The 55,896-nt window shown below is 71.1% G+C and carries 55 protein-coding genes (1 of these 55 only partly in view); 25 read left to right on the top strand and 30 right to left on the bottom strand.

The window, feature by feature from the left end:
- A protein-coding gene (gene paaD, locus ACZ63E_RS22915; protein WP_465338154.1) for a 1,2-phenylacetyl-CoA epoxidase subunit PaaD crosses the window boundary here: on the top strand, window positions 1-371 show its 3' portion. The gene continues 118 nt to the left of window position 1, outside the view; 371 of the gene's 489 nt are visible here — the last part of the coding sequence; its start codon lies off the left edge, out of view; the stop codon is at window positions 369-371.
- Window position 372: 1 nt separating this feature from the next.
- On the top strand, window positions 373-1,440 hold the full coding sequence (gene paaE / locus ACZ63E_RS22910; RefSeq protein ID WP_465338153.1) for a 1,2-phenylacetyl-CoA epoxidase subunit PaaE: 1,068 nt from the start codon (window positions 373-375) through the stop codon (window positions 1,438-1,440).
- Window positions 1,441-1,444: 4 nt separating this feature from the next.
- Here paaE and ACZ63E_RS22905 read toward each other — a convergent pair whose 3' ends face one another.
- The 9 genes from ACZ63E_RS22905 to ccrA all read right to left on the bottom strand — a co-directional run bounded on the left by ACZ63E_RS22905 (window position 1,445) and on the right by ccrA (window position 11,086).
- Window positions 1,445-2,131 carry a maleylpyruvate isomerase family mycothiol-dependent enzyme gene (locus ACZ63E_RS22905; RefSeq protein ID WP_465338152.1) on the bottom strand — a complete coding sequence of 229 codons (687 nt, stop codon included), beginning with the start codon at window positions 2,129-2,131 and terminating at the stop codon, window positions 1,445-1,447.
- A 79-nt stretch (window positions 2,132-2,210) separates the two neighbouring features.
- Window positions 2,211-3,803: an MFS transporter gene (locus ACZ63E_RS22900; RefSeq protein WP_465338151.1), complete on the bottom strand. Its 1,593-nt coding sequence runs from the start codon at window positions 3,801-3,803 to the stop codon at window positions 2,211-2,213.
- 37 nt (window positions 3,804-3,840) lie between these two features.
- Complete coding sequence (locus ACZ63E_RS22895) at window positions 3,841-4,080, bottom strand: hypothetical protein (protein ID WP_465338150.1); 240 nt, start codon at window positions 4,078-4,080, stop codon at window positions 3,841-3,843.
- A 172-nt stretch (window positions 4,081-4,252) separates the two neighbouring features.
- Complete coding sequence (gene rfbH, locus ACZ63E_RS22890) at window positions 4,253-5,584, bottom strand: lipopolysaccharide biosynthesis protein RfbH (RefSeq protein ID WP_465338148.1); 1,332 nt, start codon at window positions 5,582-5,584, stop codon at window positions 4,253-4,255.
- A gap of 275 nt (window positions 5,585-5,859) precedes the next feature.
- Entirely contained in the window at window positions 5,860-6,528 is a 669-nt protein-coding gene (locus tag ACZ63E_RS22885) for a ribonuclease FAU-1 family protein (protein WP_465314174.1), read from the bottom strand.
- A gap of 119 nt (window positions 6,529-6,647) precedes the next feature.
- Complete coding sequence (locus tag ACZ63E_RS22880) at window positions 6,648-7,778, bottom strand: adenylate/guanylate cyclase domain-containing protein (RefSeq protein WP_465338147.1); 1,131 nt, start codon at window positions 7,776-7,778, stop codon at window positions 6,648-6,650.
- Between the two features lie 3 nt (window positions 7,779-7,781).
- On the bottom strand, window positions 7,782-8,234 hold the full coding sequence (locus ACZ63E_RS22875) for a universal stress protein (RefSeq protein ID WP_465338146.1): 453 nt from the start codon (window positions 8,232-8,234) through the stop codon (window positions 7,782-7,784).
- A gap of 93 nt (window positions 8,235-8,327) precedes the next feature.
- The gene (locus ACZ63E_RS22870) at window positions 8,328-9,533 is read right to left on the bottom strand and encodes a chromosome segregation protein (RefSeq protein ID WP_465338145.1); all 1,206 of its coding nucleotides are present in this window, start codon (window positions 9,531-9,533) and stop codon (window positions 8,328-8,330) included.
- A 212-nt stretch (window positions 9,534-9,745) separates the two neighbouring features.
- Window positions 9,746-11,086 (bottom strand): crotonyl-CoA carboxylase/reductase, encoded by a 1,341-nt coding sequence (ccrA, locus tag ACZ63E_RS22865; protein ID WP_465338144.1) that lies wholly within the window; start codon window positions 11,084-11,086, stop codon window positions 9,746-9,748.
- A 204-nt stretch (window positions 11,087-11,290) separates the two neighbouring features.
- Between ccrA and ACZ63E_RS22860 the strand changes: the two genes are divergently transcribed.
- Window positions 11,291-11,659, top strand: a complete 369-nt coding sequence (locus ACZ63E_RS22860; protein WP_465338143.1) for an SPW repeat domain-containing protein — start codon at window positions 11,291-11,293, stop codon at window positions 11,657-11,659.
- A gap of 28 nt (window positions 11,660-11,687) precedes the next feature.
- Window positions 11,688-12,260: a TetR/AcrR family transcriptional regulator gene (locus ACZ63E_RS22855; RefSeq protein WP_465338142.1), complete on the top strand. Its 573-nt coding sequence runs from the start codon at window positions 11,688-11,690 to the stop codon at window positions 12,258-12,260.
- Window positions 12,261-12,384: 124 nt separating this feature from the next.
- Here the strand turns inward: ACZ63E_RS22855 and mce are convergent, their stop codons facing one another.
- Window positions 12,385-12,837, bottom strand: coding sequence for a methylmalonyl-CoA epimerase (gene mce, locus ACZ63E_RS22850; protein ID WP_465314169.1), 453 nt, complete (start codon window positions 12,835-12,837; stop codon window positions 12,385-12,387).
- A 137-nt stretch (window positions 12,838-12,974) separates the two neighbouring features.
- Between mce and ACZ63E_RS22845 the strand changes: the two genes are divergently transcribed.
- The 3 genes from ACZ63E_RS22845 (at window position 12,975) to ACZ63E_RS22835 (ending at window position 16,118) form a co-directional block, all read left to right on the top strand.
- Window positions 12,975-14,162: an acetyl-CoA C-acetyltransferase gene (locus tag ACZ63E_RS22845; RefSeq protein ID WP_465338579.1), complete on the top strand. Its 1,188-nt coding sequence runs from the start codon at window positions 12,975-12,977 to the stop codon at window positions 14,160-14,162.
- Window positions 14,163-15,128 (top strand): methylmalonyl Co-A mutase-associated GTPase MeaB, encoded by a 966-nt coding sequence (gene meaB, locus ACZ63E_RS22840; protein ID WP_465338141.1) that lies wholly within the window; start codon window positions 14,163-14,165, stop codon window positions 15,126-15,128. It abuts the gene before it with no gap.
- Window positions 15,129-15,392: 264 nt separating this feature from the next.
- On the top strand, window positions 15,393-16,118 hold the full coding sequence (locus tag ACZ63E_RS22835; protein ID WP_465338140.1) for a peptidylprolyl isomerase: 726 nt from the start codon (window positions 15,393-15,395) through the stop codon (window positions 16,116-16,118).
- A gap of 349 nt (window positions 16,119-16,467) precedes the next feature.
- Here the strand turns inward: ACZ63E_RS22835 and pdxR are convergent, their stop codons facing one another.
- Complete coding sequence (gene pdxR / locus ACZ63E_RS22830) at window positions 16,468-17,850, bottom strand: MocR-like pyridoxine biosynthesis transcription factor PdxR (protein ID WP_465338139.1); 1,383 nt, start codon at window positions 17,848-17,850, stop codon at window positions 16,468-16,470.
- 46 nt (window positions 17,851-17,896) lie between these two features.
- On the opposite strand from pdxR, the gene ACZ63E_RS22825 reads away from it, so the two are divergent.
- Window positions 17,897-18,358 carry a carboxymuconolactone decarboxylase family protein gene (locus tag ACZ63E_RS22825; protein WP_465338138.1) on the top strand — a complete coding sequence of 154 codons (462 nt, stop codon included), beginning with the start codon at window positions 17,897-17,899 and terminating at the stop codon, window positions 18,356-18,358.
- Window positions 18,355-19,089 (top strand): isocitrate lyase/PEP mutase family protein, encoded by a 735-nt coding sequence (locus ACZ63E_RS22820; protein WP_465338137.1) that lies wholly within the window; start codon window positions 18,355-18,357, stop codon window positions 19,087-19,089. The genes ACZ63E_RS22825 and ACZ63E_RS22820 overlap by 4 nt, the downstream gene beginning before the upstream one ends.
- Window positions 19,090-19,153: 64 nt before the next feature.
- On the opposite strand, the gene ACZ63E_RS22815 is transcribed toward ACZ63E_RS22820, so the two are convergent.
- From ACZ63E_RS22815 to ACZ63E_RS22760, 12 genes are all read right to left on the bottom strand, one after another.
- Window positions 19,154-20,761 carry a solute symporter family protein gene (locus ACZ63E_RS22815; RefSeq protein ID WP_465338136.1) on the bottom strand — a complete coding sequence of 536 codons (1,608 nt, stop codon included), beginning with the start codon at window positions 20,759-20,761 and terminating at the stop codon, window positions 19,154-19,156.
- Window positions 20,758-21,108 (bottom strand): DUF485 domain-containing protein, encoded by a 351-nt coding sequence (locus ACZ63E_RS22810; RefSeq protein WP_465314161.1) that lies wholly within the window; start codon window positions 21,106-21,108, stop codon window positions 20,758-20,760. Before ACZ63E_RS22810 ends, ACZ63E_RS22815 begins: the two co-directional genes overlap by 4 nt.
- A 70-nt stretch (window positions 21,109-21,178) precedes the next feature.
- Window positions 21,179-22,903: a sodium/solute symporter gene (locus tag ACZ63E_RS22805; protein WP_465338135.1), complete on the bottom strand. Its 1,725-nt coding sequence runs from the start codon at window positions 22,901-22,903 to the stop codon at window positions 21,179-21,181.
- A gap of 91 nt (window positions 22,904-22,994) precedes the next feature.
- On the bottom strand, window positions 22,995-23,345 hold the full coding sequence (locus tag ACZ63E_RS22800) for a hypothetical protein (protein ID WP_465338134.1): 351 nt from the start codon (window positions 23,343-23,345) through the stop codon (window positions 22,995-22,997).
- Window positions 23,342-24,097, bottom strand: a complete 756-nt coding sequence (locus ACZ63E_RS22795; RefSeq protein ID WP_465338133.1) for a LytR/AlgR family response regulator transcription factor — start codon at window positions 24,095-24,097, stop codon at window positions 23,342-23,344. Before ACZ63E_RS22795 ends, ACZ63E_RS22800 begins: the two co-directional genes overlap by 4 nt.
- Window positions 24,094-25,146 (bottom strand): sensor histidine kinase, encoded by a 1,053-nt coding sequence (locus tag ACZ63E_RS22790; protein ID WP_465338132.1) that lies wholly within the window; start codon window positions 25,144-25,146, stop codon window positions 24,094-24,096. Before ACZ63E_RS22790 ends, ACZ63E_RS22795 begins: the two co-directional genes overlap by 4 nt.
- A gap of 39 nt (window positions 25,147-25,185) precedes the next feature.
- Window positions 25,186-25,809 (bottom strand): hypothetical protein, encoded by a 624-nt coding sequence (locus ACZ63E_RS22785; protein ID WP_465338131.1) that lies wholly within the window; start codon window positions 25,807-25,809, stop codon window positions 25,186-25,188.
- Window positions 25,810-26,013: 204 nt separating this feature from the next.
- The gene (locus ACZ63E_RS22780) at window positions 26,014-27,012 is read right to left on the bottom strand and encodes an ABC transporter substrate-binding protein (RefSeq protein WP_465338130.1); all 999 of its coding nucleotides are present in this window, start codon (window positions 27,010-27,012) and stop codon (window positions 26,014-26,016) included.
- A 28-nt stretch (window positions 27,013-27,040) separates the two neighbouring features.
- Entirely contained in the window at window positions 27,041-28,093 is a 1,053-nt protein-coding gene (locus ACZ63E_RS22775) for an ABC transporter permease (protein WP_465338129.1), read from the bottom strand.
- A complete protein-coding gene (locus ACZ63E_RS22770) occupies window positions 28,090-28,854 on the bottom strand; it encodes an ATP-binding cassette domain-containing protein (protein WP_465338128.1) in 765 nt (254 codons plus the stop codon). The genes ACZ63E_RS22775 and ACZ63E_RS22770 overlap by 4 nt, the downstream gene beginning before the upstream one ends.
- Window positions 28,851-29,888, bottom strand: a complete 1,038-nt coding sequence (locus ACZ63E_RS22765) for a class I mannose-6-phosphate isomerase (RefSeq protein ID WP_465338127.1) — start codon at window positions 29,886-29,888, stop codon at window positions 28,851-28,853. Before ACZ63E_RS22765 ends, ACZ63E_RS22770 begins: the two co-directional genes overlap by 4 nt.
- Complete coding sequence (locus tag ACZ63E_RS22760; protein WP_465314214.1) at window positions 29,885-30,868, bottom strand: LacI family DNA-binding transcriptional regulator; 984 nt, start codon at window positions 30,866-30,868, stop codon at window positions 29,885-29,887. The genes ACZ63E_RS22765 and ACZ63E_RS22760 overlap by 4 nt, the downstream gene beginning before the upstream one ends.
- A 307-nt stretch (window positions 30,869-31,175) precedes the next feature.
- Between ACZ63E_RS22760 and ACZ63E_RS22755 the strand changes: the two genes are divergently transcribed.
- From ACZ63E_RS22755 to ACZ63E_RS22745, 3 genes are all read left to right on the top strand, one after another.
- Window positions 31,176-34,406, top strand: a complete 3,231-nt coding sequence (locus ACZ63E_RS22755) for a GH92 family glycosyl hydrolase (protein WP_465338126.1) — start codon at window positions 31,176-31,178, stop codon at window positions 34,404-34,406.
- On the top strand, window positions 34,403-36,787 hold the full coding sequence (locus tag ACZ63E_RS22750) for a GH92 family glycosyl hydrolase (RefSeq protein ID WP_465338125.1): 2,385 nt from the start codon (window positions 34,403-34,405) through the stop codon (window positions 36,785-36,787). Before ACZ63E_RS22755 ends, ACZ63E_RS22750 begins: the two co-directional genes overlap by 4 nt.
- A 213-nt stretch (window positions 36,788-37,000) precedes the next feature.
- Window positions 37,001-37,366: a DUF3817 domain-containing protein gene (locus tag ACZ63E_RS22745; protein WP_465338124.1), complete on the top strand. Its 366-nt coding sequence runs from the start codon at window positions 37,001-37,003 to the stop codon at window positions 37,364-37,366.
- A 45-nt stretch (window positions 37,367-37,411) separates the two neighbouring features.
- Here the strand turns inward: ACZ63E_RS22745 and ACZ63E_RS22740 are convergent, their stop codons facing one another.
- Window positions 37,412-37,912 (bottom strand): MarR family winged helix-turn-helix transcriptional regulator, encoded by a 501-nt coding sequence (locus ACZ63E_RS22740; RefSeq protein WP_465338123.1) that lies wholly within the window; start codon window positions 37,910-37,912, stop codon window positions 37,412-37,414.
- A 79-nt stretch (window positions 37,913-37,991) separates the two neighbouring features.
- Here ACZ63E_RS22740 and ACZ63E_RS22735 point away from each other — a divergent pair, with 79 nt between their 5' ends.
- On the top strand, window positions 37,992-38,300 hold the full coding sequence (locus ACZ63E_RS22735; protein ID WP_465338578.1) for a thiamine-binding protein: 309 nt from the start codon (window positions 37,992-37,994) through the stop codon (window positions 38,298-38,300).
- 42 nt (window positions 38,301-38,342) lie between these two features.
- Here the strand turns inward: ACZ63E_RS22735 and ACZ63E_RS22730 are convergent, their stop codons facing one another.
- Window positions 38,343-38,750, bottom strand: a complete 408-nt coding sequence (locus ACZ63E_RS22730) for a hypothetical protein (RefSeq protein WP_465338122.1) — start codon at window positions 38,748-38,750, stop codon at window positions 38,343-38,345.
- A 91-nt stretch (window positions 38,751-38,841) separates the two neighbouring features.
- On the opposite strand from ACZ63E_RS22730, the gene ACZ63E_RS22725 reads away from it, so the two are divergent.
- Window positions 38,842-39,822, top strand: coding sequence for a tetratricopeptide repeat protein (locus tag ACZ63E_RS22725; RefSeq protein ID WP_465338121.1), 981 nt, complete (start codon window positions 38,842-38,844; stop codon window positions 39,820-39,822).
- A gap of 49 nt (window positions 39,823-39,871) precedes the next feature.
- Here the strand turns inward: ACZ63E_RS22725 and ACZ63E_RS22720 are convergent, their stop codons facing one another.
- A complete protein-coding gene (locus tag ACZ63E_RS22720; protein ID WP_465338120.1) occupies window positions 39,872-41,308 on the bottom strand; it encodes a neutral zinc metallopeptidase in 1,437 nt (478 codons plus the stop codon).
- Window positions 41,309-41,437: 129 nt separating this feature from the next.
- Between ACZ63E_RS22720 and glgP the strand changes: the two genes are divergently transcribed.
- Together glgP and ACZ63E_RS22710 are read left to right on the top strand one after the other, a co-directional pair.
- The gene (gene glgP / locus ACZ63E_RS22715; RefSeq protein ID WP_465338119.1) at window positions 41,438-43,966 is read left to right on the top strand and encodes an alpha-glucan family phosphorylase; all 2,529 of its coding nucleotides are present in this window, start codon (window positions 41,438-41,440) and stop codon (window positions 43,964-43,966) included.
- A gap of 321 nt (window positions 43,967-44,287) precedes the next feature.
- A complete protein-coding gene (locus ACZ63E_RS22710; RefSeq protein ID WP_465338118.1) occupies window positions 44,288-45,274 on the top strand; it encodes an LLM class F420-dependent oxidoreductase in 987 nt (328 codons plus the stop codon).
- On the opposite strand, the gene ACZ63E_RS22705 is transcribed toward ACZ63E_RS22710, so the two are convergent.
- Both ACZ63E_RS22705 and ACZ63E_RS22700 read right to left on the bottom strand, forming a co-directional pair.
- A complete protein-coding gene (locus tag ACZ63E_RS22705; RefSeq protein WP_465314141.1) occupies window positions 45,271-45,666 on the bottom strand; it encodes a rhodanese-like domain-containing protein in 396 nt (131 codons plus the stop codon). The two genes, ACZ63E_RS22710 and ACZ63E_RS22705, sit on opposite strands and share 4 nt — an antisense overlap.
- On the bottom strand, window positions 45,663-46,208 hold the full coding sequence (locus tag ACZ63E_RS22700; protein WP_465338117.1) for a cysteine dioxygenase: 546 nt from the start codon (window positions 46,206-46,208) through the stop codon (window positions 45,663-45,665). Before ACZ63E_RS22700 ends, ACZ63E_RS22705 begins: the two co-directional genes overlap by 4 nt.
- A 335-nt stretch (window positions 46,209-46,543) precedes the next feature.
- On the opposite strand from ACZ63E_RS22700, the gene ACZ63E_RS22695 reads away from it, so the two are divergent.
- From ACZ63E_RS22695 to ACZ63E_RS22665, 7 genes are all read left to right on the top strand, one after another.
- Window positions 46,544-47,365 carry an ABC transporter ATP-binding protein gene (locus ACZ63E_RS22695; protein ID WP_465338116.1) on the top strand — a complete coding sequence of 274 codons (822 nt, stop codon included), beginning with the start codon at window positions 46,544-46,546 and terminating at the stop codon, window positions 47,363-47,365.
- Between the two features lie 55 nt (window positions 47,366-47,420).
- A complete protein-coding gene (locus tag ACZ63E_RS22690) occupies window positions 47,421-48,200 on the top strand; it encodes an enoyl-CoA hydratase/isomerase family protein (protein WP_465338115.1) in 780 nt (259 codons plus the stop codon).
- A gap of 4 nt (window positions 48,201-48,204) precedes the next feature.
- Window positions 48,205-49,170, top strand: coding sequence for a class I SAM-dependent methyltransferase (locus ACZ63E_RS22685; RefSeq protein ID WP_465338114.1), 966 nt, complete (start codon window positions 48,205-48,207; stop codon window positions 49,168-49,170).
- A complete protein-coding gene (locus tag ACZ63E_RS22680; RefSeq protein WP_465338113.1) occupies window positions 49,171-50,337 on the top strand; it encodes a class I SAM-dependent methyltransferase in 1,167 nt (388 codons plus the stop codon).
- 38 nt (window positions 50,338-50,375) lie between these two features.
- On the top strand, window positions 50,376-51,140 hold the full coding sequence (locus tag ACZ63E_RS22675; protein WP_465338112.1) for an HAD family acid phosphatase: 765 nt from the start codon (window positions 50,376-50,378) through the stop codon (window positions 51,138-51,140).
- Between the two features lie 65 nt (window positions 51,141-51,205).
- On the top strand, window positions 51,206-51,586 hold the full coding sequence (locus ACZ63E_RS22670; RefSeq protein WP_364513207.1) for a DUF427 domain-containing protein: 381 nt from the start codon (window positions 51,206-51,208) through the stop codon (window positions 51,584-51,586).
- A gap of 1 nt (window position 51,587) precedes the next feature.
- A complete protein-coding gene (locus tag ACZ63E_RS22665; RefSeq protein WP_465338577.1) occupies window positions 51,588-52,433 on the top strand; it encodes a LysR family transcriptional regulator in 846 nt (281 codons plus the stop codon).
- A gap of 1 nt (window position 52,434) precedes the next feature.
- Here the strand turns inward: ACZ63E_RS22665 and ACZ63E_RS22660 are convergent, their stop codons facing one another.
- Both ACZ63E_RS22660 and ACZ63E_RS22655 read right to left on the bottom strand, forming a co-directional pair.
- Window positions 52,435-53,409, bottom strand: a complete 975-nt coding sequence (locus ACZ63E_RS22660; protein ID WP_465338111.1) for a chitinase — start codon at window positions 53,407-53,409, stop codon at window positions 52,435-52,437.
- A gap of 114 nt (window positions 53,410-53,523) precedes the next feature.
- Window positions 53,524-54,228: a DUF2306 domain-containing protein gene (locus tag ACZ63E_RS22655; RefSeq protein WP_465338110.1), complete on the bottom strand. Its 705-nt coding sequence runs from the start codon at window positions 54,226-54,228 to the stop codon at window positions 53,524-53,526.
- A 138-nt stretch (window positions 54,229-54,366) separates the two neighbouring features.
- Between ACZ63E_RS22655 and ACZ63E_RS22650 the strand changes: the two genes are divergently transcribed.
- Both ACZ63E_RS22650 and ACZ63E_RS22645 read left to right on the top strand, forming a co-directional pair.
- Complete coding sequence (locus tag ACZ63E_RS22650) at window positions 54,367-55,272, top strand: TetR/AcrR family transcriptional regulator C-terminal domain-containing protein (protein ID WP_465338109.1); 906 nt, start codon at window positions 54,367-54,369, stop codon at window positions 55,270-55,272.
- Complete coding sequence (locus ACZ63E_RS22645; RefSeq protein ID WP_465338108.1) at window positions 55,266-55,784, top strand: GNAT family N-acetyltransferase; 519 nt, start codon at window positions 55,266-55,268, stop codon at window positions 55,782-55,784. Before ACZ63E_RS22650 ends, ACZ63E_RS22645 begins: the two co-directional genes overlap by 7 nt.
- The last annotated feature ends 112 nt before the right edge of the window (window positions 55,785-55,896 follow it).

Here is a 55,896-nt window from a genome sequence, read left to right as displayed (position 1 = left end):
CGATCACCCCGACCTACACCGGCTGCCCGGCGATGGACACCATGCGCGACGACCTCGAGCACGCGCTCGTCACCGCGGGCTACGCCGACGTCGAGGTCCGGACCGTGCTGTCGCCGTCGTGGTCGTCCGACTGGATCTCCCCGGACGGGCGCCGGAAGCTGGCCGAAGCGGGCATCGCCCCGCCGGGCGCGGCGCCGCGGCGGTCCGGGCCGATCCCGCTGACGCTGTCGGCGCCGGTGGCGGCCGTGCGCTGCCCGCTGTGCGGGTCGGCGGACACCGAAGAGCAGTCCCGGTTCGGCGCGACCGCGTGCAAGGCGCTGCGGCGCTGCCGGTCGTGCCAGGAGCCGTTCGAGCACGTCAAGGAGATCTAGGGTGACCAGCACGATTTCCCGGCGGTTCCACCCGCTGAAGGTCGCCGGCATCGAGCAGCTCTGCGACGACGCCGTCGCGGTGACGTTCGACGTCCCGGCCGAGCTGGCCGAGGACTTCGCGTTCAAGCCGGGCCAGTCGCTGACGCTGCGCCGTGAGGTCGACGGCCGGGACGAGCGCCGGTCGTACTCGATCTGCGCGGCGGCCGGGTCGGCGCCGCGGGTGGGCGTGCGGCTGGTGCCGGGCGGGCTGTTCTCGTCGTGGCTGCTGAACGACGTCCGCGCGGGCGACACCATCGAGGTCGCGCCGCCGACCGGCTCGTTCACCCCGGACCTCAGCGCGGGCGGCCACCACGTGCTGATCGCGGCCGGCTCGGGCATCACGCCGGTGCTGTCGATCGTGTCGTCGCTGCTGGACACCCCCGACGCGACGGTGACGGTGCTCTACGGCAACCGCCGCACGGACACCGTGATGTTCGCCGACGAGCTGGCGGACCTCAAGGACCGCGCGCCGTCGCGGCTCGAGCTGGTGCACGTCCTGTCGCGGGAGCCTCGCGAGGCCGAGCTGTTCACCGGCCGCCTGGACGTGCCCAAGCTGCGGACGCTCTTCGACACCCTGGTACCGGTGTCCACTGTGGACCACTGGTGGCTGTGCGGCCCGTTCGAGATGGTGACCGGGGCGCAGGAGCTGCTGGGCTCGCTGGACGTCCCGGCGTCGCGGATCCACCAGGAGCTGTTCTACGTGGACACCCCGCCGGAGCCGGTCGTCCACGACGACCCGGCGGTCGCGGGGGAGTCGTCCGAGGTCCGCGTGGTGCTGGACGGCCGGTCCAGCACGATGAGCCTGCCGCGCTCGTCGTCGGTGCTGGACGGCGCGCAGCGCTTCCGCCCGGACCTGCCGTTCGCGTGCAAGGGCGGTGTCTGCGGCACCTGCCGGGCCAAGGTGACCGACGGCAAGGTCGACCTGCGCCGCAACTTCGCCCTCGAACAGGCCGAAGTGGACGCGGGCTTTGTGCTCACCTGCCAGTCCTACCCGGTCTCGGAGAGCGTCACCGTCGACTTCGACGCCTGAGCCGCTACCGCCAGCCGAGCTCCGCGGCCAGGGGCTCGGCTGGCGTGGCCGGCGGGGTGAAGGCGGCCCAGGTGAACGCGGGCAGCCACGGCTCCGGGTCGGTACTCCACTGGAGGGCCCGGATCTGCTCCGGCGTGCGGCGGCCGGTGAACGAGCGCAGGACGTCGTAGTCCGCGCCGGCCACCACCGCGGTGGGCACGCCCTCCCCGAGCTGCCACTGCCGGTCCGTGGCCCGGACCTCGAGCGCCGGCGCGCCGCGCTTGCCCAAGGTGTCACCCAGCATGCCGACGACGAGGTCGAGCGTGCCCGGCAGCGCGGGGTGCCCGGGCTCGGGCGCGGTGCCGAAGACGCGGTGCAGGTCGAGCTCGTGGCTCAGCGTGTCCATGACGAGCAGCCGGCTGCCGCGCTCGGCGACGAGCGGTTCGAGCTCCGCGGCGATGACCGCCCACGAGTCGAGCACGACGTCGACCGGGCCGTTCTCGGCGGCCGCTTCGGCTTCGGCGTCGGGCGTCCCGCCGAACCGGCGCGTGACACCCGCGGCGATGGTCACCAGGTGGGCCAGCAGGTCGCGCACCGTCCACTCCGGACAGCCGGGCACAACGCGGCCGCCGGCGTCCCCGGCCGAGGTCACCATCGCGGCGATCGTCTTGCGCAGGTGGCGGTAGAGCGCGTCGTCGGGCAGCTCGCTCATCGAAATCCTCCAGGGGTGCGGCCGGAAAACGCCCGTGACCCCACAACAGTGGCGTCACGGGCGTTTCCGGCATCGGTGCTCAGTTGTGCTCGACCGGCAGTTCGGTCTCGTCCTCGGGAGCCGCGGCCTGCTCCTCGGACCCGATCGGCTTGACGTGGCGCACCGTCGCGAAGACGACGGCGGACAGCAGGACCAGCACGACCCCGGCCCCGATGGCGACCGCGGTGAGGGCGTTGCCGAACGTCCCCTGCGCCGCCTTCAGCAGCTGGTCGCCGATCGCGCCCGGCAGCTTGCCGGCGGCGGCCACCGCACCGGGCAGGTCTTCCTTCGCCACGGCTGCCGAGTCGGCCGGAACGCCGTCCGGCACGGTGACCCACGCCGTGTACAGGATCGTCGCGATGCTGCCGAGCGAGGCGATGCCCAGCGCATTGCCGAGCTCACCGGCGGTCGTGGAGATCGCGCCCGCCGAACCCTGGCGCTCGGGCGGCGCCGCCGCCATCGTCAGCTGGTTGCACAGCGCCGGGACCGCGCCGACCCCGAAGTAGACCACGCAGATGCCGAAGACCAGCAGGAACAGCCCGCCGCCGGAGGGCGCCAGCGCGATGAGGAGCATCCCCACGGCGCTGATCACCAGGCCGCCGGTGAGCACCACGCTGGGGCGCACCTTGGAGGCCAGCGGCATCGACAGCTGCACCCCGACGATCGCGAGGATCGACGGCAGGATCAGCCACAACGCGGCTTCGAGCGGGGAAAGGCCCAGCACCAGCTGGAAGAACTGGGCGGTCAGCAGCCCGGTGCCCGCCATCACGATGCCCGTCACGAGGAACAGCGTCAGCGCGCCGCCCACCTGGGGGATCTTGAACAGGGCGACGTCGAGCAGCGGGTCGCGCAGCCGCTTCTGCCGCCGCACGAACAACACGCCGAGCACCACGCCGGCCACGGCGATCACGGCCGGGACGATGTCCCACCCGTTGCGGGCGATCTCCTTCAGCCCGAAGATGATCGCGAGGATCGAGACCAGGGAGAGCGCGACGCTGGCGAGGTCCAGGTTGGCGGCGTTCTCGTCCTTCGACTCCGGCAGCAGCGCCGGGCCGGCGAACACCAGCAGCGCCATGAGCGGCACCGAAAGCAGGAACACCGAGCCCCACCAGAACGAGTTCAGCAGCAGGCCGCCGACCGACGGGCCGAGCGCCATGCCGCCGGCCCCGGCGGTCGTCCAGATCGCCATCGCCTTGGCCATCTGCTTGGGATCCGGGAACAGCGTGGAGATCAGGGCCAGGATGCACGGCATGAACGTGGCGCCCGCGATCCCGAGACCGGCCCGCGCGGCGATCAGCATCGCCGGGCTGGTCGAGAAGGCCGCCACGATCGACAGCAGGCCGAACGCGGTCGCGCCGATCAGCAGCAGCTTGCGCCGGCCGATCCGGTCGCCGAGGCGGCCCATGGTGACCAGGGAGCCCGCGATCAGGAAGCTGTAGATGTCCACCATCCACAGGCTCTGCAGGGCGCTGGCGCCGAGGTCCACGGTGATGTGCGGCATCGCCAGGAACATCACCGTGAGATCCAGGAACACCAGCATCGTCGGCAGGCTCAGCACCGCGAGGGCCAGCCACTGGCGCGCTCCCGCCCGCCCGGGTGCGGGGGCTGGTTTGCCCGTGAGCTCCGTCGTCATGATCTCCATCTCCATCCAGGGGGGATAACGCGAGTTTTTATCGGCGCTGGTGTCCGCAGGTTCGCCTGCCGGGCCGGGGTTCGGCCGGGCCGGGCGTCGGGAGCACGTCCCGGCGCAGGTGCGGAACCCACCGGACGAGACCGGGCCGCCAGGTGCGGATGAGCCCGGCTTCCGCCGGGTGCGGGGCGGCGCCCGTCTCGTGTCCAGCCGTCTGCAACGCCCGGGCCCGCGAAGACGAGCGGGCCGACTCGGGCGGGATGAAGAGCGTTGCACGCATGCGGAACTCCTCAGGCACTTGTCGGTCAGGCTCACGCCAGTCGTTCCCGAAGGTGTTCTTCTCCGCGTTTCCGGACATTCCAAGTCCCGAAGGTACCGAGCCGCGGGCCCGCCCCGGAAGTGCAAAATCCACGTCTTCGGGCGTGATTATCGCGGGCCGCGCGGCACCGGTTTCAGACCGTTCCGGGGGACGCTCCCGCCCGGCCGCCGGTTTCGGCGAACTCGCGGACCGAGGCGGCGATGTAATCGATCATCTCCTCGGTCAGCCCCGGATAAACGCCCACCCAGAACGACCGCTCGGTGATGACGTCGCTGTTGGTCAGGTCGCCCACGACGCGGTAGTTCACGTCCTGGTACGCGGGGTGCCGGGTCAGGTTCCCGGCGAACAGGTGCCGGGTGCCGATCTTGCGGTCCTCCAGGAACCGGATGAGCTCCCGCCGGCTGAACGGCGCGTCCTCGGTCAGCGTCAGCACGAACCCGAACCACGACGGCGTGCTGCCCGGCGTCGCCTCCGGCAGCAGCAGGTACGGCGTGCCCTCCAGCCCCGCGCGCAACCGCGCCCAGTTCGCCCGGCGCGCGGCGGTGAACCAATCCAGCTTTTCCAGCTGCGACAATCCCAGCGCGGCCTGGATATCGGTCGACTTCAAATTGAACCCGACGTGCGAATACACGTATTTGTGGTCATATCCGGCGGGCAGCCGGCCTTTCTGCTGGTCGAACCGCTGGCAGCAGGTGTTGCTCGCGCCGGGCGCGCACCAGCAGTCCCGGCCCCAGTCCCGCAGCGACTCCACGATCTTCGCCAGCAGCACCCGCGACGTCAGCACGCACCCGCCCTCGCCCATGGTGATGTGGTGGGCCGGGTAGAAGCTGGTGGTGGCGACGTCGCCGAAGGTCCCGGTCATCCGGTCCCCGTAGAGGGAGCCGACGGCGTCGCAGTTGTCCTCCAGGAAGAACAGCCCGTGCTCCTTGGCCAGCTCCGCCATCTCCTTGACGGCGAAGGGGTTGCCCAAGGTGTGCGCGAGCGCGATGGCGCGGGTCTTCGGGCCGATCGCGGCGGCGACCCGCTCGACGGAGGTGTTGTAGGTGCCCAGGTCGACGTCGACGAAGACCGGGACCATCCCGTTCTGCACCACCGGGTTCACCGTCGTCGGGAAGCCCGCGGCGACCGTGACGACCTCGTCGCCGGGCCGCAGCCGGCGCTTGCCCAGCAGCGGCGAGGTCAGCGCGGTCATGCCGAGCAGGTTCGCCGACGACCCGGAGTTGGTCAGCAGCGCCTTGCGCGTCCCGATCCGGCGGGCGAAGGTGGCCTCGAACTCGAACGACGAGACCCCGTGCGCGATCCGCATGTCCAGCGCCGCCTCGACCAGAGCCGTGCGGTCCGCCGCGTCCAGCACGGCCCCCGCGGGCCAGATCTCGGTGTGGCCGGGCACGAACGGCTGCGCCCGGCTCACATCCGTGTGGTACTTCGCCACGTCGTCGAGCAGCTTGTCCTTGCGGTCGCTCATCTACGTCCTCCCACCTGGCCGGCCTGCTTTCGGCCGGGTTGGCAACCCGCCTTCGCGCTCCCGTGACCGAGTGCGGGGTGGACTGCGGCGGCGACATGCATGGCAAGGAACCCCCTCGGCCTGGGAGTGGCACGAAGCTGGGCTGACGTGCCTTGCCGGACGCTCGGTGCAGCACCCCTCCGGCGGGAAGCGGTTCGTTGGCGCGGTCTTGCCTTGCCACAGTGCCGCGCGGGCCCGCCGGCGGGCGTCTTCCCGTTTGCGGCCGGGCGTCCGGTTCACGCCGCCTCGCGCAGCTCCCACGCCGCCGGCCGCTCGCACCACGCGTCGCCTTCCAGCCGCGGCGGGGGCGGTCCGTCCACCCGGATGTCGCACCACGTGCCGTCGAACGGGAACTGCCCGGCGGCGGCCGCGCGCCGCATGCGCCGCCCCTCCGCGAGCACCGTGCGGCCGAACTCGGCCGACCAGTAGCCCGGCTGGCCGGTCGCCCAGGCGAACTCGTCCTCGTCCTTCCACTCGCTCGTGCGGTCGGGCGCGACGACGACGTCGAGGCTGTGGTCGATCGTGTCGAGGCCGGCGGTGGTCCCGTCGTTCCAGTGCGTCGCCGGCTGCTCGAGGTTGACGTACCAGCCGTCGAACCGGCCGCGGTCGAAGAACCACCACACCGAGTGCGGCCGGCCCGGCCGCACCAGCATCAGGACGTCGCGCTCGCGCCACTCGCTCACGGCGAGCCGCGCCCGCCCGACGACCTCGATCGGCTCTTCGCGCATGGCCGTGCCGTCGGCGTGGTAGCGGGTCGCGAAGCCCGCGCCGACCGGCACCCAGAGCAGGAGGCCTTCGGCCGACCGCTGCACCACTCTGGCGGCCTGGGCCATGTTGAGGTGGGGTCCGCGGAAGTACCGGCGGACGACGACGGAGCCCGCGGTCAACCGGTGCGGGTTGCTCATGAGATCCACTCCCGGGGGTCGTGCGGTTTGCCCACCGCGGGCAGGGACCGCTCCACCACGGTCGCGTGCGAAGCTCCCGGAGGTCGTCTCGTTTCGTGCGCTCGGTGATCGACGGCGGGTCAGCGGATGCGGCGGCGACGCCGGCGCGGCCGGGCCGTCACGGCGTCTTCGTCCGCGAGCACGCCGTCGTCCTCGACCGGCGCGGACGCGGGTTCGGAGAGGCCCAGCATCTCGGCCGCCAGCTGCTGGGACGAGGCGAAGGCGCCCGTCGGCGTTTCGGCGGCGCGGCGCAGGGCCGCCGGGCGAAGGCGGTTGTACCCGCGGACCGTGACCGGACGGCGGACGCGCAGTTCGTAGGCCTTCTCGCCGGCCAGCTCCGCGGCGAGCTCCCGGTCGACCAGGATGGTGCCCGGGCGGGCCACCGACGTCAGGCGGGCGGCCAGGTTGACCACCGAGCCGTAGACGTCGCCGAAGCGGTTGAGGATGCGGCCCGACGCCATGCCGGCGCGGACCGACGGCAGGCTTTCGTCCGCCGTCGTGCGCTCGGTCAGGGCCAGCGCGATCTCGGCCGCGTCGGTCGCCGAGTCGGCGACGAACAGGACCTCGTCCCCGATCATCTTCACGACCCGGCCGCGGTGCTCGGCGATGACCTCGGTCGCCAGCAGCTCGAAGGCGTCGAGCACGCGGCTCAGCTCGTCCTCGTCGATCTGGCGCGTCAGGCGGGTGTAGCCGACCATGTCCACGAACCCGACGACCTCGGTGCGCGTCTCGAGGTTCTCGTCCGGCGCGGCGAACGCGCGTCCGGCGTAGGCGGCCAGGTGCCGTCGCCAGACGAAGTTCTGCACCCGCTCGAGCTCCGGCAGCAGCCGGTCGACGAGCCGCGCCACCTGGCGTTCACCGCGGCCGAGCTCCGGCTGCTCGCGGATCAGCGCCCACAGCATCTCGACCTGCCACTCGGCCAGCCGCGACAGGTGCTGGCCGAGCGCGCGGGTCACCGATACCTCGATGCTCGGGTCGATCAGCCCGGACTGGACCAGCTGGTCGGCCGTCCGCATCGCCTCGACGTCGGCGTCGGTGAAGACCACCTCGTCGTCGGCGACCGTCGCGAACCCCAGCGCACGCCAGAGCCGGCGCGACCGTTCTTCGGGCACGCCGGCTCGTTCGGCCACTTCGAGCCGGGTGTACTTCCGGCGGCCGCCCAGCAGGATGCGCTCGAGCCGCTGCTGAAGTTCCTCGCTCGAATCAGGCACGGCTCAGGTCGTGTGGACGATCAGCACGTCCACGCCGGACTTCCGGGCGACCTCCGAGGGCACCGAGCCGAGGATCCGGCCGGCGATCGTGTTCAGCCCGCGGTTGCCGACGACCAGCAGGTCCGCCTCGCGCTCGAGCACCACCTTGCGCAGCGAGTCGACGGGGTCGCCCTTCACCGCGACGGTGTCGATCTTCTCCGCGCCCGCCCGCACCGCCCGGTCCCGCGCGGACTGCAGCGTGTCCTCGGCCGGGGCCGAGCCGACGACCTGGTAGGCCTCGTCACCCAGGACGTCCTGGGCCTTGTCGACGTCGGACTTGCTGGCCGGGTAGAAGGCGCACGCGATGACGAGCGTCGCGCCCGCGTCGCCGGCCACCGCCGCCGCGCGGTCCACCGCCGCGAACGAGGACTCCGAGCCGTCCGTGCCCACCACCACGGTCCGATATGCCGCACCCATGCGCAAAACCTCCAGGTGATCCCGCGTGAGCAGGGACGATAGCCGGTCGGTGCCGACCGCGCAGGCTCGTCCGCGCCCGTGTCGGGTGGAAGGTTACTCGCCAGTCGCTTTCTGCGCTCCGCTCGGCCGCGGAGTGGGCTTCGGCGCCGGCTTGGGGGCCGGTTTGGGCCCCGGGTGCGGCTTGGGGACGTCGGACGCCTTGATCCGGATCGTCTCCTCGACGTCGCCCACCGGCTTGGTCTTGCCGGTGTCGGCCGGCTTCAGGTCCTCGGCCTTGAGGTCGGCCGTGACGTCCGCGGGCACCTTGACGTCGTCGCCCAGGACGGTGTGCGCCTCGGCCAGCACGGCCCGCGCCGCGCGGACCTGCTCGGCCAGGCCGCCGCGCACCTTGCGCAGCGAGTCGACGCGCTCGTTCGCCTGGGTAATCCGCCGGTTCGACTCCTCGGTCGCCGTCGTCACGCGGCGGCGCGCCTCGTCGGCGGCCTCCGCGAGCCGGGCGTTCGCCTCGGTGATCGAGTCCTGGCGTCGCTTGTTCGCGTCGGCCACCGACTCGCGCTGACGGCGTTCGATCTCGGCCTTCGCGGTCGTCTCCTCTTCGAGGATCTTCGCGCGGATGTCAGCGGCGTCCTGCGTCGCCTCCTGGACGCGGCGCGCGGCCTCCGCCTTGCTCGCGGCCTCCTGCTCGGCCAGCACCCGCATCGCCTCGGTGCGGCGCGAAGCCATCGCGATCTCGAAGTCCTCTTCGACCTTCGTCCGGCGCTCCGACGACTCGGTGTCGAGCTTCGTCCGCTCGGCCTCGGCCTTGTCGGTGATCTCCTTGGCCTGCGCGCGGGCGTCCTCGAGCACCTTGCGGTGCTCCGCCTCCATCTCCTTGCGGCGCAGGTCGAGCTCGGTGAGCAGCTGCTCGTAGCGGGCCCGCATGGCGCTCGCGTCCGTCTCGGCCTTGGCCCGGATGTGCCCGGCCTCGGCTTCGGCGCGGGCGCGCGTGTCGGCGGATTCGTCCTGTGCGAGCCGCAGCATCCGCTGCAGCCGCTCGGACAGGCCTTCGACGCTCGTCGGCGGCTGGGCCAGCCGGTCGACCTGCCCGCGCAGGTCCGCGATCTCCCCGCGCGCGATCTCCAGCTGCCGGGCGAGGTCCCCGGACTGCGCGATGGCGGCGTCCCGATCCGCGGTGAGCATCTTCAGGTCGGCGTCCAGCCGTTCGAGGTGCTCGTCGACCTGTGCTCGGCTGTATCCCCGCTTCGCCACGTCGAAGCCGGCTCCCAGCGGCACAAGCTCCCGTTCATCGCCAAGGCTCATGGGCCTACCGTAGTCGCAGCCGGGTCACGGAAGGGTGAGCACCCGTACGGTGCGCCGAACGCGCCGTGTGATGCGGCGAAGGGATCCGGCCGGATCCGAGGCCATCCCGGTGGATTCCGACGCCGGGAGCGCGAGCCGCCCCCGGCGTCGTCTTGATCACGTTCTTCCGCCCGCGCGCGGTGCTCGGACGTGTGTTCCGGCGCGGCGCTCGCTCAGGCGCCGCGGAAGGCGTTGATCGCCTCGATGTGCTTCGCGCGCTTCTCCGCGTCCCGGACGCCGAGCCCCTCTTCGGGCGCGAGCGCGAGCACGCCGACCTTGCCCTGGTGGGCGTTGCGGTGCACGTCGAGGGCGGCCTGCCCGGTCTCTTCGAGCGAGTACGTCTTCGACAGCGTCGGGTGGATCAGGCCCTTCGCGATCAGCCGGTTCGCCTCCCACGACTCGCGGTAGTTCGCGAAGTGGGAGCCGATGATCCGCTTCAGGTTCATCCACAGGTAGCGGTTGTCGTACTGGTGCAGGTACCCGGAGGTCGACGCGCAGGTGACGATCGTCCCGCCCTTCCGCGCGGCGTAGACCGAGGCGCCGAAGGTCTCCCGGCCCGGGTGCTCGAACACGATGTCCGGGTCGTCGCCGCCGGTCAGCTCCCGGATCTTCGCGCCGAAGCGCTGCCACTCCTTCGGGTCCTGTTCGGTGTCGCTCTTCCAGAACTGGTACGCCTCGGCGCTGCGGTCGATGATCAGCTCGGCGCCGAGCTTCCGGCAGATCGCGGCCTTTTCCGGGCTCGAGACGACGCACACCGGGATCGCGCCGCCGTTCAGCGCGTACTGCGTCGCGTAGGAGCCGAGGCCGCCCGAGGCGCCCCAGATCAGCACGACGTCACCCTGCTTCATGTCCGCGCCGTTGCGCGAGACGAGCTGCCGGTAGGCGGTGGAGTTGACCAGCCCGGGGGAGGCGGCCTCCTCCCAGGTCAGGTGGTCCGGCTTCGGCATCAGCTGGTTCGCCTTGACCAGCGCGATCTCGGCGAGGCCGCCGAAGTTCGTCTCGAAGCCCCAGATCCGCTGCTCGGTGTCGAGCATCGTGTCGTTGTGCCCGTCCGGGCTCTCCAGCTCGACGTTCAGGCAGTGCGCGACCACCTCGTCGCCGGGCTTCCAGTTGTGCACACCGACGCCGGTCCGCAGCACCACGCCGGACAGGTCCGAGCCGACGACGTGGTAGGGCAGGTCGTGCCGCTTGGCCAGCGGCGAGAGCTTCCCGTACTTCTTGAGGAACTTGAACGTGGAGATCGGCTCGAAGATCGACGTCCACACGGTGTTGTAGTTGATCGCGCTCGCCATCACGGCGACCAGCGCCTCACCCGGCCCCAGCTCGGGGACCGGCACCTCGTCCACGTGCAGTGACTTGCGCGGGTCCTTGTCCCGGCTGTCGAGACCCTCGAACATGTCGACCTCGTCCGCTCGCACGGTCACCCCGCGGTAGCTCTCGGGCACGGGCAGGGAGCCGACCGAGGCGGACTCGCCGGTCAGGATGGCCTGCTGGATCTCGCCGAGCTGCGTCATCGGTTCCTCCGCGGAGATGGGGGTCAACGGCGTTGGCGGCAGAAATTACTCGCCGGTAACTCGCGGACACAACTGTACGAGACGGACGGCACGATTTCACGCCCAACTGTGACCGACCAGTCTTGACCGGCTGGCCAGTCAAGCGGATCATCGGCGGTGGGAAAATATCCCCACCAGCAGTTTCACCGACGGAGGTGAGCACGAATGAGTGAAGTCTCTACGCGCGCCTGGACCCGGCCGCACGACTGGGCCGAGGTCGTCATCGGCCTGGTCGCCGCTCTTTCACCCCTTTGGCTGAGCACGGACTCGACCGCGATGTGGACGATGGTCGTCCTGGGCGCGTTGGTCGCACTCGACGGCCTGGTCTCGCTGGCCATGCCGGGCATGGTCTACGGGGAAGGCATCCAGATCGCGCTCGGCGTGCTGCTCTTCATCGCCCCGTGGGTGATGGGGTACACCGAGTTCAACGGCGCGTCCTGGACGTCCTGGATCGCCGGGGTCCTGACGGTCATCGCGGGCGCGGCGGCGATGCCGGTCGCGACGGCCGCGCACCGCACGGCAGGGCAGCACTGACGGACCGAAGGACCCAGGAGGCACCGGAATGACCGAGGATTCGGCGAAGGAGCGCATTCTCTGCGCCGCCGAGGCACTCTTCGCCGAGTCCGGCTTCGACGCCACCCCGACCTCCCGCATCGCGGAGCGGGCCGGGGTGCCGAAGGGGCTGGTGCACTACTACTTCCGGCACAAGCCTGACTTGCTCACCGCGCTCGTCGAGCGGCTGCCCGACGAGCGCATCGAGCCGGCCGTGGTCGTCGTCCCCGGCGACCTCGCGGGCAGCCTCCGGCGGCTGGTCCGCGAGCTCGACCACCGCTTCAGCCGGTCACTCGGCCTCTCGCACCTCCTGTGGCGCGAGGCCGACACCCACCACGTCGTCCGCGACGCCCTCCACGAGCGCTTCCAGGTGCTCGTCCGCCAGGTCCGCTCGGTGATCGTCGCGGCGACCGCCGGCGGCCTCCCGAGCGCCGACGTCGACCGCGCGTCCGGCCTCCTGGCCCGCGCGGTCAGCCACCGCCACGCGACGGCCCGCCACTCCGACGACGACCTCCCCGCCGAGTTCGACGGCGAACTGACCTTCATCGCCGACGCCCTCGCCGCCAAGGCGGCGCCCGCGTAGGCGGGGTATCGGGCCCGGCCGGCTAGGGGTTGCGTGGGGTGCCGCGCCGCACTGCCGGCTCCGGAACCGGGGTTGTGCGGGGTTTGTCACGGAGGTGCGGCCCCTTCACGCCGCAGTTGTCAGTTCAGTGCGCGCCGTCCTTCGCCGGCTCCACGAGTTCGACCAGCACGCCGCCCGCGTCCTTCGGGTGGACGAAGTTCACCCGGCTGTTCGACGTTCCGCGCTTGGCCGCGTCGTACAGCATCCGCAGGCCCTGCTCGCGCAGCGCCGCCGCGGCGGCGTCCACATCGGACACGCGGTAAGCCAGCTGCTGCAGTCCCGGGCCGCTCTTGGCCAGGAACTTGCCGATCGCCGAGTCGTCGCGAAGCGGCGCCAGCAGCTGGATCTGCGTCTCCGTGCCCGCCGTGCCGGGCGCGCGCAGCATCGCCTCCCGCACGCCCTGCTCCTCGTTCACCTCCTCGTGCGCCACTTCCAGGCCGAAGTGCGCGCGGTGGAACTCGATGGCCGCGTCCAGGTCCGGGACCGCGATGCCGACGTGGTCGATGGCCGTCACGAACGGCCGCAGGGCGTCATTCATGGAGGCAGGATAGGGGCCCGTGCCGTGGCGTCGAGCCGGAATCGTCGCGTGCCCCGCCTCACACTGGCTCCATCAAGAAGCCCGCCCTCCGGGTATGGTCGGAAAAACTGCCCATGCGCCGAAGCTTGGAGGACGCCGTGTCCGGTTCCGTGATCGTGGGCGCCGCCCGTACGCCGATCGGGCGGCTGCTCGGTTCCCTCAAGGACTTCACGGGAGCACAGCTCGGCGGGGTCGCGATCAAGGCGGCCCTCGAACGCGCCGGGGTCGCCCCGGACGCGGTGCAGTACACGATCATGGGCCAGGTGCTCACCGCCGGCGCCGGCCAGATCCCGGCCCGCCAGGCCGCGGTCGCCGCGGGCATCCCGATGAGCGTGCCCGCGCTGACGATCAACAAGGTCTGCCTCTCCGGCCTCGATGCCATCGCGCTCGCCGACCAGCTGATCCGCGCCGGCGAGTTCGACATCGTCGTGGCCGGCGGCCAGGAGTCGATGACCCAGGCCCCGCACCTGCTGCCGAAGTCCCGCTCCGGCTTCAAGTACGGCGACACCACGCTCGTCGACCACATGGCCTACGACGGTCTCTTCTGCGCCTTCGACCAGGTCGCCATGGGCGCCTCGACGGAGAAGTACAACTCCCGCTACGGCGTCACCCGCGAGCAGCAGGACGCCTTCTCCGCCCGCTCGCACCAGCGTGCCGCCGAGGCCATCAAGAACGGCTACTTCGCCGACGAGATCGCCCCGGTCGCCATCCCGCAGCGCAAGGGCGACCCGGTCGTCTTCGACACCGACGAGGGTGTCCGCGCCGACACGACCGCCGAGGGCCTCGCCAAGCTGCGCCCCGCCTTCGCCTCCGACGGCACCATCACCGCGGGCTCGGCCTCGCAGATTTCCGACGGCGCCGCCGCGGTCGTCGTCGTCAGCAAGGCGAAGGCCGAGGAGCTCGGCCTCACGGCGCTCGCCGAGATCGGCGCGCACGGTGTGGTCGCGGGGCCGGACGCCAGCCTGCACGAGCAGCCGTCGAACGCCATCCTCGCCGCACTGGCGAAGGCGGAGCTCGGCGCCGACGCGCTCGACCTCGTCGAGATCAACGAGGCCTTCGCCGCGGTCGGGCTCGTCTCGACCGAGAAGCTCAGCCTCGACCCGGAGAAGGTCAACGTCAACGGCGGCGCCATCGCCCTGGGGCACCCCATCGGGGCCTCCGGCGCGCGGCTGGCCGTGCACCTGATCCATGAGCTGCGCCGCCGCGGCGGCGGGCTCGGCGCGGCCGCGCTGTGCGGTGGCGGCGGTCAGGGCGACGCCCTCCTGCTGCGGGTGCCGTCGGCGTAAGTGACCGCACCCCTCGACCTCGACGACCTGGTCGGCCGCGCGCGGGACGGGCAGCCCCGTGCCGTCGCGCGGCTGCTCTCGCTCGTCGAGGACGCCCACCCGCGCGTCGCGGAGATCGCGCGGGCGCTGACCCCGCACACCGGGCGGGCCCGGGTCGTCGGGCTCACCGGGCCACCCGGCGTCGGCAAGTCGACTTCGACGTCGGCGCTGCTCACGGCGTTGCGCGCCGAAGGCAAGCGGGTCGGGGTGCTGGCGATCGACCCGTCTTCGCCGTTTTCGGGCGGGGCCCTGCTCGGTGACCGGATCCGGATGACCGAGCACGCCACCGATCCCGGCGTGTTCATCCGCTCGATGGCCACGCGCGGGCACCTCGGCGGGCTCTCGTGGGCGACCCCGCAGGCCGTGCGCGTGCTCGACGCCGCCGGGTTCGACGTGGTGCTGATCGAGACCGTCGGCGTCGGTCAGTCCGAAGTGGACGTCGTGAAGCTGGCCGACACCACGGTGGTGCTGCTCGCGCCGGGCATGGGCGACGGGATCCAGGCGGCGAAGGCGGGCGTGCTGGAGATCGCCGACGTCTTCGTGGTGAACAAGGCCGACCGCGAGGGCGCGGATGCGACGGTGCACGACCTCAAGCAGATGATTTCCCTGGCCCGCAGGGAAGTCCGCGGGCCGAGCTGGCGGCAGCCGATCGTGCGGACCGTCGCGGCGAAGGGTGAGGGCGTCGACGAAGTGGTCAGTGCGCTGGCTTCCCACCACGAGTGGCTGGTCGCGCACGACGAGCTGGCCCGGCGCCGGGCCGCCCGGGCGCGCGACGAGGTCGAGGCCATCGCGGTCCGGCGGCTGCGCGCCGAGCTGGCGGACCTGCGCGGCGGGGGACGGCTGGCCGAGGTCGCCGAACGCGTGGTGGCGCGGGAGATCGATCCGTTCGCGGCGGCGGCTGAGCTGATCACGGACCTTCGCGGGTAGCAAGGCCGACGCGAGTCGTGCGAGCAGAAACCGTGCCACGGCAACGGGTCTTCGGCGGAGATCCATGACCTTCTCCCTTCGGGGTGCGACGGGTTCGCCGCGTGATCACCATCGTGCTGAGGGGGTCCGACAATTTCGGGGTTGCGGCGGTGAGGTTCACCCGACCGCGTGACATGGGCGACTTTCGCCGGTTCTTGTTGTCGGTGCCGGGCCCTAGACTGCGGGGCGCTCCGGAACCGGGCGATCACTGGGAGGGCGTGCAGGATGAAGAAGACACTCGTCACCGCGCTGGCGGCGGGCGCGTTGTTCGTGGCCGGCAACGGCGTCGCCACCGCGGCCGACGCCCCACCACCGAAGACGACGCACGGGCCCTGCCAGTACACCGAGACCCCGGACGAGCCGGCGTCGCGGCCGGTGCCGCTGCCGCCCGACCCGCGGCACACTCCGAGCCACGGCAAGGTCGACGTCGCGGTCCCGACCAGCCAGGGCGCGCTGCCGCTGCGCCTCGACCGCGCGAAGGCGCCGTGCACGGTGCAGAGCTTTTTGCACCTGGCGAACCACCGGTTCTACGACCACACGGTGTGCCACCGCCTGACGTCGTACCCGACGTTGAAGGTCCTGCAGTGCGGCGACCCGACGGCCACCGGCGAGGGCGGCCCGGGTTACAAGTACAAGGACGAGCTGCCGGTGGACCTGCCCCCGGCCCCGACCGACCCGACGGGCGCGCGCAAGGTGTACGCACGCGGTCTGCTGGCGATGGCGAACGCGGGCCCGGCGACAAACGGATCGCAGTTCTTCGTGGTGTACGGCGATTCTGCGCTGCGCCCGGACTACACGGTGTTCGGCACGGTCGGCGCGGCGGGTCTGCGGACGTTGGACAAGGTGGCCGCGGGCGGGATCGTGCCTACGGCGGAGGATCCTGCTCCGGTTGATGGGACGCCGAAGCTGCGGACGGAGCTGTTGCGGGTTCGGCCGGACTGCTGGTTCTGACGCCGATCGCGGGCCACTCCGGCGGGGGTGGCCCGCGGGTTCGGTGTGATTGCGCGGGTTTCATGCGTGATTGAAGGGGCATCACGCGTGATTCAGCGGGCATCGCGTGTGATTGAAGGGGCATCACGTGTGACTGGAGGGTCGACTCGCGTGATTGGAGGGTCGACTCGCGCACATGGGCAGTCGGCTCGCGTGCCTGAGGGGCGGTTCCCGTACCCAGGTGGACGACTCGCGTACTTGGGTGGACAACACGCGTCTTTTGGGCCAGGACTCCCGTGACTGAGCGCGGAACTCTCGAGGGCGGGAGTGCGGGAGGGGAGAGGAAGCGGAAGGGGAAGGGGAGAGGGGGTTAGGTGGTTATTTCCCAGAGGGCCTCTATTAGCGTTTGGGTTGCGCCGGCGAAGGCGTGTTTGGGGGTCGCTGCGTAGCCCACGATTAGGCCGCCTGGGCGGTGCGGGTCCATCCAGTAGTCCGTGAGGCCTTCGATGCCGATCGCGCGGCGGCGGCAGGCCGCCAGGGCCGTTGCCTCCGAGGGGCCGTCCGGGGGCAGGACCAGCAGGAGGTGCAGGCCGGCCGCGATGCCCTGGGGGCGGACCGTGTCCGGGAGGGCCGCCAGCAGCCGGGTGCGGCGGGCGCGGTACTCGGCTCGGCTGCGGCGGATGTGCTGGTCGTACGCACCCGAGCCGATCAGCTCGGCCAGCGCCAGCTGGCTCAGCACCGCCGGGCGTGAGCCGCTGTCGGCCATCGCCGCGCGGACCGGCTCCACCAGTGACCGCGGCAGCACCAGCCACGCCAGCCGCAGCGCCGGGGCCAGCGTCTTGCTGGCCGTCCCCGCATAGATGACCCGTTCCGGCGCCAGCGCCTGCAGCGCCCCGACCTGCTGGTGGTCGAAGCGGAACTCGCCGTCGTAGTCGTCCTCCAGCACGTACGCGCCCGAATCGCCGGCCCAGCGGGCCAGCGCCGCCCGGCGGGGCGGGGCCAGCGTGACGCCCGTGGGGTACTGGTGCGCCGCCGTCACGACCACCGCCGGACTGTCCAAAGCGGACACGTCGATCCCGTGCTCGTCGACGTCCACCCCGACGATCCGCTGGCCCTGGGCCGCCGCGATCGAACGGTAGAACCGCAGCGAAGGGTTCTCGAACGCCATTTCGCCGACACCCAGACCGTGCAGTGCCCGGCCGAGGACCGCGACGGCGTGCGAGAACCCGTGGCACACCACGATCCGCGCCGGGTCCGCGACCACCCCGCGCGCCCGGGCGAGGTACCCGGCGAGCGCGTCACGCAGCTCCGGCGCGCCCAGCTCCGACTCGTAGCCGAACGCCGCCGCCGGGGTGCGCAGCAGGGCGCGCCGCGTCGCGGTGATCCACGCCTGGCGGGGGAACGCCGTCAGGTCCGGACGGCCCGGGCGCAGGTCCCAGCGCGGCGCCGGTTCGCGGGGCGCCGGCCGCGGCGCGGACTGCGGGAGGGAACCCGCGGTCGCCACCCGCGTCGGCGCGCCCTGGGCGGTGCGCAGGTACCCCTCGGCGGCCAGGTCGGCGTACACGCGGGTGACCGTGCCGCGGGCGACGCCCAGATCGTGGGCCAGGGAACGCGTCGAAGGCACCGCCGCGTCCGGCTGCCACCGGCCCTCGCGGATGGCCGCGCGGATCGCCGCCGCCAGGCCGCTCCGGCCGGTCGAGGGCTGCCAGTCGAGGTGGACGTCGAGCCCGGAACTGGACCACGATTCCGTCATGCCACTGGACCATACCCGTGGACCAGTTCGGGCTAGCGTGGATGGCATGACGAAGCGAATCGGACTCGGGCGCGCGCCCGGGATCTACCAGGCGATGGCGAACCTGCAGGCCGAGGTGAACAAGGCCGCGGAGAACGCGGGCGTCGACCCGAAGCTGCTCGAACTGGTGAAGATGCGGGCCTCCCAGCTTAACGGCTGCGCGTACTGCCTCGACATGCACAGCCGCGACGCCCTCGAACTGGGCGAGTCGGCCCGCCGGCTGTTCGTGCTCGACGGCTGGCGTGAGACCGACTTGTTCACCGAAGAGGAAGAGGCCGCCCTCGTCCTCACCGAGGCGATGACCAGGCTGTCGGCGGCCCAGAGCGTGCCGGACGAGGTCTACGAGCAGGCCACGAAGGTGCTCACCGAAGACCAGTACCGCGCGGTCGCGTGGGAGGTCATCGCGATCAACAGCTGGAACCGCATGGCCGTGACCAGCCACAGCCCGCTCCCGAAGCGTGACGCGTGAGCGCCGCCGCGCTCAAGGCGCTGCACGTCCCGGGCCGGCCGCTGGTGCTGCCGAACGCCTGGGACGCCGACACCGCGAAGCTCGTCGAGGCCGCCGGCTTCCCGGCCGTCGCGACCAGCTCGGTCGCCGTGGCCGCCGCGCTCGGGTTCCCGGACGGTGAGCAGGCGCCCGCCGACGAGATGTTCGCGGCCGCCGCGCGGATCGCCCACGCCGTCAGCGTTCCGGTGACCGTCGATGCCGAGGCGGGTTACGGCCTGTCCGGCGCCGACCTCGCGGCCCGGCTGCTGGAGGCCGGCGCGGTCGGCTGCAACTTCGAGGACACCGACCACACCACCGGGGACGTGCGGCCGGTCGCCGAGCAGGCGGACCGGATCGCGGCCCTGCGCGAGGCGGCGGGGGACGCCTTGGTGATCAACGCCCGCGTCGACTCCTTCCGCGGGGTCGACGCCAAAGACGCGCTGGCCGGCGGCGTCGAGCGGGCGAAGGCCTACCTCGACGCGGGCGCCGACTGCGTCTACCCGATCCACCTGGGGGCGCCCGACCTGCTCGCGGAGTTCGTCCAGGGGGTCGGCGGCGCGGTCAACGTGGCCGCGCGGCCCGGGACCAGCCTCGCCGGGCTCGCCGAGCTGGGCGTCGCGCGGATCTCGCTGGGCGGCGGCCTGTGGCAGTACGTGCGCAAGCAGTTCGAAGCCACGCTCTCGGGGATCGCCGAAGGCAAGCTGCCCTACTGACCAGGAGATGGCCGAAGGCCGCCGCGAGGGTGACCCGCGACGGCCTTCGGTGTACTTGGTGCTGCTAGTGCGCGACGGCCTTCTCGGCGCCCGCGCCGGTGAGGGAGCGGACCTCCATCTCGGCGTACTTCTTTTCGTTGTGTTCCTTGGACAGGATCGTGCCCAGCCAGCCCAGGATGAACGCGGCCGGGATCGAGACGATGCCGGGGTTGCTCAGCGGGAACCAGGCGAAGTCCGCGGTCTTGATCATCGACGTGCTCTTGCCGGACACCGCCGGCGAGAACACGATCAGGACGACCGTGATGGCCAGGCCGCCGTAGATCGACCAGAGCGCGCCCTGGGTGTTGAACCGCTTCCAGAACAGCGAGTAGAGGATCGTCGGCAGGTTCGCCGACGCCGCCACCGCGAACGCGAGCGCCACGAGGAACGCGACGTTCTGCCCGTTGGCCAGGATGCCGCCGCCGATCGCGAGCGCGCCGATCACCACCGCGGTGATCCGGGCGACCTTGACCTCCGCGTCCGGCGACGTCTTGCCCCGCTTGACGACGTTCGCGTAGACGTCGTGGGCGAAGGACGCGGACGCCGTGATCGTCAGGCCGGCGACCACCGCGAGGATCGTGGCGAACGCGACCGCGGAGATCAGGCCCAGCAGCACCGGCCCGCCCAGTTCGAGCGCGAGCAGCGGGGCCGCGGAGTTGACCCCACCCGGCGCCTTCTTGATCGTGTCCGGCCCGACCAGCGCACCGGCGCCGTAGCCCAGCACCAGCGTGAACAGGTAGAACACGCCGATCAGCACGATCGCCCAGACCACCGAGCGACGCGCGTCGCGGGCGGTCGGCACGGTGTAGAAGCGCATCAGGACGTGCGGCAGGCCCGCGGTGCCGAGCACCAGGGCGATGCCCAGGGAGAAGAAGTCCAGTTTGGACGTTCCGGTGGCGCCGTACTGCTTGCCCGGGCCGAGCAGCGTCTCGCCGGCCTTGCCCGCCTTGTCGACGGCGGCCTGCAGCAGGCTGGAGAAGTTGAAGTTGTACTTGCCGAGCACCCACAGGGTGATCACGAGCGCGCCGACGATCAGCAGCGCCGCCTTGATGATCTGCACCCAGGTGGTGCCCTTCATGCCGCCGATCAGCACGTAGGCGATCATGATCACGCCGACCACGGCGATCACGATGGCCTGCGCGCCACCGCCTTCGACACCGAGCAGCAGCGCCACCAGGCCGCCCGCGCCGGCCATCTGTGCCAGCAGGTAGAAGAACGACACCGCCAGCGTCGACGTCGCGGCCGCGGCCCGCACCGGGCGCTGCTTCATGCGGAACGCCAGCACGTCGCCCATCGTGAACTTGCCGGTGTTGCGCAGCAGCTCCGCGACCAGCAGCAACGCGACGAGCCACGCGACCAGGAAGCCGATGGAGTAGAGGAAGCCGTCGTAGCCGTTGATGGCGATGGCGCCCGCGATGCCGAGGAACGACGCCGCCGACAGGTAGTCACCCGAGATGGCGATGCCGTTCTGGGGACCGGTGAAGGCGCGGCCCGCGGCGTAGTAGTCCGACGCCGTCTTCGTGTTGCGGCTGGCCCGGAACACGATCACCAGCGTGATGACCACGAACGCGGCGAAGATCAGGATGTTGAGGAGCGGGCTGCTGCCCTCCACCCCCGCGGCGAGAGTTTTCATGCCTGCTCCTTCTCGATGTCCTCGCGGATCTTCTCCGCGACCGGGTCGAGCTTCCGGTTGGCGTACCGGACGTAGAGGCCGGTGATGACGAACGTCGAGACGAACTGCAGCAGGCCGAAGATCAGGCCGATGTTGATGTTGCCGAAGACCTTCGTGCTCATGAAGCCGTGCGCGTAGTCCGCGAGGAGCACGTACAGCAGGTACCAGACCAGGAACAGCGCCGTCATCGGGAAGACGAACCGGCGCAGGCGGCTGCGCAGCTCACGGAATTCGGTGCTTTCGTGGGCGCGTTCCCAGATGGTCTCTGACGTGTCCGGGGGCCCGCCGCCGGTGTCCGTCGTGCTCATCGCTGCTCCCTGCGACGTTGCGGAAAGTGACGTGCGACACCGTAGGGACGTGTGAGTCTCGCGTGAAGATTCAGCGGCTCAACAGCCGGGCCAGACGACGAACGGTTGACGAACGGTCGCGCGGTCCCGTCGAACGGGGTTCGTCGAGATGCAGCCGCAACATCGCCGCCGTTGACCAGGCTGGGGGCCGGCCCCGCAGGGAGACCAGCGCCATTACGCCGAACGCCAGCGGCACCGACCAGGGTGCCGGTTGCTGCACCAAGATCGCCACCCAGCCGCGCAGCGGCGGCCCGGCGAGCGCGAACAAGATCGAGCCGGACGACGCGACGAGCCCCGCCAGCACCCCGGCGATCCCGCCGGCCGCGGTCAGCCGCGGCCACCAGATGCCGAGCACGAGCAGCGGGCAGAACGTCGACGCGGCCACGGTGAAGCCCCACGTGACGAGCACCCCGGCGTCGAGCTCGGCCGAGCGCAGCGCCAGCAGCACCATGACCCCGGCGACGCCGAACACCGCGATCCGCAGCCGCCGCAGCCCGCCGGGCACGAGGTCGTGCGCGATCGCGCCGGACATCACGAGCAGCAGGCCGAGCGACGTCGCCAGGAACGCGGCGAACGCGCCCGCTGTCAGCAACGCCGTGAAGAGCCCGCCGGCCCAGCCACTGTCCACTTGGTACGGCAGCGCGACGACCACCGTGTCGGTCGCGCCGGAGAGGTAGAGGCCGGGCACGAGTACCCGGCCGAGGACGCCGTAGACGCCGGGGAAGAGGTAGAAGATCCCCAGCAGCGCCACGGTGATCGCGGCCGTGCGGCGGGCGGCGCGGCCGTCCGGGCTGGTGTGGAAGCGCATGAGGACGTGCGGCAGGCCCATCGTGCCGAGCATGGTCGCGATGAGCACCGCCCACGTCCCGAGCAGCGGGTAACCCTGGTCGCCGAGGTCGAGCAGCGGGCGCTGCCAGTCGTGCCCGCCCAGCGGCGCGCCGCCGCGGACCGCGGGGACGGCCGCGCCCGCGCCGAACACGACTTCGTCCTGGCTGTGCGCGGTGAACTCGCCCGGCGGCAGGGTTTCCGCGACGCCGTTGCGGCGGACGGTGGTCGGCTCGCGGATCTCCATCGTGACGTCGACTTCGAACTTCACCGGCGTCTCGCGGGCGAAGTGGGTGAACTCGACGGGGTTGAGGGCGTCGGTGCGGTTGACCGCGCCGGCCTGCAGCACGAGCCAGATCGCGGGGATCAGGAAGAGCAGCAGCTTCAGCACGAACTGGAACGCCTGGACGTAGGTCGCCGCGCGCATCCCGCCGAGCGCGAGGGTGACGCTGACCGCGGCCCCGGCCAGCACGACACCGACCCAGTACGGCGTGCCGCCGACCGCGGTGAGCACGAGCCCGGCCGTGCGGAACTGCGGGACGACGTAGATGGTGCCGATCACCAGGACGACCACGGCGTCCAGGCGGCGCAGCGCGGGGGAGTTGAGGCGGGCTTCGGCGAAGTCGGGGACGGTCAGCGCGCCGGAGCGCCGCATCGGGGCGGCGACGAGGACGAGCATCGCGATGTACCCGGCGGTGAAGCCGACCGGGTACCAGAGCGCTCCGATGCCGTCTTTGACCACGAGCCCGGCGACCCCGAGGAAGGAGGCGGCGGAGAGGTATTCGCCGGAGACGGCGGCGGAGTTGACCAGCGGCGAGATCCGGCGCGAGGCGACGAGGAAGTCCGACGTCGTGCGCATGGCGGCGACCCCGCGGACGCCGATGAGCAGCGTCACGAGCACGACCGGCGCGACCGCGAGTGCGACGCCCACTAGCCCGCCCTGCCGCTCTCATGCGCCCCAATGTGGCCTTCGGTGCGTTGGACGCACCGAAGGCCACATTGGGGCGTTCGGGGCCGGGCGGTCACCGGTCGTCCTCGAGGCGCTCGGCCCGGCGCAGTTGCCAGCGGGCGAGGAGGGCCATCGCGGGGTAGGGCAGGACGGCGATCATCAGCCAGGAGACAGGGATGCCCAGCAGCCGCAGGGTGTCCAGGCCGGGGAAGATCGCGAAGACGCCGGGCAGGCCGAGGAGGAGCGCGAACATGAGGACGAGCGCGGGGATGCCGCGGCGGCGTTGCGCGCGGTAGAGGGTGGTGGCGCGCTGGGTGTCGCCGACGGGGAGGCGCGGCTGGCGCCAGCGGTGCCGGGAGCGGCGCCGGGCGTGGGCGAGCCGGGTCTGCGGACTCGTGACGGCGACGCGGCGGATCTTGCTCATCGCGCGCCCGGTCCGAGCTGCCCGCGCTGAGCCGCTTCCAGCAACCGGTCCCGCAGGTCCCGCGCATGCCGCCGGCTCACCGGGACGTCGCCCGCCTCCGTGTGCGCCAGCAACCCGCCCGCCGAGTCGCTCCGCAGCTCCAGCACCGCGCCCACCGCCAGCAGGAACCCGCGGTGCACCCGGCTGAACCCCGTGCCCTCCCAGTACTCCTCGAGCCGCGAGATCGGCATCCGCACCAGGTGCACGCCACCCCGCGTGTGCAGCCGGACGTAGTCCCCGTGGGCCTCCACGAACAGCACGTCGTCGCGGCGGACGTACCGAGTGCGCCCGCCGGACTCCACCGGGAGCGCGGCCATCGCGTCCGGCGTGGACCGCGACGACGGCGTCGCGTTGCGCGTCACCTTCGCCAGCGCCGCGGACAGGCGTTCCGCGCGGACCGGCTTGAGCAGGTAGTCGACCGCGCCGATGCCGTACGCCGTCACCGCGTGGCCGTCGTGGGCCGTGACGAACACGATCACCGGCGGCTCGCTCAGCTTGGCCAGCAACCCCGCCAGCTCGAGCCCGTCGAGGCCCGGCATCGAGATGTCGAGGAACACCGCGTCGAACCTGTCCGCCTGAAGCAGCCTCAACGCCTTCAGCGCGTCACTCGCGCCGACGACTTCGCCGACTTCGGGCGCTTCGCGCAGCATCGTGCACAGCTCGTCCAACGCCGGCGGCAGGTCGTCGACGGCCAGTACCCGAAGCGACGTCACGGCAGCACCCCCGGCTGGAACCGCGGCACCCGCACGACCACCCGGGTGCCCGCGCCGACCTCGGTCTCGACGGTCAGGCCGTACCAGGCGCCGTAGACGTCCCGCAGCCGTCTGTCCACATTGGCCAGACCGAGCCCGGCCGGGTCGTCGTCGCCGGTGCGGCCGGCGAGGATGTCCGCCGCGCGCTTCGGGTCCATGCCGACGCCGTCGTCCTCGACGAAGATCACGCAGTCGTTCCCTTCCGCCTGGCCGTGCACCTGGACGAACCCGGTGCCCGAGCGCGGTTCGATGCCGTGCCGGATCGCGTTCTCCACCAACGGCTCCAGCACCAGGTACGGCACCGCGACGGCGAGGATCTCCGGCGCCACCCGCACCTGGACGCGCAGCCGCTCGCCGAGCACCGCCCGCTGCAGTGCCAAGTACGTCTCGATCGCGCGGAACTCCTCGGCGACCACGGTGTACTCGCCGTGCCGCGCCAGGCTGTAGCGCGTGTAGTCGGCGAAGTCGAGCATCAGGTCGCGGGCGCGGTCGGGGTCCGAACGCACCAGCGACGCGATGACCGTGAGCGCGTTGTAGACGAAGTGCGGGGACATCTCCGCCCGCAGCGCCCGCAGTTCGGCCTGCGCGGCCTGCTCCGCCGACGCCTCGAGCCGGCCGCGCTCCAGCGCCTGGACGACCAGGTCCGCGGCCTGCCCCGCCACCGAGTCGCGGACGTCGCCGACGACCAGGATCGCCCCGGCCAGCTCGTCGTGGACGTGCAGCGGCAGCACCAGGACGTCCTGCGCGGAGCCGGGTTCCTCGCTGTGCAGCACCCCGTCGAGCACCGTCGCGACGACCGCGTCCGGCCCCGGCCGCCCCGACCACAGCAGCGAGCCGGACAGGTCGGTGAGGCCCAGCCCCGGGAAGCCGAACAGCCGGCGCAGGCCGTGCGCGGCGCGGCGGGCGCGGGTGCCGGACAGGCCGTCGCGCAGGTCGTCGGTGATCCGGCGGGCGGCGGCGAGCACCGGCAGCGGGTCGGCGCGCGACGCCGGACGCAGGTGCACGGTCATCGGGCCTCCCCTCGGCGACGGTGTCCAGGGGAGTAGATCCTACGGGGCGAGCGCCCGGCCGGGTGGCGTCGATCCGGCCAGCACGGTCGCGTCGGCCGGGAACGGCCAATGCGGCAGTGAGAGCCAGCCCGTCGTGCGAGTCTCCTTGACCGCCACCGGCACCGGCCGGTACGTCGTCGGGTCGAGCCCTTCGTTGTGCCGGACGACTTCGTCGAAGAACCACGCCGACGTGATCAGCGCCAGCACTCCGCGTGTCGCGCGGAGCGCTTCCTTCAGCGGAGCGGCTTCGAGGAGCCGGAAGGTGTGGTTGATCGACGGCGCCGTGACGCCGTGGTCGTCGTAGGCGACTTCACCGGCGTGCAACGCCATCCGCAGCCGGATCCGGGCGCCGGCGCCGTGGGTCCGGTTGTGCCGGTGCAGAGCCACGGCGAGCGCGTTCGGCAGGAACTCCACGAACGGTCCCTTCGGGATCTCCGCCGGGGCCAGAAGGAGAACGCCGTCTCCCGAGGTTTCCCGTCGGCAGTCCGCCCAGGGGACGCCGGCGTCGTCGAAGGCCCGGCAAAGCGCGCGGTTCAGCCCCTCGCGCAAGGCCAATCGGTCCGGTGTCGTCCGCTGCTGGTCGCCGTACCCCTCGACGTCGACGGCGCAAATGGTGCGGTGCACGGCTGGTCGCCCATACCTCATCTCACCCTCCCTGAGTGATGCATGTGCCGATGCATGTGCATATCAGTGTGGCGGAGAACTCGCGCCGAGGGAATGGGTCATGCGGTGAGTGGTTCTCCCACCGCGCTGACCGGTAGACGTGAACCCCCTGGTCAGAGCCCTGCGCGGGCAGCGAACACCCCGCACAGGGCTCTGACGGACGGGTCAGCAGCTCTGCTTGTAGAAGTACTGCGAGTTGGCGTCCATGTCGGCCTTGGTGATCGAGTGCAGCTGCGCGGTGAGGTTCCGCGTGGTCGGCTTGCCCTCGATCGCGGCCACCGCCTGCTGGACGCCCTGGGTGCCGATCGAGGCCGGGTCCTGGGCGATCAGGGCCTGGTACTGACCGCTCTTGAGGCCTTCGACCTCCGACGGGCTGGCGTCGAAGCCGATCAGGTTCACCGCGCCGACCTTGCCCGCGTTGCGCAGGCCGGTCGCCGCGCCCTCACCAGTGTTGAGGTTCGTCGCGAAGACGCCGATGAGATCCGGGGTGGACGACAGCGCCGCCGTCACCTTGGACGCCGCCTGGTCCGGCTCGTTCTGGGTGAACTGGACGCCGACCGACTTCAGGTTCGGGGTGTTCTTCAGCTCGTCCTCGAAGCCCTTCGCGCGCGCCGCCGTCGTCGACGTCCCGGCGATCGTGTCGAGCACGAGCACCGAGCCGTTCTTGCCGTTCGCGAGCTTGGCCATCGTCTGGGCCGCGAGCTTGCCGCCCTCGGCGTTGTCGGAGGAGACCGACGACGCCGCGACGCCGGTGTCCTTCAGCGACGTGTCGACCTCGACGATCTTCGCGCCGCGGTTCTTGACCTGCTGGATCGGCGCGAGCATCGCCGTGTCGTCGGTCGGGGCGATGAGCAGCGCGGCCGGCGGGTTGGAGCCGAGGGCGTTGACGAGCTGGGTCTGCATCGCCGCGTCGAACTTCTGCGGCGCCTGCGTGGTCAGCTCGTAACCGAGCTTCTTGGCCTCGGCCTGCGCGCCGCACTGCAGCGAGATGTAGAACGGCTCGGCCTGCACACCCGGGATGAGCGCCAGCTTCTTCGAGCCGGCCGAGTTGGCCTGGCTGTCACCGGACCCGCTCTGCCCGACCGTGCCGGACCCGCACGCGGTGAGCAGGGCCGCGGCGGAGACCACGGCACCCATGGCGGTGAGAGTCTTGGTCAGCTTCATAAGCACCTCTTTGTACTCAGGGGGGAACTTAGCGGGAGTTGCGACGGCGGCGGCGCCGCTGGTCGAACCAGACCGCCGCGATGAGCACCGCGCCGACGGCGATCATCTGCCAGAAGTCCTGGACGTGGGTGATGTTGAACCCCTTCTTCAGCACCGCCGGGATGAACACGCCGATCACCGTGCCCAGCACCGAGCCGACGCCGCCGAAGAGGCTCGTCCCGCCCATCACGACCGCGGCGATGGCGTTGAGGTTGTCGGTGGTGTGCGCCGAGATCGTGGTCGACGCGTAGTACGCCAGCGAAAGGAACCCGGCGATGCCGGCCAGGAACCCCGTCAGCGTGTACACCTTCAGCAGGTGCGCGGTGACGCCGATGCCCGCGCGCCGCGCGCCTTCGGCGTTGGAGCCGACGGCGAAGGTGTACCGGCCGAACTTCGTGGTGTGCAGCAGCCACGCGCCGATCAGGGTGATCACGACGGCGACGATGACCAGGTTGGGCACCACGCCGAACGAGGTGCCGTACCCGAGGGTCTGGTTGAGCACGACCGGGATGCTGCGCACGTCCGACCCGTTGTTGAGCAGGTAGGCCGCGCCCAGCGCCGCACCCATGGTGCCGAGGGTGACGATCAGCGGCGGGATCCCCGCCACGGCGATGAGGAAGCCGTTGATCAGGCCCCACACCGTGCCGGCGACGACCGCGGCGACCAGGCCGACGACGATGACGCCCCAGCCGGCGTTCGACGCGTTGCCGCCGGACATCGCCTCCATCACCTTGCCGGCGACCATGCCGGCGAAGATCAGCACCGAGCCGACGGACAGGTCGATGCCGGAGGTGATGATCACGAACGTCATGCCGACCGAGAGCACCAGCAGCACCGACGTCTCGATGAGCAGCGTCTGGAAGGTGAACAGCGTCGGGAACTCGCCGGGCGCGATCGCGCTGAACACGATGACCAGCGCGACCAGGACCAGCGCGATCCAGAACGTGTTGGCGCCGACCAGCCGCTTGCCGAGGGGCCGCTTGCCGAACCCGGCCTCCGGCGACTCCTGGATGTCCTTCTGCGCGGGTGTCGACACGCTCACGCGGCCTCCTCTTGCACGAGCGCCCCGGTCATCGCGGCGACGAGGTCTTCGAGCTTCGTGTCCGGCCCGGTGAACCGGGCGACGCGCTTGCCCAGCCGCAGCACCTCGACGCGGTCGGCGACCGAGAGCACCTCGGGCATGTTGTGGCTGATCAGCACGACGGCGATGCCCTTGTCGCGCACCTTCTTGATGACGTCGAGCACGCGCTCGCGCTGCACGACGCCCAGCGCCGCGGTCGGCTCGTCCATGAACACGACCTTCGACGCCCACACGACCGACCGCGCGACCGCGACGCTCTGCCGCTGCCCGCCCGAAAGCGAGCCGATCGGGACGTCGGTGCTCTGCAGCGTCACGCCGAGGCGCTGGAACTCCTCGACGGCCTGGCGCCGCATCTCGGCCTTGTCGAGCATGCCGAGCTTGCCGAGGATCCCCTTGCGGTGGATCTCGCGGCCGAGGAACAGGTTCGCGGCCGGGTCGAGCTCGGGGGCGACGGCGAGGTCCTGGTAGACGGTCTCGATGCCCAGGCGCCGCGCCGTCGTCGGCGAGTCGAAGTGGGCGTCGGCGCCGTCCAGCAGGATCTTCCCGGACGTCGGCTGCTCCGCGCCGGAGAGGCACTTGACCAAAGTGGACTTGCCGGCGCCGTTGTCGCCGATCAGCGCCGTCACCTCACCCGCGCGCGCCTGGAACGACGCGCCGCGCAGGGCTTCGACCGACCCGTACCGCTTGACCAGGTCGACCGCTTCCAGCAGGACTTCGCTCATCCCCGCCTCCCTTCCGGCGCCGGCGGCCGGCAGCGGATCACCGTCGTGGTCCCGGCGAGCTCGGTCTGACCGGCGTCGAACGGCACGACGTAGGTGTCGCCCTTCGCCAGCGCGTGGTCACCGCCGTGCTCGGTGCGCAGGACACCCTCGCCGTCGAGGACGACCAGCACCGCGAACGACGGGTCGAGTGACAACGTTGTCGTCTTGTCCGTGCGCAGCTGCTCGGCTCGGAAGAACTGCTCCGAGCCGCCGGCGAGCAGGTCCACTGTGGACCCGGTGTCGCCCGCGGTGCGCCTGATGATGGTCTCCAGGCGCCCGGCGTCCCAGCCCGATGTGTCGAGCGCTTCGATCGCGGTGTCGAAGCCGATCCCGAGGTGGCCCTTCTCCGGCGACGCGAGGAAGTCGCGCCATTCGATGGTCAGCGAGAAGTCCGTCGGCTGCTGCAGCTCGACGACGAAGACACCCTCGCCGATCGCGTGCGGCAGGCCCGCCGGGATGTAGACGGTGTCACCCGCGGTCACCGGGACGCTGTTCAGCGCGCCCAGCATCGACGGCACGTCCTGTTCGCGCGTCCATTCGGAGACCGTCGCCTTCGACAGCGTCTCCTTGAAGCCGGGGTAGACGCGCGGGTCGTCGCCGTAGGTGCCGACCACGATCCACGCCTCGGTCTTGCCGAAGTGCGAGTCGAAGTGCTGCTTCGCGAAGGCGTCGTCCGGGTGGAAGTGCACGGGCAGCCGCTGGCCCGCATCGAGCAGCTTGACCAGCAGCCCGGTCGACGTCCCGAGCGCCTCGACGTGCTTGGCGCCGAGCCAGGCGTTCGGGTTCGCGAGCACGGCGTCGCGCAGCCAGGCGCCGTCCGGGAGCCGGGTCAGGCCGTTGGTCTCCTGGCCGAACATGGTGCTCACCGACGCGACCCAGTCCTCCGGGCCGAACTTCTTGTCGGACGACGCGCCGCGCAGCGCCGCGATGGCGTCGCCCCCGCGGTAGAACTGCGGCGGCTGGTTGGCCGGGAGGCGGATCGGTTCGAGGGTCACGGGGCGACCTCACCGGAACCACGGGCGACGAGATGCACGGGCAGGACTACCTTTCTGGGCGGGGACTGATCTCCTTGGACGCGCGCGAAGAGCAGCTCGGCCGCGGCGTGGCCGAGCGCGCTCACGTCGTGCGCGACGACGGTGACCGGCGGGTCGAGCAGGTCCGCCAGCTCGAAGTCGTCGAAGCCGACCATCGCCGGGCGCTGCTCGGCGTGGGCGAGCGCGCGCAGCACGTGCACGGCGACCCGGTTGTTGCCGGCGATCACCGCGGTGGCCGCGTCCGGGCCGTGCATCAGCCGCTTCACCGCGTCGCCGATGTAGTCCGGCGTCGGGGTGCGCATGGAGACCAGGGACTCGTCGTAGGAGATCCCGTTGCGGACGCAGCCCTCGCGGAACCCGCGCAGGCGCTCGGCGGCGGTGAAGATGTCCGGGCTGTCCCCGAGGAAGGCGATCCGCCGGTGGCCGTGTTTCGCCAGGTGGGTGACGGCTTCGATGGTGCCGCCGAGGTTGTCCACCAGCACGGTGTCGGCGACGATGTCGCCGGCCGGGCGGTCGATGAACACCACCGGCGTGCCCGCGCGCATCTCCGGCACCAGGTAGCCGTGCTGCAGGCCGGCCGGGACGACGAGGATGCCGTCGACCCGCCGCGCGCAGAACTCCAGGACGAGCTCGCGCTCGCGGTCGGAGTTCTCCTCGGACGAGCCGGTGAGCACCTGGCGGCCGAACGACGTCGCGATCCGCTCGACCGCGCGGTTCAGCTCGGAGTAGAAGGGGTTGCCGACGTCCTCGACGATCAGCCCGATGGTCCCGGTGGTCGACCCGCGGCGCAGGTTCCGCGCGCCGAGGTTGCGCCGGAACCCCAGCTGCTCGATGGCCGCCATGACCCGCTCGGCGGTGTCCGGGTGCACCGCCGGTTCGTCGTTGACCACGCGCGAGACGGTCTTGATCGACACGCCCGCCAGCCGCGCCACATCGCTCATCGTGGCCCGGCGGCTCGCGGTGCGCGTGCTGCCGTCCCGGTCCCGGCCGGGTGGAGACAACGTTGTCATAGTGCACGGGATTGAACGCCACCGCCCGGTGAGTTGTCAACGGTTCGTGCGTGGATTGTGCCGATTCGGCTACCGACGTCGTACGGCAGACGGCTGATCACGCTGTCCCGAAGTGGACAGGTCTTGACGGGACACTTGACTGTCCGGTGAGCCGCTGCCCAAGGTGACCCGGTTCGACCGACTGCGCGACAAGGTTGTCATTGCACCGTTTCGGGTCGCGCTGATGAGGTGAGAGGCGATGGCGATGGCGCGAGCGCGCTTCAGAGCCGGTTTTGCTTTCCTGACATTGGCGGTGACGGCAGCGGTGGCTCCCGCTGTCCCCGCCGCGGCGGCCCCGGCGACGGATTTCGCGAAGTGGGTCAACCCCTTCGTGGGCACCCGTCCGGGCGGCGCCGACCACGGCACCGGGGGCGGCGCCGGCAACACGTTCCCGGGCGCGGTCGCGCCGTTCGGCATGGTCCAGTGGAGCCCGGACACCGTGAAGTCCCAGCCCGGCGGGTACTTCTACGACGACAACGCCCTGACCGGGTTCAGCCTGACGCACCTTTCGGGCGCGGGCTGTTCGACCTATCAGGACATTCCGTTCATCCCGTACGTCGGTGAGGTTTCGACCTCCCCGGCGACCGACCCCGGGCACTACACGTCGAAGTTCTCGCACGCCAACGAACACGCGACGGCGGGCGCCTACGACGTCACCCTCGACAGCGGCGCGAAGGTCGAGCTGGCCGCGACCCAGCGCACCGGCTCCGCACGGCTGACCTACCCGGCCGGCGCGTCCTCGACGCTGCTGGTCAACACGTCCGGCTCGGTCAACGGCACCGACGACGCGTCGATCACCATCGGCAAGGACACCATCAGCGGCTGGGCCACGAGTGGCCGCTTCTGCGGTGCGCAGAACAGCTACCGCGTCTACTTCTCGGCGAAGTTCGACACGCCGTTCGAGTCGATCGGCACCTGGAAGAACGGCGCCGTGACGCCGGGCAAGTCCGCCGAAACCGGGGGCGCCAAGGCGAAGGTCGCGCAGCCCAACGGTGTCAACGCGTCCATCGCGCGCCCGGCCAAGGCCAAGCAGCAGGACACCACCGTGTCCGGCCCGGGCAGCGGCGGGTACGTCACCTTCGCGAACCTCAACGGTGCGCAGGTGAACGTCCAGGTCGGACTGTCCTTTGTGTCCGTCGACGGCGCGAAGGCCAACCTCAAGGCCGAGAACACCAAGAAGTCGTTCGACACCGTCGCCGCGGGTGCGCGGAAGGCGTGGAACGACCAGCTCGGCAAGATCGCCGTCACGGGGGGCTCCGACGCCGACCTGACGACGTTCTACACCTCGCTGTACCACTCGCTGATCCAGCCGAACGTGTTCTCCGATGTGGACGGTCAGTACCCCGGCTTCGACGGCCGGATCCACAAGGCCGACAAGGGCCACGCGATGTACACCAACTTCTCCGGCTGGGACATCTACCGCTCGGAAGCCCCGCTCCTGGCGACGATCGACCCCAAGGAGACCTCGGACATCGTCCGGTCGATGATGGCCTACGCCGAGCAGGGCGGGTCGTGGGATCGCTGGACGGTCGCCAACGACTACACCGGCGTCATGAACGGTGACCCGTACCACATCATCGTCTCCAGCGCGTACGCGTTCGGGGCGCGGGACTTCGACGCCCAGAAGGCGTTGCTGCTCATGATCAAGGGCGCCACCCAGCCGACGCAGGGCTACACCGAGCGGCCGGGCCTCGAGGACTACCAGAAGCTCGGGTACGTGCCGGGCGCCGGCGCGGACACGCTCGAATACACCAGCGCCGACTTCTCCATCGCCGAGTTCGCGAAGCGGCTCGGCGACAGCGCGACGTACACGACGTTCATGAAGCGCGCGCAGAACTGGCAGAACCTCTACAACCCGGGCACCGGTCACCTGCAGCCGCGCAACGCGGACGGCTCGTTCGCCGGCACCTACGACCCCGCCAGCTCGCAGGGCTGGGTCGAGGGCAACGGCGCGCAGTACGAGTGGATGGTGCCCTACGACCTCGCCGGCGTCGTGACGGCGTTCGGCGGGCCGACCGCGACCCAGTCGCGGTTGGACACCTTCTTCACCCAGCTGAACGCGGGCACGCAGGAGCCGTACGCCTTCATGGGCAACGAGCCGAACTCCAACGCGCCGTACGTGTACTCGTACGCGGGCGCGCCGGCCAAGACCCAGGCGATCGTGCACCGCTCGATGGACGAGCTGTACAACCCGCGTCCCGAAGGCCTGATCGGCAACGACGACCTCGGCCAGATGTCGGCCTGGTACGTCTGGTCCGCGCTCGGCATCTACCCGGAGATCCCGGGCCGCGCCGAGACGCTGCTCGTCACCCCGCGCTTCGAGCACGCCGTGCTCACCACCGGCGCGGGCAAGAAGATCACGATCAACGCGCCGGGCACCGGTGACTACGTCGGCAGCCTGAAGGTCAACGGTGGCGCGGCTTCGAAGGCGTGGCTGCCGGAGTCGCTGATCTCCAGTGGCGGCACGCTCGACTACACCCGGTCCGCCACGGCGACCGCGTGGGGCAGTGCCGCGGCCGACGCGCCGCCGTCGTTCCGCGAGCAGGAGAAGCCGAGCCTGTCCTTTGTGGACCCGGCGCGCGCGGTGACACCCGCGGGGTCGACGTCCCAGGCGTCGGTCGGCGTCCAGGACCTTTCGGGCGCCGCCCGGACCTGGACCTACAGCGCGGGCAGTGTCGACGGGGTCACGCTGACCCCGGCGTCGGGCAGCATCGCCGTCCCGGCGGGCGGCAAGGCGCGCGCCGACGTGACGGTGACCGTCCCGGCCGGCCTGGCCGACGGCGCCCGCCGCATCCCGGTGACGTTCTCGGCGCCGGGGGTGGCTTCGACGCAGGCGGTGCTCACGGTGCTGGTCGCGCAGCCGAACAGCTGGCTCGCCACGGTCGACAACGCCGGCATCTCGCCGGACTCCGACTCGTCGGCGGCCAACTTTGACGGCGGCGGCTGGAGCTACTCGGCGAACGCGCTGGCCGCGGCCGGCGCGACCCCGGGCGGCACGGTGACCAGTGACGGCATCAAGTTCACCTGGCCGGCGTTCCCGGCCGGCGACCCCGACAACGCGGTCGCAGGGGGCCAGACGGTGAACGTGAGCGGTTCGGGACGGCTGGCGCTGCTCGGCTCGGCGTCCAACGGCAACGCGTCCGGCACGCTGACGATCACCTACACCGACGGCAGCAAGTCCACCGCCACCATCGGGTTCTCCGACTGGACCCTCGGGGGCGGCGGCGCGCAGCCGGCGTTCGGCAACCGGATCGTGCTGTCCACGCCGTACCGCAACGCCGCGGGCAGCGACCCGCAGCAGATCCGCACCATGGTGTTCGGCACCAACCCGATCACCCTGGACGCGGGCAAGACCGTGGCCAGTGTGACGCTGCCGGACAACGTCAGCGGCGGCGCGCTCCACGTGTTCGCGATCGGCATCGGCGCATGAAAAGCACCATCCTGGCGGGCTTTCTCACGCTGACCGCGGCTGCGACGGGGCTCACCCCCGTCGCGGCCGCGGCCGGCGGGGACGCCCTGGACGCCGTCAACACGTTCATCGGCACGCAGGATGAGGGCAACACGTTCCCCGGCGCGTCGGCGCCGTTCGGGATGACCCAGGTCAGCCCGATCACCTCGCACTACGCCGGCTACCGCTACACCGACACGGCCATCCGCGGCTTCGGCCACTTCTTCCTGTCGGGCGCGGGCTGCTGGGAGCAGGGCGGCCTCGTCTCGACGTTGCCGACGACCGGCGAGATCGGGCCCGGCAAGGCGTTCGACACAACCAAGCCCGCCACCTTCGACCAGACGAAGTACGCGGCGCCGTTCACCCACGACGGCGAGGTCGGCAAGCCCGGTTACTACAAGGTCCACCTGACCGGTTACGGCGGTGTCGACGTCGAGACGACCGCGGCGACGCGCGCGGGTGTCGAGCGGTACACGTTCGCGAAACCCGGTGATGCCAACGTCTTCGTCAACGTCGGGCAGGCCAACGACAAGGAACCGGTGACGGGCAGCAGCATCCGCGTCGTCGACGACCGGACCGTCGAAGGAACCGTGGAGTCGCAGGCCTTCTGCGGCGGCAAGGCCTACACGACGTACTTCACGACGAAGTTCGACAAGCCGTTCAAGACGTTCGGCACCTGGTCGCCGACCGGCGGCACCCCCGGCAGCCGCTCTTCCGAAGGTGGCGCGGGCCTGCGTGGCGCGTGGCTGTCGTTCGGCGGCGCGGGCCAGGTCACGGCGACCACGGCGATCTCGCAGGTGGACGCGGCCGGGCCCCGGGTGAACCTGGCGGCCGAGCACATCAGGTCGTTCGACTCCGCCAAGGCGGACGTCCAGCGCACCTGGCGGCACGAGCTGTCCACCGTGGACATCAAGGGCGGCTCGACCGACGACCGCACGGTCTTCTACACGTCGCTGTACCACGCGCTGCTGCAGCCGTTGACCGCGAACGACGCCGACGGCCGCTACTACGGCTTCGACAAGAAGATCCACCGCGCGGTCGGCTGGACCTACTACGACTTCTTCTCGCTGTGGGACACCTACCGCACGCAGAACCAGCTCCTGGCGCTGCTGCGGCCGGACCGCGCTCGCGATATCGCCAAGAGCATCCTCGCCATCCACGACCAGGGCGGCTGGCTGCCGCGGTGGGCGTATGCGAGCCAGGAGACGAACACGATGACGGGTGACCCGGTCACGCCGTTCCTCGTGGACCTTTGGCGGTTCGGGGCGCTGTCGGGCAACGAGATGCGCGCCTACCAGGCGTTGCTGCAGAACTCGACGCAGATCCCGCCCGCGTCGTCGCCGTTCCAGGGCCGCTCCGGCAACGCGAGCTACCAGCAGGACGGCTTTGTCCAGTACGACCCGAACTTCCCGAAGAAGGGTCAGGACACCGACCCGAACCACGGCGCTTCGGCCACCCTGGAGTACGCGCTCGGTGACTGTTCGCTGTCGGTCATGGCCGCGGCGCTCGGCAAGAAGTCCGACGCGGCCGCGTTGAAGCAGAAGGGCCGGACCTACCGGACGCTCTGGGACTCGTCGCAGACCGACCGCGGCTTCGACGGCTTCTTCCGGCCGAAGGTCACCGGCGGCGCCTGGTTCAACCCGGCCGACAAGCCGTACAGCCCGCAGAGCCAGGACGGCTTCCACGAGGGCACGGCCTGGCAGTACCAGTGGCTGGTCCAGCAGGACGTCCCCGGCCTGGAGCAGCGCATGGGCGGCCCGGCGGCCACCGGCAAGCGCCTCGACGACTTCTTCGCCTACGACGAGCTGGTGAAGAACCCGGCGACGGCCGTCCGCGAGAACTGGGTCGTCGGCCCGTACGACTACTACGACCAGTTCCGCTACAACCCGAACAACGAGCCCGACCTGCACTCGCCGTGGATGTACGCGCTCACCGGGCAGCCGGCGAAGACATCGACGGTCGTGCGGGCGGCGCACACGCTGTTCACCAACGCGCCCAACGGCGTCACCGGCAACGACGACCTCGGCACGATGTCGGCGTGGTACGTCTTCAGCGCGCTGGGGCTCTATCCCGCCGTCCCAGGGACTGGGAACTTCGTGCTCAATTCGCCGCGCTTCGCGAAGTCCGTGCTGCACCTGGAGAACGGGCGGGACGTCACGATCAAGGCGCCCGGCGCGGACGGCTCGAAGCTGCAGTACGTCTCGGGGCTCGAGGTCGGCTCGAAGCCGAGTGACCGGGTTTATGTCAACGTGGACCAGCTGAGGCGTGGCACGACGCTCGGCTTCTCCTTGACTGCCGATGTCACGAAGGCGACTTGGGGCACCTCGCCCTCCGCAGCACCGGTTTCCCCGTGTTCTGACTAGATAGTGGTGCTCACGAACGTGGTCCGGACCACAGTGGACCACGTTCGTGAGCATCGTCACGGGCCCCGGTGTTCCCGTGAGGGCCATCACGCCTCACACTGGTCTCAGCACGTCCGACAGCGCCGTTGACGTCCACAGGCAGTCCGCCTTGGACGGTGCGTCGGACGTTTTTTGTGCCTACGACAAAGTGGTGAGACCCCACAGGAGGAAGAAGTGTCCAGCAAGGCCGCTCTAGTGTTCCGCGTGGCCGCAGTTGCCGAAGCCCTGTCCTGGGCGGCGCTGCTTGTCGGGATGTTCCTCAAGTACGTCGTGCACTCCTCCGGTGAGGGCGGCGTGCCCGTCATCGGCATGGTGCACGGCGTGATCTTCGTCCTCTACGTGGTCGTCTCCCTGTCCGTGGCGAAGCCGCTCGGCTGGCGCCCGAAGACCCTGGTCTACGCCCTGCTCGCGAGCATCCCGCCGCTGTTCACGTGGCTGTTCGAGAAGTGGGCGCTGCGCAACGGCAAGCTCGACGGCCCGCAGCGGCTGTCCCACGGCGGGGTCGGCCTGTTCCAGGTCAAGGAACCCGTCGCCGCCTGATCCCAGCAGCTGAGAAGGGCCCGTGCTTCGGCGCGGGCCCTTCTTCTATTCGGTGAAGTCGCCTGTCGCGCGACGCACCTTCGTCAGCAGGTCGGTCAGCTGCTCGGTCTGCCGGTCGGTGAGCCCGGACAGGCCGAAGCCGATCGCGGTCACGGCCTCGGTGGCGGACTCGCGGCGCTTCCGGCCTTCGCTGGTGATCTCGACGAGCGTCGTGCGGCGGTCGGTCGGGTGCGGGACGCGCTTCACGAGCCCGTCGCGCTCCAGCCGGTCGACTATGTTGGTGACACTGGTGGGGTGCAGCTGGAGCCGCTCGCCCATCACCCGCATCGGCAGGCTGTCGCTGCGGGCGAAGGTGAGCAGCACCAGCGCTTCGTACCGGGCGAAGGTCAGGCCGTGCGGCTTGAGCGCGCCGTCCACCGCGGACTGGATGATCTGCTGGACGCGCATCACGCCGGTCACCGCGGCCATGGTGCCGGAGGGCCCGATCCGGTCCTCCCAGAGCTGTGCCGCGCGGGCGATCGGGTCGAACGGCAGCGGACGGTTCATGACACGCGAAGTTACCAGCGGGTACCGGCGGGTGTCGCCCGACCGGCGGAAAAGAACACCGAAGAAGGGACTTCCGAGCATGATCGTCGCGTTCAGCGTGAGCCCGTCCGGCGGGGAGCCCGACGGCGGAGTCAGCGAGGCCGTCGCCCGCGCGGTGAAGGTGGTCCGCGAATCCGGGCTGCCCAACTCGACCAACGCGATGTTCACGAACATCGAGGGCGAGAGCTGGGACGAGGTGATGGACGTCGTGAAGCGCGCGGTCGAAGCCGCGGGCGAGGGTTCGGCGCGGGTCGGGCTGGTCCTGAAAGCGGACATCCGCCCCGGCTTCTCCGGCCAGCTGGAGGCCAAGGTGGACCGCGTCGAGGCCCACCTCCGCGACGGCTCGTGAGTGGTTAGGGCGATTAGAACCGCCCTAACCACTCACGACGCGCTACGGGAGTGGCGGGGTGAAGGCGACCGTCCAGCGGCCGTCTTCGCTCGTCACGTTCAGCGCGTAGCTGAACGGCCTGCCGTCGCCGAGGGCGCCCTCGATCGTCGCGTGGACGGGGGCCGCCGCGTCCGGGCCGAGGGCGACGCGGACGTCGTGCACCCCGTGGTCGGCCAGCACCGCGACGTAGTCCTTCGCGAAGTCGTCGCCGCCGGAGCCGGGGTAGTCGACGAGGCCGGCGAAGGCATCCGCGTCGTGGCCGGACAGCGCCGACGCGAGCTTGTCGCGCAGCTCGCCGGGGGAGGCCGCGCCCGGGTCCGGCTCGTGCACGATCAGCAGGGTCACCGCGCCGATCCAGGCGACGGCCGCCGCGATGGACAGGCCCACCTTCACGTCACGCCGGATGTGCACCGGCCGAGCCTGCCCCACCCGACGCCGTCCTGCCAAGCGGACGGGCCGGGCACCCGGTGAAACGTCCCGGCGCGCGTGCCAGGATGGAAGCGTGACACAACCACGCGGATCTGCAGCGAAGTCAGCGGCCCTGTCCGCCGCCCTTTCCGGCGCGGTGGACCTGTCCGCGCTCAAGGCCCGCGCCGAAACGGCGCGCAAGCAGCCGGCCCCGCCCGCCGGCCCGGCCGGCGGCGACGGCCCGCCGCCGCCCGCCCCCGGCTCGTCCGAGGCCGTGATCGACGTCACCGAAGCGACCTTCCAGACCGAGGTCGTGGAGCGGTCCCTGCACCAGCTGGTGATCGTCGACCTGTGGGCCGAGTGGTGCGGCCCGTGCAAGCAGCTGTCGCCGGTGCTGGAGCGGATGGCCGCCGAGTCCGGCGGCGCCTGGGTCGTGGCGAAGGTCGACGTCGACGCCAACCCGCGCATCGCGCAGCTGTTCGGCGCGCAGTCCATCCCGACGATCGTCGCCATCGGCGGCGGCCAGCCGGTCGACGCGTTCTCCGGCGCGCTGCCCGAGCCCGAGATCCGCAAGTGGATCAACGCGCTGCTCGACGCCCTGCGCGACAAGCTCCCGTCGATCCGCGAGGCCGAAGCGGGCGGCTCGGGCCCCGTCGAGGAGCCCGAGGACCCGCGCTTCACCGAGGCGGAAGAGGCGTTCGAGCAGGGCGACTTCGCGGCGGCGCAGGCGGCCTACGAGCGCATCCTGGACGTCGAACCGGCGAACGAGCTGGCGAAGAACGCCCTGGCCCAGGTCAAGTTCACGGCCCGGGCCGAGAACGCCGACCCGGAGGCCCGCACCAAGGCCGACGCGGACCCGACCGACCTGGCGGCCCAGCTCGACGCGGCCGACCTCGACATCGCGTCGAACGACGTCGAGGCGGGCTTCAAGCGCTTGATCGACGCGGTCCGCCGCACCGCGGGCGACGACCGCAACAGGGTCCGCGAGCACCTGGTGGCGCTGTTCGAGCTCTTCGACCCGGCCGACGACCGTGTCATGAAGGCTCGCCGCGATCTGGCGAGCGCGCTCTTCTAGACCGCACGAAAAAGGCCCCCACCAAGCGGTGGGGGCCTTTCTCAAGCCCTCAGGCGTACTGCTTCGAGCAAACCGACGAACCCTCGAGGTACCCGCGCCGCAGCGACTCGACGCGGTCGAAACCGCTGTCCGGGCGCTTCCCGTTCACATCCGCCGACACGAGGCTCTCCGGCTGCAACAGGTCTGCGATCGCCTCATCGAGGTCACCGGCCGACAGCCGCAGGTCGCCCGGGCGGTTCGTGAACGCGGCCCACGCGCCCACCAGGCACGCCGTCCGCAGGCCGGCGTTCGGGTTGTCGATCGACGCGCCGACCCCCTTCTGGATCCCCAGCGCGTACCGCGAAGCGACCTCCGAGAACGCCGCGAAGTCGCCCATGCCGCCCGGGTCCTCGCCCTTCATCTCGGCCTCGCGGTCGATCGGCTGGGCCAGCTGCGCCAGCTTCGCCAGGTCGATGCTCACCGTGTTGTCCGCCGGGCAGTACGACGCCGGCGGGGTGGTCTGGCAGCTGCCGCCGTCGGTGATCTCCGGGGCCGCCACCCCCGCGCCCTTGAACGCCTCGTCGAGGCTCTTCTTCAGCAGCTCGACCGCCTGGTTGGTGAACTTCGCGTCGCCCTTGCCGGTGTCACCCTTGTCGAACGGGCGCTCGGTCAGCCGGGCCTTGACGTTGTCGGTGTTCATCGCCGCGCACTCCTTCGGGCCCTTTTCGAACCCGGCCTGGAACGCGAAGGTGCGGTCGAACGCCGTGCCGTGCGCGCCCTTGTCGGCGGCGCTGGTGCCCGCCTGGTCGCGGATCAGGAACATCGACGCCATCACCTGGTTCAGGCCCTCGGACGTCGACACCCGGTAGTACTTGCTCTTGTCCTCGGCGACCCAGCGGAAGTACCCGCCGGCGAAGCAGTCGGCCTGCTGCTCCTTGACCACGGTCGGCGTGCTCTTCGTGATGCCGGCCTTGTCACCCAGCCGGTACTGGACGGCGTGGCCGAACTCGTGCGCGAGCACGACGACCACCGACATCGGCCCGAACCGCTGGCGCAGCATCGGCAGCAGCACGCCGCGATCCCACGCCACCGAGTCGTCGACCGGGCAGTAGAACGCGTTCACGAGCTTCTTCACGCTGCCGCAGCCGGTTTCCTCGGTGTCGGTCTGCGCGTCGTAGGACAGCAGCGACTTCACCGGCTCGAACTGCTGCCCGAAGTCGGCCTGCAGGTGCTCGCCCCAGTACGTCTGGACGTCGTCGATCGCGGCGGTGGCGAGCTTGTCGTCCTCGCCGCCGTCGGCGTTGCGGACGTCGAGACGCGGCGTCGGCGCGTCCGGCTTGAGGCCGCTCTCGAAGTGGGTCACCGGGAGCCCGGAGACCGATCCGGCGCCGGTGTCCTTGGCCGGGTCCCCGCTCGCGCCGCCGCTCTTGCCGTTGCACCCGCTCACGGCCACGGCCGCGACGGCCAGCAACGCGACCAGCGCGCGCCGTCCTCCCCCTGGGATCATCTGTTCACTCGCTCTCGTGCCCGCCTACCCGACGGGCAGGACCATACCCAGGGCTTACGGGACGCGTGCGCGTTATCCCCGAACTACTCCCTGCGCACGCGGGGCCGTGGCCCGATATCGTCGCTTCCCATGCGTGCAGTCCGCCGGTTCACCGTCCGCGCCAGTCTCCCGGAGTCGCTGTCCGGCCTGGGCGCGCTGGCCACCAACCTGCGCTGGACGTGGCATCCGCCGACGCGCGACCTCTTCGCGTCCATGGACGCCGAGCTGTTCAACTCCGTGCGCGACCCGCTGCGCATGCTCACCGCGCTCCCGCCGGACCGCCTCGACGAGCTCGCCGTGGACGACGGCTTCCTCGAGCGCGCCCGCGCCGCCGCCGCGGACCTGGAGAACTACCTGTCCGAGCCGCGCTGGTACCAGCAGCGCGACGACCCGGACCTGCCGCCCGCGGTCGCCTACTTCTCGATGGAGTTCGGCGTCACCGAAGCCCTGCCGAACTACTCCGGCGGCCTCGGCGTGCTCGCCGGCGACCACCTCAAGGCCGCGTCCGACCTGGGCGTGCCGATGGTCGGCGTCGGGCTGCTCTACCGCAACGGCTACTTCCGGCAGTCGCTGTCGCTCGACGGCTGGCAGGTCGAGCACTACCCGGTGATCGACCCGAACGCGTTCCCGCTCGAGCTGCTGACTGCCGGCGGGCGCCCGGTGCTGATCGGCGTAGCGATGCCGGGCGGGCGCGAGCTGTGCGCGCAGATCTGGCAGGCGCGCGTCGGGCGCGTCCCGCTGCTGCTGCTCGACACCGACACCGAGGCCAACGACGACGATCTGCGCGGCGTCACCGACCGGCTCTACGGCGGCGACGCCGACCACCGGCTGCGGCAGGAGATCCTGGCCGGCATCGGCGGCTTCCGCGCCGTCCGCAAGTACTGCGAGCTGACCGGCCACCCGCAGCCCAAGGTGTTCCACACGAACGAGGGGCACGCGGGGTTCCTCGGCCTCGAGCGCGCCCGCGAGATCGTGCAGGCCGACGGCCTCGCGTTCGACGAGGCCATGCCCGCGGTCCGCGCCGGGACGCTGTTCACGACGCACACCCCGGTCAGCGCGGGCATCGACCGGTTCCCGGTGGACCTGGTGCAGCGGTACTTCTCCGACGGGCGCCTGGTGCCCGACATCGACCCGCGCCGCGTGCTCGCGCTCGGCGCGGAGGACAACCCCGGGCTGTTCAACATGGCGCACATGGGCCTGCGGCTGGCGCAGCGCGCGAACGGCGTCTCGCAGCTGCACGGGCGCGTCACGCGCAAGATGTTCTCCCGGCTGTGGCCCGGCTTCGACCACGACGAGGTGCCGATCTCGTCGGTGACGAACGGCGTCCACGGCCCGACCTGGGTGGCGCGCGAGCTCAGCACGCTGCTCGGGCGCGAGTGGGGCCTCGACGTCGGCGAGGGCCCGCTGCGCGCCGGCGTGTCCGACGCCCAGCTGTGGGAGCTGCGGCGCGAGCTGCGCGAGAAGCTCGTGTTCGAGGTCCGGCGCCGGGTGCGCGCGGCGTGGCTGCAGCGCGGTGCGTCCCCGCTGGAGCTGGGCTGGGTGGACTCCGTGTTCGACCCGGACGTGCTGACCGTCGGGTTCGCCCGCCGCGTCCCGACGTACAAGCGGCTGACGCTGATGCTGCGCGACCCCGAGCGGCTGCGCACGCTGCTGCTGCACGAGGACCGGCCGATCCAGGTCGTCGTCGCCGGTAAGTCGCACCCGGCCGACGAGAACGGCAAGCAGCTGATCCAGCAGATCGTCCGGTTCGTCGACGGCGCCGACGTGCGGCACCGGATCGTCTTCCTGCCGGACTACGACATGTCGATGGCCCGGTACCTGTACCGCGGGTGTGACGTCTGGCTGAACAACCCGGTGCGGCCGCTGGAGGCGTGCGGGACGTCGGGCATGAAGTCGGCCCTGAACGGCGGCCTCAATCTGTCCATCCGCGACGGCTGGTGGGACGAGTGTTACGACGGCAGCAACGGCTGGGCGATCCCGACCGCGGACGGCGTCGCCGACCCGCTGCGCCGCGACGACCTCGAGGCCGCGGCGTTGTACGAGCTGCTCGGCCAGCAGATCGCGCCGCTGTTCTACGACCGTTCGGACGGCGGTGTGCCGACCGGCTGGCTGTCGATGGTGTGGCACACGCTGGAGACGCTCGGCCCGCGGGTGCAGGCGTCCCGGATGGTCCGCGAATACGTCGACAACGGGTACCTCCCGGCGTCCCGGATGGTCGCGGCGGCCACGGGTGACGGCTACCGCGGCGCGCTGTCGCTGGCGGACTACCGCACCAAGCTCGAGGTTTCGTGGCCGCGGCTGCGGATCTTCGACTCGGAGCTGCTGGTGGAGGCGACCGAGCCGCTGGTGGTCGGCACGGAGGTGACGATCCGGGCCCGCATCGACCTGGCCGGCCTTGATCCGTCCGAAGTGGACATCCAGGCGGTGGTCGGCCGCGTCGGCGACGACGACGAGCTGCGCGACGCGGTCACGGTCCCGATGACCGACGACGGCATCGGCGCCTTCGCGGCCCGCCTGAAGCTGCCGAGGCCGGGCTCGATCGGGTACACGGTGCGGGTGCTGCCGAAGCACGGTCTGCTCGCCGCGCCGGCCGAGCTGGCGCGCGTTGTGCTGGCCTGACCTGGAGCGGAGGGGGACGCCGCGCTTCTGCGCCTTGCCCGTAGCTGTGGTGCGTTCCCGCTGCCGGAATGGGGTGAGGTCATCTACGCCGAACTCCTCGAGGCCGACGTGCGTAAGGCCGCCCGCGAGTTCGTGGAGTCCGGCGGGATGCGTCCGGACTCCGTCATCCGGGAGCCGGAAGGCTGACCGAGGGCGGATCGACGGTGCACTGTCTTTCCCGGCCTGAGAGGCAAGTTGTGCCGGTCTGACCTGGAGTTACTCCAGCCGCGCGCGGCCGGAAATCACAGCGCGCGCGGCCGCGGGCGGCGTTAAGTTGGCCGCATGCGCTTCGGAATTTTCGTTCCGCAGGGGTGGCGGCTGGACCTGGCCGGCATCGATCCCGCGGACCACTGGAAGACCATGCTCGGCCTGGCGAAGCACGCCGAGGCCGGGCCCTTCGAATCGATCTGGGTCTACGACCACTTCCACACCGTGCCCGTCCCGACCGAGGAGGCGACGCACGAGGCGTGGTCGCTGATCTCGGCGTTCGCCGCCGCGACCGACACCGTGCGGCTCGGCCAGATGTGCACCTGCATGGGCTACCGCAACCCGGCCTACCTGGCGAAGGTGGCCGCGACCGCCGACACCATCTCCGGCGGCCGCGTCGAGATGGGCATCGGCGCGGGCTGGTACGAGCACGAGTGGCGGGCCTACGGCTACGGCTTCCCCGGCGCCGGCGAGCGGCTCGGCCAGCTCGACGAAGGCGTGCAGATCATGCGCGACCTCTGGACGACCGGGAAGTCCACACTGGACGGAAAGCACTACCAGACGGACGGCGCCATCCTGCGTCCGTTGCCGCCGCAGGACGGCGGCATCCCGCTGTGGATCGCCGGTGGCGGCGAGAAGAAGACGCTCAAGATCGCCGCGAAGTACGCGAAGTACACGAACTTCGCCGCCGACCCGGAGACCTTCACCCGCAAGTCGGACATCCTCGCGCAGCACTGCAAGGACGTCGGCACCGACTTCGACGCCATCGTCCGCTCGGCCAACCACAACATCGTCATCGGGGCGACCGAGAAGGACGTCCAGGACAAGCTGGCGTGGCTGCGGTCCCACCTGGCCAAGTACATCGAGGCGGACGCCGTCGAGCGCTGGGCCGGCAACTTCGAGAACAGCCCGACCACCGGTACACCCGAGCAGATCACCGAGAAGCTCGCCGCGATGGGCGAGCTCGGCATGTCCTACGCGATCTTCAACTTCCCGGAAGCCGCGTACGACCGCTCCGGCATCGACCTGTTCACCGAGCAGGTCGCCCCGGCGCTCGCCTAGGGCACCGCGGGGCTTCCGCCGGTCTGCACGGGCAGGCCGGCGGAGGCCCAGGCGCGGAAGCCGCCTTCGAGGTCGGTCGCGTTGCGCAGGCCCAGCCGTTGCAGGTCGGCCGCGGCCAGACTCGACGAGTACCCCTCGTTGCAGAGCACGACCACCGTCGCGTCCGGGGTCACCGAGGGCAGCCGCCATTCGCTGTCCGGCGCCAGCCGCCACTCCAGGTGGATCCGCTCGACGACCACCGCGCCGGGGATCTCGCCCTCGGCCTGGCGGTTCGCGAAGGGCCGGATGTCGACGAGCAACGCGCCCGCCTCCTGCAGCTCGTGGGCCCGCGAAGGCGACACCCGCTCCAGACCGGACCGGGCCTTCTCGAGGAAGGTGTCGATGGCGCTCATCGCTGGACGATAGCGGGCAACGGCGGGATTTCGGCCGGGACGTCGGCGAGGCTCTCGTAGTTGCGCGTCGCCACCAGCGGCGGCGAGTAAGCGTGGACGCTGGCCGCGGGCTGGTCACCGAGGCCGGTGACCTGGTGCGCGCGGCCGGCGCCGAAGCCGATGCCCTGACCGGGGACGTGCGTGCGGCGCCGGACCGGGCCGCCGGGGTAGCGGTACTCCTCGCCGAGCTCGCCCTGCAGCACGGTGAACGAGCCGGACGCGCCGCCGTGGTCGTGCGGCTTGGTGTGCTGGCCGGGCAGCCACGACAGCAGCCACAGCTCGACGCCGTCGGTCAGGGCCAGCCGGGCCCACCAGCGGCGGTCCTCGTCGAACCGCAGGATGCTCCGCAGGTTCGCGGTCAGCTCGGTGGTCACGGTGGCGGTCAGGTCGGCCAGCTCACGCGGTGTCCACAACAGCCGCGACGGGTGCAGCAGGTCGGGCAGCAGCGGGTCGGTCAGCTGCGGGTGGATCTCGACGGGGGGCCGGACGAGGGACGTGGTCAACGCGGGTGCTCCTCGGACGCGAAGTGATCGGGACGGCGGGGGCAGCACGGCCCGGCCGTCCGCGGCGCCGCCGAGGGCGCGCGGGATCAGCCGAGCGGTGCCCGGGTACATCCGGCGGACGCGACCAGGAGCAGGTCGATCGCACGACGGCGCCAGAACGACCCCCGGGTGACCGGGGTGACGGGCGCGTCGGCTGTCATGCTCCCGATCCTGCCACAGCCCGCACGCCGCCGACACTTCCCGACTGCGCTGTTCCACCTCGTGGAACCCGTTCCGACCTGCCGGTTCGCCGTCTCACCCGGGCGGGTGCGCACGCGCGCGCGACGGCAGACAGAATGGGGTTCGTGAGCGAGCCGATCCAGCCCAGCGAACTTGACGATCTCGTGGTCCGGATGGCCGGTGTCGGCGTCCGCCGGGGGACCAACGACCTCCTCGCCGGCCTCGACTGGAGCGTGGAGCTCGACGAGCGCTGGGTGGTGCTCGGGCCGAACGGCGCGGGCAAGACCACCCTCCTGCGCCTCGCCGCGGCCGAGCTGCACCCGACCACCGGCGAGGTCGACCTGCTCGGCGAGCGGATCGGCCGGGTCAACATCTTCGACCTGCGCCCGCGCATCGGCTTCACCTCGGCGGCGATCGCCCAGCGCGTGCCGGGTGACGAGCTCGTCAAGGACGTCGTGGTCAGCGCCGGCTACGCGGTGCTCGGGCGCTGGCGTGAGGAATACGACAGCCTCGACACCGCCCGCGCGAGCGAGCTGCTCGACGCGATGGGCATCGGCAACCTGGCCGAGCGCACCTTCGGCACGCTGTCCGAGGGTGAGCGCAAGCGGGCGCTGATCGCCCGCTCGCTGATGACCGACCCGGAGATGCTGCTGCTCGACGAGCCGGCCGCCGGGCTCGACCTGGGCGGCCGTGAGGACCTCGTCGCGCGGCTCTCCGCGCTGGCCCTCGACCCGGACGCGCCGGCGCTCGTCCTGGTCACCCACCACGTCGAAGAGATCCCGCCGGGGTTCACCCACGCGTTGCTTCTCCGCGACGGCCACGCGGTGGTGTCCGGGCTCGTCGACGACGTCATCACCAGCGAAAACCTCTCGAAGACGTTCGACCAGGACCTTGTGCTCGAACGTTCCGGCGATCGCTTCTTTGCCCGCCGTCGCTAAGCTGTCGCTTACCGGCCGGTAGCCTGCTGGCACTTCGTCAACGAGGAGGATGGGCGTGGGAGAGTTCGTAACCCTGGAGGTCAAGGACGGGGTCGGCACGATCCGGCTCGACCGGCCGCCGGTCAACGCCCTGAACGCCCAGGTCACCGCCGAGCTCGCGGAGCTGGCGAAGGAAGCGACCGAGCGTGACGACGTCCGCGCGGTCATCCTCTACGGCGGCGAGAAGACCTTCGCGGGTGGCGCGGACATCAAGGAGATGGCCAGCCGCAGCTACCCGGAGATCGCCAAGTTCGGCGCCAACCTCACCGGGACCCTCGCCGCCATCGCGAACATCTCGAAGCCGGTCGTCGCGGCCATCACTGGGTACGCCCTCGGCGGCGGCCTCGAGCTCGCGCTGACCGCGGACCGCCGCGTCGCCGGCGACAACGTCAAGGTCGGCCAGCCCGAGATCCAGCTCGGTGTCATCCCCGGCGCGGGCGGCACCCAGCGCCTGGCGCGGCTGATCGGCCCGAGCAAGACGAAGGACATCGTCTACACGGGACGCTTCGTGAAGGCCGAAGAGGCGCTGAAGCTCGGGATCGTCGACGAGGTCGTCGCCCCGGACGATGTCTACGCGGCCGCGCACAAGTGGGCGGCCCAGTTCGCGAACGGCCCGGCCGTCGCGCTGCGCGCGGCGAAGGCGGCCATCGACGGCGGCCTCGACACCGACCTCGCGAACGGGCTCAAGCTCGAATCGCACCTGTTCGCCGCGCTCTGGGCGACCGAAGACCAGCGGAACGGCATGAAGTCGTTCATCGAAAACGGGCCCGGCAAGGCCACTTTCGAAGGGAAATGACGCCTTGACCGACGTGAACGACCCGGCCCCGAACCCGCACGCCACCGCCGAAGAGGTCCAGGCGGCCTACGCCGACCCGAAGCTGGCGAACGTGCTGTACCACGACTGGGAAGCCGGCACCTACGACGAGAAGTGGTCGATCTCGTACGACGAGCGCTGCATCTCCTACGCCACCGACGTGTTCAACGCCGTCGCGGGTGACGACGGGCAGCCCTACCAGCACGCGATGGAGCTGGGCAGCGGCACCGGGTTCTTCCTGCTGAACCTCATGCAGGGCGGCGTCGCCAAGAAGGGCTCGGTCACCGACCTCTCGCCCGGCATGGTCCAGGTCGCGCTGCGCAACGCCGAGAAGCTCGGCCTCGACGTCGACGGCCGGGTCGCCGACGCCGAGCGCATCCCGTACGAGGACAACACGTTCGACCTCGTCGTCGGGCACGCGGTGCTGCACCACATCCCGGACGTCCAGGCGGCGTTCCGCGAGGTGCTGCGCGTGCTCAAGCCGGGCGGCCGGTTCGTCTTCGCCGGCGAGCCGACCAAGATCGGCGACTTCTACGCCCGCAAGCTCGGCCAGTTCACCTGGTTCCTCACGACCCGCGTGACGAAGCTGCCCGCGTTGAGCGGCTGGCGTCGTCCGCAGTCCGAATTGGACGAGTCGTCGCGCGCGGCCGCCCTCGAAGCCGTGGTCGACATCCACACGTTCGACCCGTCGGAGCTGGAGTCGTGGGCCCGCGGGGCCGGCGCCCAGGACGTCCACGCGGTCACCGAGGAGTTCGCCGCCGCGCTCGCGGGCTGGCCGATCCGGACGTTCGAAGCCGCGGTGCCGCAGGAGAAGCTGACCGTCCGCTGGCGGTTGTTCGCCTACAAGCTGTGGCTGCGGCTGTCCGCTGTGGACAAGAAGCTGCTGGCGAAGGTGCTGCCGCGCGAGCTGTTCTACAACGTGATGATCACCGGGACCAAGCGGCCGTCCTGAGTGGGCTATTCCTTCAGCCTCGGCGACGTCGCCTACCTGCGTTCCCGCGCAGGTGTGGCGGCGCTCGCCGAGGTTTCGTCGTTGCCGCTGACCGACCACATCGCGTCCGTGGCCGCCGTGCGCCGGATCGCCGGCGAGGAGTTCGCGGCCGCCGTCCTGGAAACGGTGCTGCTGCGGCGTAAAGCTGTGTCCAAAGTGGATGCCGAGGGCTGGCTGTTCACCTCGGACGCGCTCCAGCAGGCGAGCGCGACGCCGGTCGCCCGGCACCGGGCGTCGCGGCTGGCGGGGCTCGACGTCCACGACGTCACGTGTTCGGTCGGCGCGGACCTCGTCGAGATCGCGCGGGTGGCGCGGCGCGCGCTCGGGTCCGATCTGGACCCGGTCCGGCTGGAGATGGCACGGTACAACGGGATCGCCGCCGGTGTCGCGTTCGGACTCGCGCGGGCTGACGCGCTGCGCCCGGTCAGCCGTGACGGTGTTGTCGTCGCCGACCCGGCCCGTCGCGACTCCGCGGGTCGCCGGGCGTGGAAACCCGCGGACTTCGCCCCGCCGCTGGACGGGCTGGTCGAGGCGTACCCGGGGCGGGCGTTGTCCGTGAAGTGCGCGCCAGGTCTGGACTTCGCGCTCACGCCGTGGGCCGACGAAGTCGAGCTGGTGTCCCTCGACGGCCAGGTCCGCGAGTCCTGCCTCTGGCGCGGCCTCGGCACCGGCGTCACCCGGCGGGCGACCGTGCTGCGCTCGGACGGGACACAGTGGACGGTCACCGACGCCGAGCCGGACGACCTGCCCACCCGGGAGCCGGGGGAGTGGATCGTCGACCCGGACGGCGCTGTGGTCCGCGCCGGGCTGGTTCGCCATTACGCGGCGCGGCACGGGTTGTGGCAGCTGGACGAGCGCATCGCGTACCTGACTGGGGACACCCCGCCGCCGGGCGTGCGCGCGTTCCGCGTCCTCGAACACGGTCCGTACAGCGAAAAGTCCTTGAAGGCCGTCCTCAAGCGACACGACGTCGGGCGGCTGGAGATCCTCGTGCGCGGCCTCGACGTCGACCCGGATGCGGTGCGCCGCAGACTGAAGCCACGCGGCGAAGCGGAAGCTTCGGTGGTTTTGACGCGGATCGGCCGCGCGCCGGTGGCTTTTGTGTGCCGAGCCGAGCGGGTGACGTAGGTTCCCCGAGTCGTTTGCGTCTTCGTGGGAGGTTCACCGTGTCCGGAAAATGGTCAGGTCTCGTCAAGCTCGCCGCCGCCGCGGCCATCGGCGCCACGGTCGCCTCGGGGGCCACCGCGCTGGCCGGCTCGGACGACGCGACCGCCGCGCGCTCGAAGGAGCCGGCCAACATCGGCCAGGTCAAGAACAACGTCAAGGCCTACTACGGCGACTACCTCGACGCCGCCGGCAAACACCACTACTCCGACACGAGCCGGTTCGTGAAGGACACCAACCGCGTGGTCACGGACGCGAAGCGCTTTCTGCAGCAGCAGCTCGGCCGGGTGAAGAACCCCGCGATCGTGCTGGACGTCGACGACACCGCCGAGGTCACCTACGGCTGGGAGGCCGACAACGACTTCGGCTTCGACCCGGTCAAACAGCAGCAGGCCATCGACAACGGCACGTTCGTCGCGAACAAGCCGGTGCTGGAGCTGGCCAACTGGGCCGTGCAGCACGGCGTCAAGCTGTACTTCCTGACCGGCCGCAACGAGCTGCAGGGGCCGCAGTCGCTGAAGAACCTGGCCAACGAGGGCTACCCGGCCCCGGCTGGCGCGTTCTTCAAGCCGAAGGTGACCGCGCCGGACTACCTGCCGTGCGGGCTGACCTGCACCACGGTCCAGTACAAGTCGGGCACGCGGGCGCACATCGAGGCGACCGGCGCGCACATCGTCCTCAACGTCGGTGACCAGTTCAGCGACCTCGAAGGCGGCTACGCCCTGCGGCCCACCAAGCTGCCGAACCCGATGTACTACCTGCCCTGATCCGCTGGAATAACCGCCGGGTCCCGGGTGCTGCTCCTGGTACACGACCTTTTCGAGGAGCTGACATGCCGGAGAAGAAGGTGCTGGTCCCGGGCCCGGACCACCCGATCACCGTCGAGCCGACCCAGGCGCGCGTGGTGGTCAAGGTGGGCGGGCGCGTGGTGGCGGACAGCCGCAACGCGCTGACCCTGCAGGAGTCGACCTACCCGGCCGCGCAGTACATCCCGCGGGCGGACGTCGACTTCAGCGTGCTTGAACGGACCGACCACGAGACGTACTGCCCGTACAAGGGCGAGAGCAACTACTACAGCCTGAACGTCGGTGACGTTAAGGCGGAGAACGCGATCTGGACGTACGAGAAGCCGTACGACGCGGTCGCGGCGATCAAGGACCACGTCGCGTTCTACCCGAACGTCGTGGACTCGATCGAGCTGGTCGAGGACTGACCTGGACCTCGACCTGCTGCGAACGTTCCTCGCGGTCCACCGCGCGGGCTCGCTGACCGGTGCGGCGCCGTCGCTGGGCTTGTCCCAGCCGACGGTGACCGCGCAGGTCAGAGCCCTGGAGGAGCAACTGGGGCAGCAGCTGTTCGTCCGGCGCGCCCGCGGCGTGACGCCGACACCGGTGGCCGACGAGCTCGCGGCCCGCATCGCTCCGCACGTGGACGCGCTCTCGTCTTTGGCGGTAGGCCAGGCCGACCCCTTTGCCACGCCGGTCCACTTCGCGGGCCCGGCCGAGTTCACCACGGCTCGGGTCCTGCCCGCGTTGGCGAGCCTGGTCGCGTCCGGTCTCCAGCTGCGGGTGAGCTTCGGCCTGGCCGACGACCTCCTGGCCGGCCTGACACAGCGACGTTACGACCTGGTCGTCTCGACGATCCGCCCCCGCGGCCGCGGTCTGGCGGCAACGCCGTTGACGGACGAGGAGTTCGTCCTGGTCGGCCCCCGCGACTTCATCGGCGACCCGCGGACCGCGCCGCTGGTGGCGTACGCCGAGGATCTGCCGATCATCCGCCGCTACTGGCGTTCGGTGCTGGGCGTCCGCCCGCCCGTGGGCCCCGCGGTGGTGGTGCCGGACCTGCGAGGTGTGCTGGCGTGCGTGCTGGCCGGGTTCGGCGTGAGCGTGCTGCCTCGGTATTTGTGCGCGTCCGAGCTGGCGTCGGGCGAGCTGGTCGCGCTGCTGGATCCGGCGGAGCCGCCGATCAACACGCTGTTCGTCGTGACCAGGGCGGAGCCGAGCCGAGCGGGGCCCGCGGCAGTGCGTGACGCACTGCTCGCGGACGCCGCCCACTGGTGACTCAGCCCGTGTAGCCCGCGAAGATCTTCGCGAACTCGTACTTCGACTGCGGCACGTTGGTGCACTTGTAGAGCGCCCCGGTGCACGCGTTGGCGTCGCGACCCGCCTCCCAGAACGACAGCATGCCCAGGTGGACGGTCTTCGCGAAGGCGACCAGCGCCTTCGCGTCCTTCTGGTAGAAGATCTCGTTCTGCGAGTCGTTGACCCCGATCATCGGGGTGACGCCGACCTTCTTCCACGCCGCCGCGTCGCTGAGCCCGTAGAGCGACTTCAGCTGGGCCTGCGTCGCCTTGGCCGCGGAAATCGCCTTCGCGCCCTGGTCGCCCGCGCCCTGGTAGTAGTCCATCGCCATGATGTTGACCAGGTCGAGGTTGACCCCGGCGTCCTTCGCCGCCTTGACGACGTTGAGCCCGTTCGCGTCGAGGCCGTTCGGCAGCACCGGCAGGGTCAGCGAGATCTTGAGGCCCGGGTTGTTGTTCTGCAACGTCTTCAGCGCCTGCGAGCGGCGCGTGATCGACGTCGGGTCCGCGACGGCCGCCCCTTCGATGTCGAAGTCGGCGTACTTCAGGCCGTACGCCTTGACCACGGCGTCGTACTCGGCCGCGACCTGCGCCGACGTGCTGCACGCCTGGGCCAGCTCGATGCCGGACGCGCCGCCGAAGGAGATCTTGACGTCGCCACCGCCGTTGCGGATCTTGGTGATCTCGTCCTTCTGCCAAGCGGTGCGCGGGTCGTAGGCGCCGAACCAGCTGGCCTTGCAGCCGTAGGAGTTGACGAAGGCGAGCGTGAAGCCCTTGACGCCGCTCGCGGCGGACATCGCCGAGAGGCTGGGCGTCGGCCACGCGCCCATGTCGACGTAGGGCCCGACCGGGATCGGGGAGCCGGCCGCGGCGTCCGCGGGCACGGCGAACCCGGTGGCCAGCACGGCCAAACCGCCCAAAGCGGCCAGGAGGGGACGGAAACGGGGTAGACGCATGGGGGACCTCCACGACGACGAGCGCGGCGGCGGGAATTCCTGTCCTGATTGGTATAGACCATTAATGTGGTCCGGACCATAGGCCGTTCGGGGGCATGACCGCCGGTGACGGGCTCAGGCGCGCCTGCGTCCCCGGCCTCGCTCCAGCCACCACTGGGTGACCAGCAGCGGCACGACCCAGCCCGTCCACGTCGTGATCCCGGCGATCGCCTGGCCCATCGCCAGCTCACTGCCGCCGAACGTCGTGTCGAGCTGCGGCGCGAAGACGACCGCCCAGACGATCCCCCAGATCCGGTTGCTGATGATGGACATGCAGAGCGCGAAGCTGCGGATCATCCACCGCCGGTGCTCGCCGAAGCGCCGGGCGCGCGCCATCCGGTAGCCCTGCACGGTGCAGCCGAACCACAGCAGCGCGAGCAGGACGTTCGACACCGCCCCGATCGGCCCGAACGGCGCGGCGAGCGCGATGGCGAACCCCGCGATCGACGCCGGGATCGCGCCGGCGAAGACGTACACGCGGCCCGTCCGGCGGTGTACCACCGGGTGCTTCTGCCGCAGCCACGGCCAGATCTGCAGCGAGCAGGTCACCATGGCGATGGTCGCGAAGCCGATGTGCGTGACGAGCACCGGGTAGTACCAGCCGACGCCGTCCGGCGCCGGGATCCGCGACTCCGCCGGGTCCAGGCCGAGGTAGGGCGGGAGCGAGTACACGAGGAACACCGTGACGAGCAGCCCCAGCGGGAACACCCACGGGCGGCGCCACCACGGCGTGGCGCGCCGGGCGTCGCCGATGCTCGCCGGAGTCTCGGTCGTGGTCATGGTTTCCCCCTTGGTTCGTACGCTGTATCGGCACCGTATTGACCAGCGGAATCCTGCGGCAATCCTTGGCTCCGACAATGGGGGAGTACCCTGAAACCGTTCTAGATCCCGGGGTGAAGTGTTCTAGTACGGATCGAGGTGTTCGTGGCCGAGCCGGCGCCGTACCTGCGGATCGCGGCGGACCTGCGTCGCCGGATCAACGCGGGCGAGCTGCGGCCGGGCGACCGCGTCCCGTCGACCCGCACGCTGGTCCGCGAGTGGGGGGTCGCGATGGCGACCGCGGCGAAAGCGCTCTCCGCGCTGGGCGAGCAGGGCTGGGTGCGCGCGGTGCCGGGCAGCGGCACGGTCGTCGCCGAGCGGACCCCGCAGAAGACGCCGCTGGGCCGGGCGGCGCTGGTGCGCGCGGCGATCGCGCTGGCGGACACCGAAGGCCTGGCCGCGCTGTCGATGCGCAGGCTGGCCGCCGAGCTGGGGGTCGGCCCGATGGCGCTGTACCGGCACGTGCCGGACAAGGACGAGCTGCTCCGCCTGATGGCCGACGCGGCGCTGGGGGAGGCCGAGCTGCCGGAGCCGGGCCCGGCGGCGTGGCGGCCCCGGCTCGAGCTGGCCGCCCGCGCCCAGTGGCGCACCTACCGCCGGCACCCGTGGCTCGCGCCGATCCTGCTGAACTCGCTGGTCCGCCCGCCGGTCCTGGCCGCCGGGCTGCGGCTGGTCGACTGGTCCCTGCGCGCACTGGCCGAGTCGGGCTTGCGGCGCCGGGTGAAGCTGCAGGTGGTCATGACGCTCAACGGCTGGGTCGGCGGCCTGGCCGTGAGCAACGCGTTCGAGGTCGCGGCCGAGCAGGACACGGGCATTTCGGGCGACCAGCGCCTGGCGACGGAAATGGCACTGCTCGCGGGTTACCTGGAGTCGGGCCGCTTTCCGGTGCTGGCGGAGGTGATCACGGGCGTCGAAGACGTCGATCTCGACGAGGCGTTCGAGTTCGGCCTGCGCCGCCAGCTCGACGGCATCGCGGTGCTGCTGGAAGACTCCCGCCGGTGCTGATCACCACGGAACGCCTCACGCTGCACGCGTGGTCCGAAGACTTCTTCGACGACCTGTTCGCCCTGGCCCAGCTGCCGGAAACGGTCCGCTACGTGGGCACGGGCGAGCCGTGGAGCCACGAGTACACGCTCACCAAACACCGCGCGACGCTCGATCACTGGGCCACCCACGGTTTCGGCTGGTACGCGGTTTCGGCGGGAGTGGATTCCTTCGACGGTGTGGTGTCCTTGGTCCGCCGGAACGCGACGGAGTCGGGCCTGGGCGCCCCGGCGGTGGAGATGGGCTGGTGGATAGCTCCCTCCGGTTGGGGCCGTGGTTATGCGACGGAGGCGACGACGGCGGTGCGGGACCACGTGTTCGCGTCCGGGTTCGCCGAGCGGTTGCTGGCGGTGTACGAGCCGGTGAACGCGGCGTCGGCGCGGGTGGTGGCGAAGCTGGAGTTCAAGCCGCACAGCAAGTTCACGCTGGACGGCCGGGTGGAGCAGCGGGCCGTTCTGGAACGCTCGCGCTGAGCGTCCAGCGTCGGGGGGGGGGGGGGGGGGGGGGGGGGAAGGGGGGGGGGAGGGGGGGGGGGGGGGTGGGGGGGGGGGGCGGGGGGGGGGGGAGAGAGGAGGGGATAGACCA

Source organism: Amycolatopsis sp. NPDC104819 (genome assembly GCF_055583145.1).
Note: the sequence above shows the minus strand (reverse complement) of the source record. Positions and strands in the feature narration are given on the sequence as shown.

Bases quoted from the DNA above. Each gene is read 5' to 3' on its own strand.
- rfbH (WP_465338148.1), bottom strand. From the start codon at position 5,584: ATGAGCGACCGCAAGGACAAGCTGCTCGACGACGTGGCGAAGTACCAC.
- ACZ63E_RS22770 (WP_465338128.1), bottom strand. From the start codon at position 28,854: ATGAGCGAAGTCCTGCTGGAAGCGGTCGACCTGGTCAAGCGGTACGGG.
- ACZ63E_RS22705 (WP_465314141.1), bottom strand. From the start codon at position 45,666: ATGAGCGCCATCGACACCTTCCTCGAGAAGGCCCGGTCCGGTCTGGAG.
- pdxR (WP_465338139.1), bottom strand. From the start codon at position 17,850: ATGACGGAATCGTGGTCCAGTTCCGGGCTCGACGTCCACCTCGACTGG.
- ACZ63E_RS22855 (WP_465338142.1), top strand. From the start codon at position 11,688: ATGACCGAGGATTCGGCGAAGGAGCGCATTCTCTGCGCCGCCGAGGCA.
- ACZ63E_RS22720 (WP_465338120.1), bottom strand. From the start codon at position 41,308: ATGATCCCAGGGGGAGGACGGCGCGCGCTGGTCGCGTTGCTGGCCGTC.
- ACZ63E_RS22710 (WP_465338118.1), top strand. From the start codon at position 44,288: ATGCGCTTCGGAATTTTCGTTCCGCAGGGGTGGCGGCTGGACCTGGCC.
- ACZ63E_RS22740 (WP_465338123.1), bottom strand. From the start codon at position 37,912: ATGAACCGTCCGCTGCCGTTCGACCCGATCGCCCGCGCGGCACAGCTC.
- ACZ63E_RS22755 (WP_465338126.1), top strand. From the start codon at position 31,176: ATGGCGATGGCGCGAGCGCGCTTCAGAGCCGGTTTTGCTTTCCTGACA.
- ACZ63E_RS22875 (WP_465338146.1), bottom strand. From the start codon at position 8,234: ATGGGTGCGGCATATCGGACCGTGGTGGTGGGCACGGACGGCTCGGAG.
- ACZ63E_RS22790 (WP_465338132.1), bottom strand. From the start codon at position 25,146: ATGACCGTGCACCTGCGTCCGGCGTCGCGCGCCGACCCGCTGCCGGTG.
- ACZ63E_RS22750 (WP_465338125.1), top strand. From the start codon at position 34,403: ATGAAAAGCACCATCCTGGCGGGCTTTCTCACGCTGACCGCGGCTGCG.
- ACZ63E_RS22670 (WP_364513207.1), top strand. From the start codon at position 51,206: ATGCCGGAGAAGAAGGTGCTGGTCCCGGGCCCGGACCACCCGATCACC.
- ACZ63E_RS22860 (WP_465338143.1), top strand. From the start codon at position 11,291: ATGAGTGAAGTCTCTACGCGCGCCTGGACCCGGCCGCACGACTGGGCC.
- ACZ63E_RS22735 (WP_465338578.1), top strand. From the start codon at position 37,992: ATGATCGTCGCGTTCAGCGTGAGCCCGTCCGGCGGGGAGCCCGACGGC.
- ACZ63E_RS22835 (WP_465338140.1), top strand. From the start codon at position 15,393: ATGAAGAAGACACTCGTCACCGCGCTGGCGGCGGGCGCGTTGTTCGTG.
- mce (WP_465314169.1), bottom strand. From the start codon at position 12,837: ATGAATGACGCCCTGCGGCCGTTCGTGACGGCCATCGACCACGTCGGC.
- glgP (WP_465338119.1), top strand. From the start codon at position 41,438: ATGCGTGCAGTCCGCCGGTTCACCGTCCGCGCCAGTCTCCCGGAGTCG.
- ACZ63E_RS22900 (WP_465338151.1), bottom strand. From the start codon at position 3,803: ATGACGACGGAGCTCACGGGCAAACCAGCCCCCGCACCCGGGCGGGCG.
- ACZ63E_RS22660 (WP_465338111.1), bottom strand. From the start codon at position 53,409: ATGCGTCTACCCCGTTTCCGTCCCCTCCTGGCCGCTTTGGGCGGTTTG.
- ccrA (WP_465338144.1), bottom strand. From the start codon at position 11,086: ATGACGCAGCTCGGCGAGATCCAGCAGGCCATCCTGACCGGCGAGTCC.
- ACZ63E_RS22885 (WP_465314174.1), bottom strand. From the start codon at position 6,528: ATGAGCAACCCGCACCGGTTGACCGCGGGCTCCGTCGTCGTCCGCCGG.
- ACZ63E_RS22780 (WP_465338130.1), bottom strand. From the start codon at position 27,012: ATGAAGCTGACCAAGACTCTCACCGCCATGGGTGCCGTGGTCTCCGCC.
- ACZ63E_RS22815 (WP_465338136.1), bottom strand. From the start codon at position 20,761: ATGAAAACTCTCGCCGCGGGGGTGGAGGGCAGCAGCCCGCTCCTCAAC.
- ACZ63E_RS22895 (WP_465338150.1), bottom strand. From the start codon at position 4,080: ATGCGTGCAACGCTCTTCATCCCGCCCGAGTCGGCCCGCTCGTCTTCG.
- ACZ63E_RS22655 (WP_465338110.1), bottom strand. From the start codon at position 54,228: ATGACCACGACCGAGACTCCGGCGAGCATCGGCGACGCCCGGCGCGCC.
- ACZ63E_RS22760 (WP_465314214.1), bottom strand. From the start codon at position 30,868: ATGAGCGATGTGGCGCGGCTGGCGGGCGTGTCGATCAAGACCGTCTCG.
- ACZ63E_RS22800 (WP_465338134.1), bottom strand. From the start codon at position 23,345: ATGAGCAAGATCCGCCGCGTCGCCGTCACGAGTCCGCAGACCCGGCTC.
- ACZ63E_RS22810 (WP_465314161.1), bottom strand. From the start codon at position 21,108: ATGAGCACGACGGACACCGGCGGCGGGCCCCCGGACACGTCAGAGACC.
- ACZ63E_RS22870 (WP_465338145.1), bottom strand. From the start codon at position 9,533: ATGAGCCTTGGCGATGAACGGGAGCTTGTGCCGCTGGGAGCCGGCTTC.
- ACZ63E_RS22695 (WP_465338116.1), top strand. From the start codon at position 46,544: ATGGGGTTCGTGAGCGAGCCGATCCAGCCCAGCGAACTTGACGATCTC.
- ACZ63E_RS22905 (WP_465338152.1), bottom strand. From the start codon at position 2,131: ATGAGCGAGCTGCCCGACGACGCGCTCTACCGCCACCTGCGCAAGACG.
- ACZ63E_RS22825 (WP_465338138.1), top strand. From the start codon at position 17,897: ATGACGAAGCGAATCGGACTCGGGCGCGCGCCCGGGATCTACCAGGCG.